51 protein-coding genes and 1 tRNA gene (2 of these 52 running past the window's edge) are annotated in these 56846 nt (G+C 63.1%); 30 read left to right on the top strand and 22 right to left on the bottom strand.

Annotation, left to right across the window (positions count from 1 at the left end):
- The 4 genes from ACNJYD_RS36325 to ACNJYD_RS36310 all read right to left on the bottom strand — a co-directional run.
- Positions 1-409: the 5' portion of a response regulator gene (locus tag ACNJYD_RS36325; RefSeq protein ID WP_212256203.1), read on the bottom strand. 275 nt of this gene lie to the left of the window's left edge; only the first 409 of its 684 coding nucleotides appear in the window; the start codon lies at positions 407-409; its stop codon lies off the left edge, out of view.
- Between the two features lie 264 nt (positions 410-673).
- Complete coding sequence (locus ACNJYD_RS36320; RefSeq protein ID WP_439364810.1) at positions 674-1528, bottom strand: ABC transporter substrate-binding protein; 855 nt, start codon at positions 1526-1528, stop codon at positions 674-676.
- Positions 1529-1945: 417 nt separating this feature from the next.
- On the bottom strand, positions 1946-2179 hold the full coding sequence (locus ACNJYD_RS36315; RefSeq protein ID WP_172786026.1) for a hypothetical protein: 234 nt from the start codon (positions 2177-2179) through the stop codon (positions 1946-1948).
- Between the two features lie 915 nt (positions 2180-3094).
- Positions 3095-3973: a GNAT family N-acetyltransferase gene (locus ACNJYD_RS36310; protein ID WP_212256207.1), complete on the bottom strand. Its 879-nt coding sequence runs from the start codon at positions 3971-3973 to the stop codon at positions 3095-3097.
- A gap of 327 nt (positions 3974-4300) precedes the next feature.
- Here ACNJYD_RS36310 and ACNJYD_RS36305 point away from each other — a divergent pair, with 327 nt between their 5' ends.
- The 3 genes from ACNJYD_RS36305 to ACNJYD_RS36295 all read left to right on the top strand — a co-directional run bounded on the left by ACNJYD_RS36305 (position 4301) and on the right by ACNJYD_RS36295 (position 7248).
- Positions 4301-5224, top strand: coding sequence for a 2-hydroxyacid dehydrogenase (locus ACNJYD_RS36305; RefSeq protein WP_212256210.1), 924 nt, complete (start codon positions 4301-4303; stop codon positions 5222-5224).
- A 13-nt stretch (positions 5225-5237) separates the two neighbouring features.
- Positions 5238-5594 carry a cupin domain-containing protein gene (locus ACNJYD_RS36300; protein ID WP_212256212.1) on the top strand — a complete coding sequence of 119 codons (357 nt, stop codon included), beginning with the start codon at positions 5238-5240 and terminating at the stop codon, positions 5592-5594.
- A 196-nt stretch (positions 5595-5790) separates the two neighbouring features.
- Entirely contained in the window at positions 5791-7248 is a 1458-nt protein-coding gene (locus ACNJYD_RS36295) for an NAD-dependent succinate-semialdehyde dehydrogenase (RefSeq protein ID WP_212256214.1), read from the top strand.
- Positions 7249-7349: 101 nt separating this feature from the next.
- Here the strand turns inward: ACNJYD_RS36295 and ACNJYD_RS36290 are convergent, their stop codons facing one another.
- Positions 7350-8039, bottom strand: coding sequence for a haloacid dehalogenase type II (locus ACNJYD_RS36290; protein WP_212256373.1), 690 nt, complete (start codon positions 8037-8039; stop codon positions 7350-7352).
- Between the two features lie 330 nt (positions 8040-8369).
- Here ACNJYD_RS36290 and ACNJYD_RS36285 point away from each other — a divergent pair, with 330 nt between their 5' ends.
- A complete protein-coding gene (locus ACNJYD_RS36285) occupies positions 8370-9746 on the top strand; it encodes an aspartate aminotransferase family protein (RefSeq protein WP_212256216.1) in 1377 nt (458 codons plus the stop codon).
- Positions 9747-9762: 16 nt separating this feature from the next.
- Here the strand turns inward: ACNJYD_RS36285 and ACNJYD_RS36280 are convergent, their stop codons facing one another.
- Positions 9763-10239: an Lrp/AsnC family transcriptional regulator gene (locus tag ACNJYD_RS36280; protein ID WP_027544593.1), complete on the bottom strand. Its 477-nt coding sequence runs from the start codon at positions 10237-10239 to the stop codon at positions 9763-9765.
- A gap of 113 nt (positions 10240-10352) precedes the next feature.
- Positions 10353-11678: an NAD(P)/FAD-dependent oxidoreductase gene (locus ACNJYD_RS36275; protein ID WP_212256217.1), complete on the bottom strand. Its 1326-nt coding sequence runs from the start codon at positions 11676-11678 to the stop codon at positions 10353-10355.
- A gap of 644 nt (positions 11679-12322) precedes the next feature.
- Here ACNJYD_RS36275 and ACNJYD_RS36270 point away from each other — a divergent pair.
- From ACNJYD_RS36270 to ACNJYD_RS36220, 11 genes are all read left to right on the top strand, one after another.
- On the top strand, positions 12323-14014 hold the full coding sequence (locus tag ACNJYD_RS36270; protein ID WP_212256219.1) for an ABC transporter ATP-binding protein: 1692 nt from the start codon (positions 12323-12325) through the stop codon (positions 14012-14014).
- Positions 14011-15681 (top strand): peptide ABC transporter substrate-binding protein, encoded by a 1671-nt coding sequence (locus ACNJYD_RS36265; RefSeq protein ID WP_212256221.1) that lies wholly within the window; start codon positions 14011-14013, stop codon positions 15679-15681. Before ACNJYD_RS36270 ends, ACNJYD_RS36265 begins: the two co-directional genes overlap by 4 nt.
- 59 nt (positions 15682-15740) lie before the next feature.
- Positions 15741-16691, top strand: a complete 951-nt coding sequence (locus ACNJYD_RS36260; protein WP_172786017.1) for an ABC transporter permease — start codon at positions 15741-15743, stop codon at positions 16689-16691.
- Between the two features lie 37 nt (positions 16692-16728).
- A complete protein-coding gene (locus ACNJYD_RS36255; protein WP_172786016.1) occupies positions 16729-17607 on the top strand; it encodes an ABC transporter permease in 879 nt (292 codons plus the stop codon).
- Between the two features lie 55 nt (positions 17608-17662).
- Positions 17663-18973 (top strand): NAD(P)/FAD-dependent oxidoreductase, encoded by a 1311-nt coding sequence (locus ACNJYD_RS36250; protein WP_439364809.1) that lies wholly within the window; start codon positions 17663-17665, stop codon positions 18971-18973.
- Between the two features lie 66 nt (positions 18974-19039).
- Entirely contained in the window at positions 19040-20458 is a 1419-nt protein-coding gene (thrC, locus tag ACNJYD_RS36245; RefSeq protein ID WP_439364808.1) for a threonine synthase, read from the top strand.
- A gap of 32 nt (positions 20459-20490) precedes the next feature.
- Positions 20491-21435 carry a homoserine kinase gene (locus ACNJYD_RS36240; protein WP_439364807.1) on the top strand — a complete coding sequence of 315 codons (945 nt, stop codon included), beginning with the start codon at positions 20491-20493 and terminating at the stop codon, positions 21433-21435.
- Positions 21436-21794: 359 nt separating this feature from the next.
- Entirely contained in the window at positions 21795-22667 is an 873-nt protein-coding gene (locus ACNJYD_RS36235; RefSeq protein WP_439364806.1) for a GNAT family N-acetyltransferase, read from the top strand.
- Between the two features lie 155 nt (positions 22668-22822).
- Positions 22823-23872 carry an alanine racemase gene (locus ACNJYD_RS36230; protein WP_439367554.1) on the top strand — a complete coding sequence of 350 codons (1050 nt, stop codon included), beginning with the start codon at positions 22823-22825 and terminating at the stop codon, positions 23870-23872.
- 22 nt (positions 23873-23894) lie between these two features.
- Positions 23895-25358, top strand: a complete 1464-nt coding sequence (locus ACNJYD_RS36225) for an aldehyde dehydrogenase family protein (RefSeq protein ID WP_439367553.1) — start codon at positions 23895-23897, stop codon at positions 25356-25358.
- A gap of 266 nt (positions 25359-25624) precedes the next feature.
- Positions 25625-26947, top strand: coding sequence for an NAD(P)/FAD-dependent oxidoreductase (locus ACNJYD_RS36220; protein ID WP_439364805.1), 1323 nt, complete (start codon positions 25625-25627; stop codon positions 26945-26947).
- 165 nt (positions 26948-27112) lie between these two features.
- On the opposite strand, the gene ACNJYD_RS36215 is transcribed toward ACNJYD_RS36220, so the two are convergent.
- The 6 genes from ACNJYD_RS36215 to ACNJYD_RS36190 all read right to left on the bottom strand — a co-directional run bounded on the left by ACNJYD_RS36215 (position 27113) and on the right by ACNJYD_RS36190 (position 34085).
- Positions 27113-28552 (bottom strand): FAD-binding oxidoreductase, encoded by a 1440-nt coding sequence (locus ACNJYD_RS36215; protein ID WP_439364804.1) that lies wholly within the window; start codon positions 28550-28552, stop codon positions 27113-27115.
- Between the two features lie 216 nt (positions 28553-28768).
- Positions 28769-30166, bottom strand: coding sequence for a dihydrolipoyl dehydrogenase (gene lpdA / locus ACNJYD_RS36210; RefSeq protein WP_212256241.1), 1398 nt, complete (start codon positions 30164-30166; stop codon positions 28769-28771).
- A gap of 4 nt (positions 30167-30170) precedes the next feature.
- A complete protein-coding gene (locus ACNJYD_RS36205; protein ID WP_260381154.1) occupies positions 30171-31445 on the bottom strand; it encodes a dihydrolipoamide acetyltransferase family protein in 1275 nt (424 codons plus the stop codon).
- A 1-nt stretch (position 31446) separates the two neighbouring features.
- The gene (locus ACNJYD_RS36200; RefSeq protein ID WP_260381153.1) at positions 31447-32460 is read right to left on the bottom strand and encodes an alpha-ketoacid dehydrogenase subunit beta; all 1014 of its coding nucleotides are present in this window, start codon (positions 32458-32460) and stop codon (positions 31447-31449) included.
- Positions 32461-32463: 3 nt separating this feature from the next.
- Entirely contained in the window at positions 32464-33723 is a 1260-nt protein-coding gene (locus ACNJYD_RS36195; protein WP_172786220.1) for a 3-methyl-2-oxobutanoate dehydrogenase (2-methylpropanoyl-transferring) subunit alpha, read from the bottom strand.
- On the bottom strand, positions 33720-34085 hold the full coding sequence (locus tag ACNJYD_RS36190; protein ID WP_439364803.1) for a hypothetical protein: 366 nt from the start codon (positions 34083-34085) through the stop codon (positions 33720-33722). Before ACNJYD_RS36190 ends, ACNJYD_RS36195 begins: the two co-directional genes overlap by 4 nt.
- Positions 34086-34117: 32 nt before the next feature.
- Between ACNJYD_RS36190 and ACNJYD_RS36185 the strand changes: the two genes are divergently transcribed.
- On the top strand, positions 34118-34630 hold the full coding sequence (locus ACNJYD_RS36185; protein ID WP_439364802.1) for an Lrp/AsnC family transcriptional regulator: 513 nt from the start codon (positions 34118-34120) through the stop codon (positions 34628-34630).
- A gap of 113 nt (positions 34631-34743) precedes the next feature.
- Here ACNJYD_RS36185 and ACNJYD_RS36180 read toward each other — a convergent pair whose 3' ends face one another.
- The gene (locus tag ACNJYD_RS36180) at positions 34744-36075 is read right to left on the bottom strand and encodes an MFS transporter (RefSeq protein ID WP_439364801.1); all 1332 of its coding nucleotides are present in this window, start codon (positions 36073-36075) and stop codon (positions 34744-34746) included.
- A gap of 637 nt (positions 36076-36712) precedes the next feature.
- On the opposite strand from ACNJYD_RS36180, the gene ACNJYD_RS36175 reads away from it, so the two are divergent.
- From ACNJYD_RS36175 to ACNJYD_RS36165, 3 genes are all read left to right on the top strand, one after another.
- The gene (locus ACNJYD_RS36175; RefSeq protein ID WP_439364800.1) at positions 36713-37606 is read left to right on the top strand and encodes an NAD(P)-dependent oxidoreductase; all 894 of its coding nucleotides are present in this window, start codon (positions 36713-36715) and stop codon (positions 37604-37606) included.
- A gap of 37 nt (positions 37607-37643) precedes the next feature.
- Positions 37644-39125, top strand: coding sequence for an aldehyde dehydrogenase family protein (locus tag ACNJYD_RS36170; protein WP_172786003.1), 1482 nt, complete (start codon positions 37644-37646; stop codon positions 39123-39125).
- 147 nt (positions 39126-39272) lie between these two features.
- Entirely contained in the window at positions 39273-40352 is a 1080-nt protein-coding gene (locus tag ACNJYD_RS36165) for an isocitrate/isopropylmalate dehydrogenase family protein (protein ID WP_439364799.1), read from the top strand.
- Between the two features lie 11 nt (positions 40353-40363).
- Here ACNJYD_RS36165 and ACNJYD_RS36160 read toward each other — a convergent pair whose 3' ends face one another.
- Both ACNJYD_RS36160 and ACNJYD_RS36155 read right to left on the bottom strand, forming a co-directional pair.
- Positions 40364-41260: a LysR family transcriptional regulator gene (locus ACNJYD_RS36160; RefSeq protein WP_212256254.1), complete on the bottom strand. Its 897-nt coding sequence runs from the start codon at positions 41258-41260 to the stop codon at positions 40364-40366.
- A gap of 339 nt (positions 41261-41599) precedes the next feature.
- A tRNA-Leu gene (locus tag ACNJYD_RS36155) sits at positions 41600-41684 on the bottom strand.
- 154 nt (positions 41685-41838) lie between these two features.
- On the opposite strand from ACNJYD_RS36155, the gene ACNJYD_RS36150 reads away from it, so the two are divergent.
- A complete protein-coding gene (locus ACNJYD_RS36150; RefSeq protein ID WP_439364798.1) occupies positions 41839-42378 on the top strand; it encodes a disulfide bond formation protein B in 540 nt (179 codons plus the stop codon).
- Between the two features lie 3 nt (positions 42379-42381).
- Here ACNJYD_RS36150 and ACNJYD_RS36145 read toward each other — a convergent pair whose 3' ends face one another.
- Together ACNJYD_RS36145 and ACNJYD_RS36140 are read right to left on the bottom strand one after the other, a co-directional pair.
- Positions 42382-43467: an AbrB family transcriptional regulator gene (locus ACNJYD_RS36145; protein ID WP_172785999.1), complete on the bottom strand. Its 1086-nt coding sequence runs from the start codon at positions 43465-43467 to the stop codon at positions 42382-42384.
- Between the two features lie 100 nt (positions 43468-43567).
- On the bottom strand, positions 43568-43858 hold the full coding sequence (locus ACNJYD_RS36140) for a PsiF family protein (protein WP_172785998.1): 291 nt from the start codon (positions 43856-43858) through the stop codon (positions 43568-43570).
- A gap of 200 nt (positions 43859-44058) precedes the next feature.
- Here ACNJYD_RS36140 and ACNJYD_RS36135 point away from each other — a divergent pair, with 200 nt between their 5' ends.
- Positions 44059-44541: a hypothetical protein gene (locus tag ACNJYD_RS36135; protein ID WP_439364797.1), complete on the top strand. Its 483-nt coding sequence runs from the start codon at positions 44059-44061 to the stop codon at positions 44539-44541.
- Positions 44542-44664: 123 nt separating this feature from the next.
- Here the strand turns inward: ACNJYD_RS36135 and ACNJYD_RS36130 are convergent, their stop codons facing one another.
- The gene (locus tag ACNJYD_RS36130; protein ID WP_212256262.1) at positions 44665-45213 is read right to left on the bottom strand and encodes a TetR/AcrR family transcriptional regulator; all 549 of its coding nucleotides are present in this window, start codon (positions 45211-45213) and stop codon (positions 44665-44667) included.
- 107 nt (positions 45214-45320) lie between these two features.
- Here ACNJYD_RS36130 and ACNJYD_RS36125 point away from each other — a divergent pair, with 107 nt between their 5' ends.
- From ACNJYD_RS36125 to ACNJYD_RS36115, 3 genes are all read left to right on the top strand, one after another.
- Positions 45321-45749 (top strand): acyl-CoA thioesterase, encoded by a 429-nt coding sequence (locus ACNJYD_RS36125; protein ID WP_172785995.1) that lies wholly within the window; start codon positions 45321-45323, stop codon positions 45747-45749.
- A gap of 3 nt (positions 45750-45752) precedes the next feature.
- Positions 45753-46202, top strand: coding sequence for a PaaI family thioesterase (locus ACNJYD_RS36120; protein WP_172785994.1), 450 nt, complete (start codon positions 45753-45755; stop codon positions 46200-46202).
- Between the two features lie 113 nt (positions 46203-46315).
- A complete protein-coding gene (locus ACNJYD_RS36115) occupies positions 46316-46975 on the top strand; it encodes a DsbA family protein (RefSeq protein WP_439364796.1) in 660 nt (219 codons plus the stop codon).
- A gap of 81 nt (positions 46976-47056) precedes the next feature.
- Here the strand turns inward: ACNJYD_RS36115 and ACNJYD_RS36110 are convergent, their stop codons facing one another.
- The 3 genes from ACNJYD_RS36110 to ACNJYD_RS36100 form a co-directional block, all read right to left on the bottom strand.
- Positions 47057-47263, bottom strand: a complete 207-nt coding sequence (locus ACNJYD_RS36110) for a hypothetical protein (RefSeq protein ID WP_172785992.1) — start codon at positions 47261-47263, stop codon at positions 47057-47059.
- A gap of 81 nt (positions 47264-47344) precedes the next feature.
- Complete coding sequence (locus ACNJYD_RS36105; protein ID WP_439364795.1) at positions 47345-48415, bottom strand: phospholipase; 1071 nt, start codon at positions 48413-48415, stop codon at positions 47345-47347.
- Positions 48416-48441: 26 nt separating this feature from the next.
- Positions 48442-49413, bottom strand: coding sequence for a S1C family serine protease (locus ACNJYD_RS36100; protein WP_439364794.1), 972 nt, complete (start codon positions 49411-49413; stop codon positions 48442-48444).
- Between the two features lie 282 nt (positions 49414-49695).
- On the opposite strand from ACNJYD_RS36100, the gene ACNJYD_RS36095 reads away from it, so the two are divergent.
- From ACNJYD_RS36095 to ACNJYD_RS36070, 6 genes are all read left to right on the top strand, one after another.
- Positions 49696-51114 (top strand): M20 family metallopeptidase, encoded by a 1419-nt coding sequence (locus ACNJYD_RS36095; protein ID WP_439364793.1) that lies wholly within the window; start codon positions 49696-49698, stop codon positions 51112-51114.
- Positions 51115-51372: 258 nt separating this feature from the next.
- Entirely contained in the window at positions 51373-53163 is a 1791-nt protein-coding gene (locus tag ACNJYD_RS36090; protein WP_172785988.1) for a peptide ABC transporter substrate-binding protein, read from the top strand.
- 26 nt (positions 53164-53189) lie between these two features.
- Positions 53190-54149, top strand: a complete 960-nt coding sequence (locus tag ACNJYD_RS36085) for an ABC transporter permease (RefSeq protein ID WP_172785987.1) — start codon at positions 53190-53192, stop codon at positions 54147-54149.
- A complete protein-coding gene (locus ACNJYD_RS36080) occupies positions 54115-55032 on the top strand; it encodes an ABC transporter permease (protein ID WP_172785986.1) in 918 nt (305 codons plus the stop codon). The genes ACNJYD_RS36085 and ACNJYD_RS36080 overlap by 35 nt, the downstream gene beginning before the upstream one ends.
- Complete coding sequence (locus tag ACNJYD_RS36075; RefSeq protein ID WP_172785985.1) at positions 55032-56027, top strand: ABC transporter ATP-binding protein; 996 nt, start codon at positions 55032-55034, stop codon at positions 56025-56027. The genes ACNJYD_RS36080 and ACNJYD_RS36075 overlap by 1 nt, the downstream gene beginning before the upstream one ends.
- Positions 56024-56846: the 5' portion of an ABC transporter ATP-binding protein gene (locus tag ACNJYD_RS36070; protein ID WP_439364792.1), read on the top strand. Its footprint extends 146 nt past the window's final position; 823 of the gene's 969 nt are visible here — the first part of the coding sequence; the start codon lies at positions 56024-56026; the stop codon falls past the right edge of the window. Before ACNJYD_RS36075 ends, ACNJYD_RS36070 begins: the two co-directional genes overlap by 4 nt.

The following is a 56846-nucleotide window of genomic DNA, read 5'->3' as shown; positions in this document are numbered from 1 at the left end:
CGATCGAGGCCGAGATCGGCGAATGTCCGGCGACCAGGTCGCGCACGGTGGTGGCGATGTCGGTGGGGAAGGCGTCCTTGAGCAGGTAGCCGGTGGCGCCGACCGTGATCGCGGAGATCACGCTCTCCTCGTCGCCGAGCGCGGAGATCACCATGATCTCGGTGTCGGGAAAGCGCTGCCGCATCTCGCGGATCAGCTCGATGCCGTGGCCGTCGGGCAGCCGCAGATCCGTCAGCAGCACGCGCGGCGCGCCGGCGGCGAGGGCCTGCCGCGCCTCCGCGAGCGTACCGGCGCTGCGCACCTCGTAACCAGCCTTGGCCAGCGCATCCTGCAGCCGCCAGCAGGTCGGCGCATCGTCCTCGACGAGGAGGATGGTGATGGCGTCACCCGTCTCGCCCTGTTCGGTCATGTCCATGGTCCCGCGACCCGCGTGTCCCCCGCGGCGCGAAGCAAGTCTAACCGCAGCGCGAAGGCGGCGACACCCATAATCATGGGGGCGGCGATAACTTGGTCCCGCGTCAGGCACGCATGGACGGTCCTAGGATTGCGCCTAAGCTAGAGCGCGGGCTCATAAGCCGCGCTGCACTTGGGGTGCGTATGATGTCCGCTCTGCCTCCGGCACCGCCCCATTGCGGCATCTCACCAGATGTCCGAGTCGGGACAACAGGCGACATCATTCGATCACCTCGTCAGCTTGGGCGAGCAAGGTGGGCGGCACTGTAAGGCCAAGGGCGTTCGCAGTCTTGCTATTGATGACAAGCTCGAACGTGGTTGGTTGCTCGACGGGAAGATCGGCAGGCTTGGCGCCCTTCAAGATTTTGTCCACGTAGGTGGCGGCGCGTCGGAACAAGACGACGAAGCTCGCACCGAACGACATTAAGCCTCCATCCTTCGGAAACTCACGAAGTCCGTACACGGCCGGAAGTCGGTGAGCGGCAGCGAGAGCAATGATGCGGGGTCTATGCACAATAGTCAGAACGTCATCGAAGACGATGAGAGCTTGGGCGTTGCCTCCTGTGGCAGCGGCGAACGCCGCATCAAAATCCTCCGGCCGTCCCACTTCGAGAGGTTGTAGCGATACGCCCAGAGTGCGTGCCGCCACCTCAGCGGTCCGCCAGAAGGTGGCGTGGATAGAGACTGTCGAGTTCTTCATCACAGCGATCCGCGCAAGGCCTGGCGTCATCTCCTTCAGGAGTTGCAGACGCCTTGCGATCATTGCCTCATTGAAATAGCTCAACCCCGTCACGTTTCCTCCGGGTCGCGCCAAATTTTCCACGAGCCCAAGTCCAACCGGATCGGCCGCCACCATAACGATGGGGATTGTGTGAGTAGCGTTCTTGGCCGCTATGGCAGCTACGCTGTTGCCCGCCACCAGCACATCCAATTTGAGACCGATAAGCTCGGTCACCAGGCCGGGGAGCCGCTCGGCACGTCCCTCGGCCCAGCGCACCTCCAGCGCGATAGATCGACCCTCGACGTACCCTAGTTCGGTAAGCCGCTGCCTGAATGCCGCGAAGATATGTCCCATCGTAGCCTCATCGGCGCCGGCAATGTACCCGACCCGCCGAACCCTTGCCGGCTCCTGCGCGCCCACCGCGACAGGCCATGCCGTAGTGGCCGTTGCACGGCCCAGGAGTGCCATGAATTCTCGTCGCCGCATGCTCTCCCCCCGTTGACAACAAGCAAATCCTAACACGGCCTCTTGCCGATCAGACAGTGGGCTTGAGGCTGGCGGGCTATTCGATGACTTCGTCGGTACGGGCAAGCAGCGTCGGCGGAATTGCAACGCCGAGCGCGTTTGCAGCCTTCAGATTTATCGCGATCTGATCCTTGGTGTGGAATTCGACGGGCAAATCTGCAGGAAAAGGCGCCGATCACGCTCAAGCCGGGGATTTCCGCTTTCTCTTGCGGAGCTGACGGTCATGAGTACACACCCTAGCCCGGCTTACGAAAGATCGACTCGCGGCGGCGGATATCGCCGCGCCAGGACCGATAGCGACAGCGGCCGTTCGTCTTCCGGCAGCTCCAGATAGGCCAGCACGAGTGGCCGCTTCCAATCGCCGACGCCGAAATCCATCGCCGTCCATTTCTGCGGCTCGGGCCCTTCGAGCCCCCGGACCCAGACGAAGTAGCGGGGGAGGTCGTCGGCGTCGGTGCCTCTCGTGCGTGTTCTGGCCATCGAAGCTGTCCGCTGCGTCAAATCGTTTCCGCAGGATATAGGGATTGGCGCGGGGAAGTCGAATGGCCCCGGTCGCGTAATCCTCCTCGTCATTGCGAGCGCAGCGAAGCAATCCAGAGCGTCGCCGCGGAGGCATTCCTGGATTGCTTCGCTGCGCTCGCAATGACGATGTGGAGACAGGCGGGCCAAGAAGACGCTCCTGGGCCCGGCAGATAATTCCCGCCAGGAGCACCTTCTGACTGCCTGTCGCATTGTCCTAAGATATTCTGCTTGACCGAAATTCGGAAATATCGTATATCCCTCTCATCCTGGCCCAAGGATAAGGGGCGTTTCGCGACCGTCACGATACGCGGGCCGGGTGGCGGTGGACGTGGAGTGCATCGGCGCGCCAGCAATTGCAGGGCGGGTTTGGCCCGTGAGCGGGTGAGCAGCGCGCACACGACCGGTGCGGTTCGCGTACGGCAAAAGCGTGTGGTCCTGACGCCCGGGGTCTGTGCGTCAAGGCTTGCGGTGGTGAGGCGGCCCGACCGGGCACGCGCACCAGCCATCCGCAAGGCGACGGGGGCAATAGTGCATCGCTCCCCGGGGAGAGCGCGCCATAAGCCGTCAAACCACTGCGCAGGGAAGGCCGGGATGTCCAGGCTGCCCTGTATGCCGCTGTGCATCCGTCTTCGCGCAATCTGCGCACAGCGGACCGCGGGTGCCAGCCGGCGCCCGGTCTTCCCTGCGCCCTTTCCGATGAAGGGGCGTCGAGAGCAGCGCAAAACTCGGGTGTGATGCGCCGCGAGACTGGAGAGGTGTGTCTTGAGTAGTTCGAGTTTGCTGAAAATGCGTCAACGGCTGGCAAGCACAGAATCCCCGTCGGACGTGGGAATAGGTCCGTTGCCTCAGCCCTTTTGTCCCATGCTCACAGCTTCAGCTCAAGGCGTGACCGGCCAATCCGTAGACCCACGGCTCGTTTTCCTTTCGGTTCAGGAATCGCCGTCCCTTGGACATGGTTGTGACCGTGTCGTTCATCCCGAGGCGGCTCTGTTGAAGAAAGTCCGCAAACAGACCCGTCTGCTCCCGCGTATCCACGCGGGCGAACCTTCCGGCGAGATCCTTGAGATGCACGGCCGCAAGATGGATCGCGTCAGAATCATTGCTGGCAACGATCGGGCCAATCACATGACCGCGCCCGAATTCGCGCTTCATGGAATAACCGACGGTCGCACCGCCACGGCGCAGGACGCAGATTGACGCACCTTCAGAAAGCAATGCAAGCAACTTCTGACGGCTGGCTCCAAACGCGCGTTCGTCCAGTGCCGCGATCTCTCCGATGTTCGCCGTGGACAGCGAGCTCAATTCGCCCTCCAGGGTCGGCACCGGCGGAGTTGGTGAGGCGACCTCACCTTGCCACTGATACACGGTGGCTTCCTTCGTGAACCCCAGCGACAGATAGAGGTGATAGGCGGCGTGGGTTGAGTTGAGGGTCAAATTCCGGTCGCGACACCGCTCGAAAACCTGCTCCATGAGCCAGCGGCCAGTCCCCTGAGCCTGGGTCCGAGGCGATGTGATCACCAGGCCAATGGTCGCGAATTCGCGGTCACATGGGAACCACATCGCGCTGCCGAAGACGCGTCCAATACCATCGACGGCTACGATGCCGTGACCTGCGCGGCGCAAGAAATCCCAATCCTTGGGTCGATGCGGCCAGCCAACGCCGGTCGAGAGGGCGTGGAGCAGCGTCACATCAACGTCGTTGATGTCCTTCGCGGCCAGCTCAAAGGACTTCACGCGTACCGTTCGTCCCATCTCGACTCGTCCGTTTCTTCGCGGGGTGCCAATCGGCCGCACATCGCGCCTTTTCTCTTCCGCAACAATAGGGTAGCGGCGTATTTCGCCGCACTATTGCACGAAAAGCCAGCAGGTTTCCCCTGTTTGGGCTTTCTTTTCGAAATCTTCGGCCTGTATTGCAACGTAATTCGGCAGGGAAAGCTCCGGCGTGCAGCTACCCTCTCGGTGTTCGGCAAGAAACTGTGCCGGCAGAGCGGATCGCCGGGAATCCCCAAGAAAGTCTTGCAAGGCTAATCGCTCTTCCTGGCGTCGTCGACATGCCGAGCGAGGCGGAGGCGTGCATCGATGGCATTTCTTTTCAATTCTGATGCTGCCAGGGGGGCAGTCTTCCGCAAGGCCTTTGCGTGCGAGCTGCCTGACCTGGAATTTTACCATTGCAGCGAATCCATCGACCCGGAAAAGATACGGTACCTGCTGACCTGGAACGTGCCCGACGATGTCTCGCGTTTTTGTAATCTGGAGGTGCTTTTTTCCATCGGGGCTGGCGTTGACCAGTTCAAGCCGGAAACCATACCCGAGCAGGTGAAGCTCGTGCGCATGGTCGAGGATGGCATCATACGCATGATGCAGGAATACGTCGTCCTTGGTGTGCTGACGCTCCATCGCGAGATGCTTGCGTATCAGGAGCAGCAGAGACGGGGCCTATGGCAAGCGCTTGCAACGTCCCAGGCTACCGATCGGCGTATTGGCTTCCTCGGCCTTGGCATGCTTGCGCAAGCTTCGATCGACCGCCTGAAGCCGTTCCAGTTTCCACTCGCCGCGTGGAGCCGCAGCGAAAAAACTGTCGAGGGAGTCGCTTGCTTCCATGGCGACGACCAGCTTGGCGACTTCCTGCGAGGAACGGATATCCTCGTCTGTCTTCTTCCCCTGACGGAGCAAACGAGCGGCATCCTGAACGCAAGGCTTTTCTCGCTTTTGCCAGTCGGAGCGAGGCTGCTGCATGTCGGCCGCGGCCCGCAGCTTGACCAGGGCGCGCTCATCGAGGCACTGGACAGCGGGCATTTGGCAGCAGCGATGCTCGACGTCACCGATCCCGAGCCGCTGCCGGAAAATCATCCACTTTGGTGCCATCCGAAGGTGATCATCACGCCGCATATCGCGTCGGTGACGCAACCGCACACGGCGGCACAATCCGTCATAGAGAACATCCGGCGCTACCGCGCCGGACGAAATCCGATCGGCCTCGTCGATCGAACACTCGGCTACTAACAGGAAAGGCGCCATGTCACTTCTAGTCACCATCGACACCAATCCGGACTTCACACCAAAGAACGCATTGCCTGCCCCGGAGCGGCTCATTTCGGGCAATCCATCGTTCAAGACCTGGGCACAGGACGCCTCGAAAGGCGAGAAGGTGCTGACCGGCGTCTGGGAAGCGACGCCGGGCGAGACCCATTCCATCAAGGGCACCACCTTCGAGTTCTGCCACATTCTCTCGGGCCTGATCGAAATCGAGGAAAAGGGTGGTGAGATCAGAAGATACCGTGCCGGCGACAGCTTTGTCATGAAGCCTGGCTTTGTTGGGATCTGGCGCACGATCGAGACCGTGCGAAAGATCTACGTCTGCCATTACGACTGAGGCGATGCTGAGGGCGGCCGTTGGAATATTCAACTTTCAAGCCAGCATCTGACGAGATTCAGCGCGGCCAGGCACTTCATGATCAATGAAAAATGCGGCGTGCGGGCATGTACTGCTCGCATGAGAGGGCTTCGTCCCGTCACTCGCAAATCCAGGCAGTGACGGCGGAGTCGGGCACGAAGCAAGGAGCAAGGCGATGATTGCATTGAAGGACAAGGATCTGTTTCGCCAGCAAGCGCTGATCGGCGGCACTTGGCGGGATGCGAGCACGAAAGCCTGCGTTGATGTCATCGATCCTGCCAGCCAGAAAGTGCTTGGCACCATCCCCGATATGGGCCGAATTGAGACCAGGGCAGCAATCGAGGCGGCGGCCGCTGCGTTCAAGCAGTGGAAGACCAAGGCTCATGCGGAGCGTGCTGCGCTGCTGGAGCGTTGGTACGAGCTCATGCGACGCCATGAGCAGGATTTGGCTCTTCTGCTCACGCTGGAACAGGGCAAGCCGCTTGCTGAATCGCTCGGAGAGATCCGTTACGGGGCATCCTTCGTCAAATGGTTTGCGGAAGAGGCCCGCCGCATCAACGGATCGACAATCCCGGCGCCCACCGTTGATCGCCGCATTCTGGTGCTGAAAGAACCGGTCGGCGTCTGCGGGATCATCACGCCCTGGAATTTCCCCAACGCGATGATCACGCGCAAGGTGGCACCAGCGCTTGCCGCGGGCTGCACAGTCGTCATCAAGCCATCCGAGTTTACGCCTTTTTCAGCTCTCGCCATCGCTGTTCTGGCTGAACGGGCCGGAATTCCAGCGGGCGTGATCAACATCGTGACGGGCATGCCGACGGAAATCGGCGCGGAGCTGATGGCCAACGAAACCGTCCGCAAGATCTCGTTTACCGGATCGACCCGCGTCGGTGCCTTGTTGATGAAGGGTGCTGCTGACAACATCAAGCGGCTGAGCCTCGAGCTCGGTGGCAACGCGCCGTTCATCGTCTTCGACGATGCCGATATCGACCTAGCGGTCGAGGGGGCAATTGCGTCAAAATTCCGCAATGGCGGGCAGACGTGCGTCTGCTGCAATCGCATTCTCGTTCAATCCGGCATTTACGACGCCTTCGCCCAGAAGCTTGCCAGCCAGGTCGCAAGAATGAAGGTCGGTCCCGGCACGGAAGACGACGTTGCGATTGGGCCGATGATCAATGGCGCGGCAATCGAGAAGATCAAGCGGCACGTCACGGACGCCCTGAACAAGGGCGCAAAGCTCATCGCGGAGAGTGAGTCGGTGCCGGAAGGGCGGCAATATGCCCGCCCTGTCGTGCTCGGCGGGGCGACCACGGAGATGCTCCTCGCTTCAGAGGAGACCTTCGGGCCGGTCGCGCCGCTGTTCCGGTTCGAGACCGAGGACGAGGCGATTGCGATCGCCAACGGCACGCCGTTCGGCCTTGCCGCCTATTTCTACACTGAAAACCTCAAGCGCTCTTGGCGTGTTGCCGAGGCGCTCGAGTTCGGCATGGTCGGCCTGAACACCGGCCTGATCTCGACCGAGGTGGCGCCTTTCGGCGGTGTCAAACAGTCGGGCCTCGGACGCGAGGGATCCCAGCTCGGGATCGAAGAATATCTCGAGACCAAGGCGCTTCATGTCGGCGGACTAGACTGAGCGGCCCTTCAGATCGATATCCGAAACAAGAAAAGGGGGCGGTCGAACCGCCCCCTTTTTCCGTCACAACGCAAGTCGTGAAAGGCCGAAAAGAACTGCGCTCACGCGCTCTTGCGAAGAGGCTCCAAGCCGACGGCCGCGGCAAGCCCTCCGATGTCAGCGACCTCGGTGTATTCATAGAAGGGGTTCGCGGGCTCGTGACCGCGGTTCACCCAGACCTTGCTCTTGATGCCCAAGTCATAGGCCGTCATCAGGTCGTAGCGGAAGGAGGAGGAGACGTGGGTGATGTCCTCCGGGCCGCAGCCCAGCTTGTCCAGCATATACTCGAAGCCCTTCATATGCGGCTTGTAGGCGCCGGTCTCCTCCGCGGTGATGACCATGTGGAACGGAGCGCCGAGCTTCTCCACGTTCGACATGATGAGGTTCTTCATGGAGTTCGACAGGATGACCAGCGGAATCTCCCTGGCAACTTTGGCCAGACCCGCCGGGACGTCGGGATGTGGACCCCATGAGTGGATCTCTTCATTGATGCGCTGGGCATCCTCCGGCCGAAATACGATACCGTTGCGCTTGCAAGCGCGCTCTACCGAATTATGCACGACCTCGAAGTACGGCTTCCATGCGCCAAGAACCTCGTCCAGGCGATAGGCAGCGAAATCCTTGATGAAACTTGCCATCGTCGTGGCAGAAAGTTGAGAGCCATAGACTCTCCTTGCCGCGCCGGCCATGTCGAAATTGGTCAGCGTGCCGTAGCAGTCGAAGGTGATGTACTTGGGTCTAAACGTTGCCATGGCTCGATCCTTTTCGGTCCTCACGCACCGTGTTCCGGTACGACAGGGATCATAGCGGGCAGGCGGCCGGATAAAGCACCGCTGTCGCGGCGACCGGGAGCAGATTGTGTCGTATCGGATCGGCGCTGTGGCAGAGAGTTGTGTGAAAAGGTGCCTCCGACTTGTGCCTTGCGCGGCCCGATGCCCGCATAAGATGCGGCGCCGGTCGTCAATGATAGTCAAAATGCCCTTCGTCCATGGTCAGCCCGGGAGCAACTGCTGTCCTGGGCGTCTTACGTTGAGCTCCATCGTGGTGGCCGCACAAGCAGTGCGGTTGAGCTGGAGGGCGACATGTTGAGCAACTCGCTGATTGAACTCGATCGCGCGCATCTGATTCACCCGGTCTCATCGTTTCGCAGCCACGAGGCGACGGGCGTCCGCGTGCTGAAGTCAGGGAAGGGCGCGACACTGACCGATGTCTCGGGCCGTCAATTGCTGGACGGCTTCGCCGGCCTGTGGTGTGTCAATGCCGGTTACGGACAGGACAGCATCGTCGAAGCGGCTTTGAGGCAGCTGCGCGAACTGCCTTATGCGACGGGTTATTTCGGGTTGGGCTCCGACCCGGCCATCCGGCTGGCCGCAAGGCTGGCTGAACTGGCGCCTGGCGATCTGAACCATGTCTATTTCACCTTGGGCGGCTCCGATGCCGTCGACAGCACGATCCGCTTCATCCGGTACTATTATCATGCCGAGGGGAGGCCGCAGAAGGATCAGTTCATTTCCGTCGAGTCCGGCTACCACGGATCGTCGACGGCAGGGGCCGGCTTGACCGCGCTGCCGGCCTTTCATGCAGGCTTCGGGGTGCCATACGACTGGCAGCACAAGATCCCATCGCACTACGCCTATCGCAATCCCGTTGGTTCGCATCCCCAGGCGATCATTGCGGCATCGGTCGCGGCCCTGCGGGCCAAGATCGCCGAGCTCGGCGCCGAACGCGTCGCGGCCTTCTATGTCGAGCCGGTACAGGGGTCCGGAGGCGTCCTCGTTCCGCCGCCGTCCTGGCTGAAGGCCATGCACGCTGTTTGCAAGGAGTACGACATTCTGTTCGTTGCCGATGAGGTCATCACCGGCTTTGGCCGTGTCGGTCCGCTGTTCGCCTGTGAAGAGGATGACGTCGTGCCGGATCTCATGACCACGGCAAAAGGCCTGACTTCGGGCTATGTGCCGATGGGGGCCGTTCTGATGTCGGACCGCGTCTACGACACCATTGCAGACGGCGCCGGCAAGGCGGCCGTCGGCCACGGCTACACCTATTCCGCACATCCTGTCAGTGCTGCCGTCGGGCTCGCGTGCCTGGACCTTTACGAAAACGGCCTGCTGGAAAACGGCCGGAAGGCCGGGCACCGCCTGATGCAAGGCCTTCGCGCGTTGTCCGATCATCCGCTCGTCGGCGATGTCCGCGGTCGCGGCATGCTGGCGGCAATCGAGCTCGTCACTGACAAGGAGCGCAAGACGCCGCTGCCGGCGGAAGCCGATCCAGCGCGCCGTATTTTCGACCGCGCATGGGACAACGGCCTCGTGATCCGCGCCTTTGCCCAGGGCGTGCTGGGCTACGCGCCGCCGCTCTGCTGCACGGAGGCGGACATCGACGGCATCATCGAGCGGACGAGGACCACGCTGGACCAGACGCTCGAAGACAAGGACGTCCGCGCGGCCATGAAAGGATAAGGACCGAGCCTGTCCTTTAGCCGTTGAATATGCTTTCGAGAGGCAGATGGGATTTCACGATCGGGGACTTCAGCACGACAAAACTGAAATATTTGTCGATGCCGATATCCATCTCGACCAGGCGCTCCATCACCGCCTGGTATTCGCTGATCCCCGCCGTGATGAACTTGACGAGATAGTCGTACCCGCCGGAAACGAGATGGCATTCGACGACGGAATCGATCTTTTCAATGGTCGTGAGAAAGCGCGCGAAATCGATCTGCCGGTGATTCTTCAGGGTGATTTCCGCGAACACAGTCAGAGTTTGTCCGAGCTTGGCAACATCGATCTGGGCCGAATAGCCGGTGATGAAGCCCTCCGTCTGGAGTCTCTTGACCCGCATCAGGCACGGGCTTGGGGAAAGATTGATCAGCTCGGCGAGCTCGACGTTGGAAATCCGCCCGTTCTTCTGCAGTTCGCATAAAATCCTGATGTCGATCTTATCGAGCTTCATAGCAATGCCATCAGATGGGGCCGATAACGGCGTGAGGGCTTTGAGATTTCAGCGTCATATGCATTGTCATAGCATCAACCAGCACCTTTTCCCACCGAGGCAGAAGCTGCAATTCAGAACTCGCTGACCTTGCCCCAGGCGCTCATTTTCAGCCGCTCCGGCCTGTAGGGGCGCGGGTCGACGATCGGCGGACTGCCCGTGATGATGTCGGCGATCATATGCCCCGCGCCTGGGCCAATTCCAAAACCGTGGCCGCTGAATCCCGCCGCAAGGATGAACCCTGGAATGGACTCAACTTCACCGATTGCGGGAATGCCGTCCGGCGTGCTGTCGATGTAGCCGGCCCAGACGTTTGAGATTTCGACGCGCTGGAGTTCCGGCACGAGCTCACAGGCTCGTCGATGCGTCAGCCGAATCTGCCTCATGTCAGGGCGAGGATCGAGCGTCCGGTTCAGCTCCATCGGGGTCACCGCGTCGAGCCGCCACTTCGCCAGAGATTCATGACGCTGCCTCAAGCCTTCAAAGGCCCCAGGGCCGAGACTTCGCCACCGGCGGGCGAACATGGGCAGGAATTCGCGGCTGAACCTGAACTGCTGCGGCGTCGGATCGACTCGCGCGCGCCCGCTGATTGCCAACGTGTATCCGCCGTTGCCGCGTCGCGTCGCCGATACGAGCCCGGCGTACAAGGCGTCAGGCAGGCCGGCTGGGCCCGGGGCCAGGGACAGAATGGAAGAGCGTACGGATGCCTGTGGGAAGCGAATGCCGAGCTGGTTGCAAAACGACGAAGCCCATGCACCGCCTGCCATGACAGCCGTCTTCGTCCGGATCGTGCCCGCCTCGGTCACCACTGCACTGACCCGGCCGGCAGTGAGCTCCAAACCGCGCGCCGCGCATTGCTGGTGCACCGTGCCGCCCGACGCCATGATTGCGCGCGCGGCAATGGGCACGGCCCTTGACGTGTCTGCCGTCCCGTCTGTCGGCGAGAAGACGCCGCCCTTCCACTTGCGACCGGTCGCCCTGCCTCGCTCGTTCGCTTCTTCCGCACTCAGCATGTGCGTCGTGACCCCGACGGTCCTGGCGAAGTCGCGCCACTTTGCCCAGCCGGCCAGCTCATTCTCGTCGTTCGACAAGTACAACAGGCCGCAACGGCGAAAACCGGCATCTTCACCGGTCTCTTGGGCAACTCGCTCCCAGAGATCCAGGCTCTTGGTGGCAAGCGGTAACTCGCGCGCATCGCGGTTCTGTTGGCGGCACCATCCCCAGTTGCGACTGGACTGCTCGGCGGCGACGCGGCCCTTTTCAAGCAAAGCAACCTTGAGGCCGCGACGAGCGAGATAGTAGCTCGTGAACACGCCCACGACGCCGCCGCCGATGACCACGACGTCTGCCTCACGAGGTAGGGATGGACTGGATTCGATATGCAGGAGCGGCGCGCTCATCGGACCAAGGATCTCCGGTGGTTGCCGTAGCGTAACCGAGGAATTGCCGCAGCCCCCGCGGACTTTCGTCGTGAGACCGAATATCCTGCGGTTTACCGTCTTTGACACAGGCAATTGTTGCGAAAATAACTTTGCTTGCACCGCACTTGCAGGCGGCGAGACCGACGCTCGCGCTCCCGCAATCCATTGCGCGCCTTCCCGGCAGGGGCCACGGCGACTTGGCGGCGCAGACTGAAATGCCAAATCGGACTTCGTTTTCAGAAGTTCCTGCTGCTTCGATGCCGGCTTTCGGCGACTCCGGGGTGATCGACATCGTCAAGATCGGCAGAACCAACCGATCGATGGTCGAAGTTCAAAGAGGCAACTTGCATGAGCCTTGTCCAGGAGCAGGCCTTCGCGGAAGGGATCAAGCCATGAAGGAGCTTCGCTTCGATCGAGGTAGCCGAACGGGTCGGCGCGGCGCTCTGAGCAACGGCTCTTGCTTCTTGCGCGAAGAGGCCTGAACCATGTCGCAGCCTCCAATGAAGGAATGGCAAGTTGAGCGGCGAATTATTGACCTGTCCAAGGAGCGCGGAGACGCAAGGAGCCGAAGGCGCCGGCCGCAGCAAGATGACGGCACTGGCTTGAAAAAGGAGGATGCTCTCATGGCCTCTGGCATCCAGGTGGCAAGCCCCGTCGATGTCGCGCTGTCGGTGCGCGAACTGACCGTGAGTCTGCCGGAAGGAATGGAGCGGGCATACGCCGTCGAGAACATCTCATTCGATCTGAAACGCGGACAGATTCTCTGTATCATCGGGGAATCCGGATCGGGCAAGTCGGTCACTGCGAATGCGATCATGGGGCTTCTACCGAAAGCGATCCGGGTCTCCTCGGGTGCGATCCACCTGGACGGGATGAACATCGTAGGTCTCTCGCCCAACAAGCTCCGCAGCCTGCGCGGCCGCATCGTTTCAATGATCTTTCAAGACCCTCTCTCGGCGCTCAACCCGCTGATGACCGTGGGCGCGCAAATCGAGGAGGTGATGGCTGCGCACGACGTTGGAACGCCGGCCTCCCGTCGCAGCAGGGCGATTGACCTGTTGATTGAAGTCGGTCTGCCGGATCCGCAGCTCATGTATCACCAGTATCCATTCCGGCTTTCTGGCGGACAGCGGCAGCGCGTGATGATCGCCATGGCTCTGGCTCTCGAGCCCGCGATCCTGATTGCAGACGAGCCGACCACCGCCCTGGACGTGACGACCCAGGCGCAGATCCTCAAATTGATCCGCGACATTCAACGCCGCAAGGGGATGAGCGTCATGTTCATCACTCATGACTTCGGTGTCGTGGCTGAGATCGCCGATTACGTTGTGGTGATGGAGAAAGGCCATTGCGTGGAGCAGGGCAGTGCCGAGCAGGTGCTGAAGTCGCCCAGCCACCTCTATACGCGCCGCCTGATCGCAGCCGTCCCGCACCTGACCGGCAAAAACCGTGTGCCCTTGGAAGCTGCTGAGCCAGTGGCCATTCTCAAGGTCGAGTGCCTCGCAAAGACCTATCGCAGCGGCAGCGCGCTTTTCCGCACGCAGCGCATCGTGCCTGCGGTCAATGGGGTCAGCTTCGACCTCACGTCGGGCCGCACGCTCGGCGTCGTGGGGGAGAGCGGTTCGGGCAAGTCGTCGCTCGGTCGGCTGCTGATCAAGCTCATGGCGTGCGACAGCGGCTCGATTCTGTTCGAAGGGCGCGACATCGCTGGGCTTTCCGAGGCCGAGTTTCGATCGCTGCGGCCCAGGATCCAGATGATCTTCCAGGATCCCTTTGCCTCGCTGAATCCACGATCGACGGTCGGACATATTCTCACGGTCGGGCCCGTCGCGCATGGGGTGCCATACAGCGAGGCTGCCGAGCGGGCGCGGGAGCTTCTGTCCCATGTCGGCCTCGATTCAGGAGCCTTCGACCGCTATCCGCACGAGTTCTCCGGCGGGCAGCGCCAGCGCATCGGTATCGCGCGGGCGCTGATGTTCAAGCCGAAGCTGCTGATTGCCGACGAAGCCGTCTCCGCGCTCGACGTATCGATCCAGGCCCAGATCTTGAAGCTGCTGGATCAGATTCAGCGCGAGACGGGCGTCTCGATGATCTTCATCACCCATGATCTGCGCGTCGCAAGCCAGATCTGCGATGAAATTGCCGTCATGCATCGAGGACAGATCATTGAGCGCGGACCGCCGTCCCAGATCTTCTTCGACCCGAAATCCAGCTACACCCGAGAACTGGTGGCCGCGATCCCCGGCGAGCAGCCCGGAAGCATGCCCCAGGATGAAAGCCGCGTCGGACACCACAGGCAAGGAGAGACGTTATGACCAAGCGTTCTGCGACGACATCGAACTACTCGCGGCGCGATGCCCTGCGCATGGTGGCGATTGGTGGAGCTGCCGGCCTCTTCGCGCCCAATCTCTTGGGCAAGTCGGCCCTCGCGCGTACTTCTTCGGCAAAGCCAACCGGCCGCGTCATCGTCGGACTTGGACAGGAGCCGACCGTTTTCAATCCGCTGATGGCCCACATTGAAGTCGACGATGGCGTGCATTTCTCGGTTTTCGACGCGCTTTTCCGCATCGATCCCCAAGGTGTCATTCAGCCCAACCTCGCCCTGGAAGTGCCGAACCAGAAGAACGGCGGCATTTCGGAAGACGGTCTCAAATGGCGCATTCGTTTGCGTGACGATGTCCGCTGGCACGACGGCAAGCCTTTCAGCGCCGAGGACGTGAAGTTCACGCTCGAACTGATCACGAACCCCAACTTCCGGGCTTGGCGCACGTCCGGTCACACTCTCGTGCGCGACATTACGGTGGTCTCGCCCACGGAGATCTCGTGGCGAATGGAAGAAGCCTTTGCGCCGTATCTGTCGTTCCTCACCGAAACCTTCATCGTGCCCAAGCACATCCTGGAGAAAGAGGCCAATCCGAACAACGCCGCCTTCAACCAGGCGCCGGTCGGCACCGGCGCGTTCAAATGGGGGAAGCGGGTTGCTGGTGATCATCTCGAGCTCGTGGCCAATACCGAATACTTCGGTGAAGGCCCCCATATCGAGCGGCTGGTCTTCAAATACATTCCCGATCTCACCGTCCTCTACACCCAGTTCAAGAGCGGCGACATCGATCTCGTCGGTCAGCCCTACATCACTCCCGATCACTATGGTGAAGCCAAGACGCTGCCGAACCGCGTGGTGACGCTGGTTCCAAGGGCCTCGTTCGAGTCCTTCTACCTGAACCTCGAGCGCCCGCAGTTCAAGGAACTTGCGGTCCGCGAGGCGCTCTATGCGGCAATCGACAAGGAGGCGATCATCCAGGGGCTCTACTACGGCGTGCCCACTCCGACGGAGACCTTCATGCCGCGGCAGTCCCTCTACTTCAACGCCAATCTGCCGCTGCACCAGTTCGACCTGAATCGCGCGCGCAAGATCCTCGATCAGGCCGGCTGGGCCCCGGGACGGGACGGCATCCGGACCAAGAACGGTGTTCGTCTGTCCTTCACCAATTCGACCACCTCCGGCGATCCGCTGCGCGAGCAGGTGCAGCAGTTCCTGCAGCAAACCTTTGCGCAGCTGGGCGTCGAGATGAAGATATCGAACCTGCCCGCCGCCGTGATGTGGGGCGAGTTCTGGATGCAATCGCAGTTCGATTCCGTGATCGTCGGTAGCTCGTATCTGATCGGCGCCGATCCCGATGTCACCAATCGCCTGCACTCGCGCTCGATCGGAGCCAAGGGCGGCCGCGGCTCGAACAATGCGCAGTTCGCAAATCCGGAAGTCGACGCCCTGCTCGACAAGGGCGCGCGCACCTTCGATCCTGAGGCCCGGCGCGCGATCTACTCTCGCGTCCAGGAACTCGTTCGTCGCGACCTACCGTTCCTTCCGTTGTACCAGAGCAATGCGGTCGAAGGTCTCAAGAAAGGCATCAACGGCTTCGTGCCGAACGGCAATACGCGCACGGAATCCTGGAATGCGCTGGCCTGGTACTGGGCGAGCTGATGTCTTGCCGCCGAACCTGCAAGCCGGCGGCAGCGCTGTCACGCTAACGGAGGGCTCGAATGTCCGCCTTTCTGCTCAATCGTCTCTCGCAGAGCGTCGTGCTGTTGGTGATCGTCTCGATCATCGGCTTCACGGTTCTCAACCTCATGCCTGGCGGTCCTCTCGCGCAATTCGGGCTCGATCCCGGCATGACCCAGAAGGACGTCGAGCGCCTCGCAGCGCAGCTTGGGCTGAACCGGCCCCTGTGGCTTCAGTATCTCGACTGGGCCTGGCGACTGATCCGGGGCGACTGGGGACACTCCTTCCGCGATGGCTCTGCGGTGCTGGCGGTGATCGGCCGACATCTGTCGGCGACGCTGCTGCTGATGGGCACGTCCACTGTATTGGCGATCGCGGCCGGCACCTGGATCGGCATCCGCGGTGCTACCCACCGCTACTCCCTGTTCGACTATTGCGCGACGGTGGGTGCCATGGTGGCACTTTCGGTCCCGACGTTCTGGTTCGGCCTCATCGGCATCTACATCTTCACCCTGAAGCTCGGTTGGGTTCCTGCGGGCAACATGTACACGATCGGCGACGGCTCGGTGCTGGATTATCTGCACCATCTGATCCTGCCCAGCCTGGTGCTGTCGCTGGTTCATGTCGCGATCTGGAGCCGCTACATGCGCACGGCGACGCTCGAAGCGCTGAGTCAGGATTTCGTCAAGACCGCCCGCGCCAAGGGCGTGAGCGAACGACGCATCCTGCTGAAGCACGTCGTCGGCAATGCGCTGCTGCCGATGATCACGCTGGCGGGGATGCAATTGCCCAGCATTCTGACCGGCGCATTGGTGACCGAGACTGTCTTCACCTGGCCGGGAATGGGTCGGCTGTTTCTCGATAGTCTCGGTTACAGCGACTATCCCGTCGTGATGGGGCTGCTGATATTCTCGGCCATCCTGGTCGTGTTGGGCAACCTGATCGCAGACATCGTCATCGCCACCGTCGACCCGCGCATTCGCCTGGGCTGAGCCCGCCGGCTCACCCTGTTACCAGGAGGCAGCAGATATGACCGCCATCGTCGTGCACGCAGCTCCTACTCGCTGGTGGCACAGCCGTGCGGTGGCGCGCTTCATGCGCCATCATCTGGCACTCGTCGGGATCGCGATGATCACCCTGCTTGTGCTGGCGTGCGCCATTGGCCCTTATGCCTTACCTTACGACACGCTCCAGATCGATTTGCGCGCCCGCTTTGCGCCACCTCTCACTGGTCACCACTATTTCGGCACCGACCCTTTGGGTCGTGACTTGGCCGCACGGCTGTTGATGGCCGGGCGCGTCTCGCTGCTGGTGGGATTCTCCGCGATGCTGCTATCGACGCTGATCGGCACCCTGGTCGGCGTGACCGCAGGCTATCGCGGCGGCTGGGTCGGGGCTGCGCTGATGCGCACGGTGGACGGCTTCCTTTCCTATCCCTCGATCTTCCTCGTGCTGGCGCTGGCCGCAATGCTGCGGCCGAGCCCGGTGATGATCACCGTCATCATAGCGGCCACGAGCTGGATGGAGACCGCCAGAATCGTCGAAGCCGAGGTCCGCTCGCTGCGCGAGCGCGAGTTTGTCCAGGCTGCACGCATGGTGGGACTGAGCCGAAGGCACATCATGTTCCGCGAGGTCCTGCCCAATGCCATAGGCCCAATCATCGTCGCCGCAAGCTTGGCGGTCGCCCGTGCGATTCTTCTGGAAGCCTATATCAGCTTCCTCGGCTACGGCATCCAGCCGCCGCTGCCGAGTTGGGGCAACATGCTCAACGGCGCCCAGCAATATCTGGCGAGCGCTCCATGGCTCGCCATCATTCCCGGCGCCGCGATTACGATCGCGGTGACGAGCTTCAACTTCATCGGCGATGGCTTGCGAGATGCCCTCGACGTTCGAAACGACCATATCTGATCAGCTCGAGCCAAGGCTCGGCTGAACACGACAAGACTTTAGAAAAGCAAACGCCATGCATGCGCCCAGAGTAGACGAGAAGGCGACGCCATACTGGTGGGAAGCCGCCCCGCTGACGCCGCTGCCTCCGCAACCCTTGCCCACGAAGCTCGACGTGCTGATTGTGGGCGCGGGCTACGCCGGGCTGTCGGCTGGTTTGGTGCTCGCGCGCGAGGGGCGCTCGGTTGCAGCCTTTGATGCAATGGATCCGGGCGAAGGAGCCTCGACGCGCAACGGCGGAATCACCAGCGGATCCATTCGTCCGGATTACGCGGCGCTCACGCGACGGTTCGGTGAAGAGAAGGCGCTGGCGATCGAGGCGGAAGGCAAGGCCGCACGCGAGTTCCTGTACGATTTCATCAAGACGGAAGGCCTCGCCTGCGACTTCCAGCCGGTGGGGCAATTCAAGGGCGCCTTCGGCTATGAGCAATACGAAGCCATGGCGCGCACTGCTGAGAGGCTGGCGAACAAGCTGAAGATCGAGGCTTATGCGGTTCCCTATGCCGAGCAGCGCAAGTACATCGGCACGGATGTCTATCGCGGCGGCACGGTTCGGATGGACATCGGCGGACTGCACCCGGCCAAATTCCACGCCGAGCTGCTGCGTGTCGCGCTGGCTTCGGGATTGGCGGTCCACGCGCGGACGCCGGTGATTTCGATCGAAAGAGATGGTGCCGAATTCCGCGTCGTCACCGCGGCGGGCACGGTGACGGCGCGTCAGGTGCTGGTTTGTACCAACGGCTACACCGATGGTGCCGTGCCCTTCCTGCGCCGCAGATTGGTCCCGGTCCGCAGCCGGATCATTGCAACCGAGGAGCTCGCGCCCGACGTCATGGCGCGGCTGATGCCGAAACGGATGATGATCATCGAAAATCGGGAGGTCGGCTTCTATTACCGGCCTTCGCCGGACGGCAAACGCATTCTGCTCGGTGGCCGCGACAGCTCCCGCGTCGGCGATCCAATCGCTCCGAAGCTGCTTCTGCGCAAGGGCCTGGTCAATCTGTTTCCGGAACTGGAGAGCGTTCGCCTCTCGCACAGCTGGTTCGGCAACGTGGCGATGAACCGCGACATGATCCCTCGCATCTTCGAGAAGGACGGCATCGTCTATGCCACCGGCTTCTGCGGCTCGGGCGTGGTTTGGGCCCCATGGATCGGTATGCATGCAGCCCACAAGCTCATGAGGCATGAGGAGCGGGCACGCACGGCTTTCGACTTCCGCCCTCCGGCCTTCATCCCGTTGTATCGTGGGGATCCGTGGTTCATGCCGGCCTTCATCCAGAGCTATCGCATGCGGGACCGGATCGCGTTGTGGCGCGCCAGCCGCTGATGAACGTCCGCAGCTTACCACCCGACCTCTCAATTCCGGGCGATCACGCCTCTCGAAAGAAGATCGATGCACTACATTTCGACGCGTGGCCATTCAGGCCGCAAGCAGTTCTGCGAGATACTGCTTGAGGGTCTCGCTCAGGATGGCGGGCTGTACGTACCTGAGAGCTACCCGCGCGTAGATCGCGCGACGCTCGATGCGTGGCGTAGCTTGCCGTACCGAAGTCTGGCGTGGGAAGTTCTATCACTTTATGTCAGCGATATTCCCCCGGCCGACCTGAAGGCAATTTGCGAAAAGACCTACACGCCGGCGATCTTCGGAAAGCCTGACATCGCGCCGCTGCGGAAGCTGGAGAGGGGGCTTTATCTCCAGGAATTGTCGAACGGTCCGACGCTGGCGTTCAAGGACATGGCCATGCAGCTGCTCGGCAATCTGCTCGAGTACGAATTGGCGCGACGGCATCAGGAATTGAACATTCTGGGTGCGACCAGTGGCGACACCGGCAGCGCCGCAGAATACGCGATGCGCGGCAAGAAAGGGGTGCGGGTGTTCATGCTGTCGCCCCGCGGGCGGATGAGCGCCTTTCAGCAAGCTCAGATGTTCAGCCTCCAGGACCACAACATCCATAACATCGCGATCGATGGCGTCTTCGACGATTGCCAGGACATCGTCAAGCGCGTGTCCGGCGATCTCGAGTTCAAACGGCGATACAAGCTCGGTGCGGTCAATTCGATCAACTGGGCGAGACTGCTTGCTCAGGTCGTCTACTACTTTTCCGGCTACCTGCAGGCGTCCGAACGGGAACCGGCAGACCTAAGCTTTACCGTGCCTTCAGGCAATTTCGGAAACATCTGCGCCGGCCATGTTGCGCGCATGATGGGGCTTCCGATCTGCCGCCTCGTCGTTGCGACCAACGAGAACGACGTGCTCGACGAATTTCTCCGCACCGGCGTGTATCGCGTTCGGAGCCGGGCTGATACGCTCGCAACATCGAGCCCCTCGATGGACATTTCCAAGGCATCGAATCTTGAGCGTTTCGTCTTTGACTTGGTCGGTCGCGACGCCGCTCGGACGAAGGCGCTGTTTGATGGTCAGCTCGGGGAGCGGGGCGGGTTCGATCTGAGTGGAGATCCCCGTTTCGCGGAGGCGGCCGCCAGTTTCGGCTTTCGAAGCGGCAAGAGCAGCCATGCCGACCGGTTGGCGACGATCCGAGACACCTGGGAGCGCTACCACACCGTGATCGACCCACACACGGCGGATGGTGTCACAGTCGCGCGCGCACACACCTCACCCCGGGAGGCAATGATCGTGCTCGAAACTGCACTGCCAATCAAATTCGCTGCGACGATCAAGGAAGCGTTGGGCCGCGAGCCGGATCTTCCGGACCGGTTCAAGGGCCTGGAAGAACTGCCGAGGCGCGTCAAAGTCCTTCCGCCGGACGCACAGGCAGTCAAGAACTACATCGCCGAAATTGCGACCAGCTGAGCGGCCGCTTGGGATCGAGGACTGCTTCAACCATGGCCGTGTTTACGGAATTGTCATTCCACGAGGTGACGTCGTTCTTCCGAGCGCTGGGACTCGCCGCGCCTCGTTCCCTTCGTGGGATCACCGGCGGAATTGAGAACACGAACTACTTCGTCGACACGGATGACGAGGCCTATGTGCTCACCTTGTTCGAGCGCCTCACATCCGAGCATCTGCCGTTCTACCTGTACTTTATGAAGCATCTCGCGGTACGAGGCATGCCCGTCCCGGATCCGGTTGCTGACGCACGGGGCGTGATCCTTCACATGCTGAAAGAGCGGCCCGCGGTGGTCGTCAACAGGCTTCCTGGTGCAAGCGAAACAGAGCCCACGGCGGCCCATTGCCGTTCGGTCGGCGAGTTCCTGGCGCGTTTGCACGTGGCCGGGCGCGAGTACCAACGACAACAGGCCAATCCGCGGGGCCTTCAATGGTGGAATGAGGTTGCGCCGGTGCTCGGCGGCCGCCTCCCTGCCGGACTGCGCTCGCTGCTCTCGACTGAATTGGTCTTTCAGAACGAGCTCGCTTTATCCTCCAGCTACAGGCAACTCCCCACGGGGCCGATCCACGCCGATCTGTTTCGCGACAACGTGTTGTTCGAGAGGGGGCGCCTGTCCGGCGTCATCGATTTCTATTTCGCCGGGTGCGACACGTTTCTGTTCGATATAGCAGTGTGTCTCAACGACTGGTGCGTCGATGGCCTCACCCGCCGCGCCAATGTCGAGCGAGCCGCCGCTTTCCTGGATGCTTATGAGAGCGTTCGGCCGCTGACTTCCTCCGAACACAAGCTGCTTCCTGCGATGCAGCGCGCTGCGGCATTCCGGTTTTGGCTGTCGCGTCTCTGGGATGTGCACCTGCCTCGGCAGGCTGCGCTCCTTAAACCACATGATCCCGGCGACTTCGAGCGCATCTTGCTCATGCTCCGGGGAGAGTTCGCGTGATCATGATCGTCCAATTTGCGGCAGCAAGGGTGGGGGTACGATGGCGCCAACCCTAGAAGGCCGAACTCGCGAGCTTCTTTCGCGGGTCCAGGCGGAGGGCCTCTATAAGCATGAGCGGATGATCACTGGCGCGCAAGCGGGCCGGATCCGTGTCGTTTCGCAGTCTTCCGAGCGGGACAGCAGATTGATCCTGCTGCCGCATCATCAATGAAATTCTATGCCGAACTTTGCGGCAGTCCGCTGCGTAATGCTGTCGGACCCAAGTTACGCTGCGAACTGCCCGGGGATCATGAGATGGCCTCGCGCTGTCTGGCGCTGGCGATTAGGCCTGCAACCCGAGCAAGGGACGTCGACCGATCATGACAGCCGCATTTTATCCAGCCGGGCAGCGCGACAACGAAGACGTGGCCCTGCTTCCTTTCTCCAGAGCGCATCTGGAAGGCGCCCTGAAGCTCTCGCAGGAGATGTCCTGGCCCTACCGCATTGAGGATTGGGACGTTGCGCTGCAGCTGGGTCATGGGTTTGTTCTGCAGCGCGAGGGGACGGTGATCGGAACCGCGGCGTGGTGGCCATACGGCGAGACTCACGCGTCCGCCGGCATGATCATCGTCGCGAAGGCCGCTCAGGGCCGCGGCTATGGGGCGCGGCTGATGGATGCGTTGCTGGCGTCCGCGCGCCCACGGACCATCGCGTTGAATTCGACGGCCGAAGGCATCACGCTTTATCGCCGCCGCGGTTTTCTGCCGACCGGGATCATCCATCAGCATCAGGGAATTCCACGCCAAAGCCACGAGACGCCGCGATCGGGCCTCCTCAGACCGATGGCCGCATCGGAGTTCGAAGCGATCGCGCGGCTCGACCGCACTGCTAGCGGGTTGGAGCGGCGGCAGTTGCTGAATCGGCTGTTCGATAGCGGTGACGGTTATGTCCTGCTGCGTGACGGCATACTTTGCGGCTACGCCATCTCTCGGCTCTTCGGCCGAGGGTATGTCATCGGTCCCGTGGTGGCCGAGAGCCCGACCGATGCACGCGCGCTGATCGAGTTCGCGATCGCGCGGCTCGGGCCTGTCTTCGTCCGGATCGATACTCCGGCCTCCTCGCAGCTCGGGGAATGGCTCGAAAGCATCGGCCTGCAGCAGGTTAGTGATGCCACCACCATGGTGCTGGGGACGCCGGCTGCATGGACTGGACCGGCCCGCATGTTCGGGCTCGCCAACCAGTCATTCGGCTAAGGGATATCGGGATGCTACACGTGGAGATAGACAGGACGGATGTCCCGAACGCCGGGCCGGGCGAGACGGCCGCAACGATTGGTGCGCTGGCAACACCGGCGCTCCTGCTCGACAAGGACCGGCTGGACCGCAATCTGGCGCGCCTGTCCTCTCGTATGGCCCGGCAAGGCGTCGTGCTGCGTCCCCATATGAAGACGGCGAAATCCATTGACGTCGCCCAACGCGTCTATCCATCGGGGGCGGGACCAATCACTGTCTCAACCTTGGCGGAGGCGGAGTACTTCGCGCAGCATGGATTCCGGGACATCACCTATGCCGTGGGTCTGGCGCCCCACACAGCTGAAAGAGCGATGCGTCTGCGAAAAGCAGGCATCGACCTTAAGGTGCTGCTCGATTCGCCGGAGCAGGCGATCATCCTCGGCGCGGCCGCTCGTGCCGCCGGCGTAGCGCCGTCTGCTTTCATCGAAATCGACTGCGACGGTCACCGTGGCGGGCTGACCGCTGAGGATCCCAAGCTCATCGCTGTCGCGGCCGCCGTGGCCAAGGCCGGCGTCGACCTCGTAGGCATTCTCACCCATGCCGGCGAATCCTACGGCCTCAGCACGCCCGCGGCCCTTGTCGCGGCTGCGGAAAACGAGAGGGCCGTGGCCGTCGCTGCGGCGGAGAGGTTGCGCGCGGCGAGACATGAGTGCCCTGTCGTCAGCGTCGGCTCGACGCCGACCGCCCATTTTGCCGAAGACCTGACCGGCGTCACGGAAATGCGAGCCGGCGTCTACATGTTCTTTGATCTGGTAATGCACGGTGTCGGTGTCTGCACGACCGACGACATCGCGATCTCGGTGCTTGCTACCGTGATCGGCAAGAAGCCCGAGAAGCGCTGGATTTTGGTCGATGCCGGGTGGATGGCGCTGTCGCGCGATCGCGGCACCGCGGCGCAGCGAGTCGACCAGGGCTACGGTCTGGTCTGCGACGTGGCCGGCAAAGTCTTTCCTGACCTGATCGTTTCGCAAGCGAGCCAGGAGCACGGGATCCTCGCCATCAGGCCCGGGTCGGCGCAGGCTTTGCCCAATCTTCCGATCGGCGCGAAGGTCCGCATCCTGCCCAATCATGCCTGTGCGACGGCGTCGCAACACGAACTGTACAACGTCATCTCCGCCGGCAGCGACGCGATCGCGGCGCGATGGCCACGGATGCGCGGCTGGTAGGTTGTCGAAAGGATCGCTTCCAATGACCTCGCCCCTTCGACACCTGACGGAAGCCGGCTTCCTCGGAAAATTCTACATCGACGGAGGATGGCGGAAGCCGGTCGGATCAGTCGTGGCAGCAGCAACCGTCGTCAATCCGGCAACGGAGCGGTCGATCGCCGAGATTGCGCTCGGCGATGACGATGATGTGGACTGCGCCATAGCAGCTGCCAGACGAGCCTTCGCAGGCTGGTCCATGACACCGCCTGCTGACCGAGCGGTGCTGCTCGACCGGATTCACGGTTTGCTGCTCCAGCGGCTGGAGTTGTTCGCTCAGGCGCTCACGTGCGAGATGGGAGCTGCCATCACCTATGCGCGTCGAGCCCAGGTGCCGCTGGCTGCCGAACATATTCGTGTCGCTCGCGACAATCTCGCGAATTATCAGTTCATCGCCGCGCGCGGCAGCACGGCGATCATGCGCGAGGCGATCGGTGTCTGCGGTCTCATCACCCCCTGGAACTGGCCTCTCTACCAGATCACAGCCAAGGTCGGTCCCGCGCTCGCAGCCGGTTGCACGGTGGTGTTGAAGCCGAGCGAATTATCGCCGCTGAGCGCCTTGCTATTCGCTGAGGTGATGGACGATGCCGGCTGTCCGCCCGGCGTCTTCAACCTCGTCAATGGAACGGGTCCGATCGTCGGCGCTCGTCTGGCGTCGCATCCGCATGTAGACATGATCTCGATCACCGGCTCGACCCGGGCTGGCGTTCTCGTCGCGCAGGCCGCGGCGCCCACTGTCAAGCGTGTCGCCCAGGAGCTCGGCGGCAAGTCGCCGAACATTATTCTGCCGGACGCCGATCTCAGCCGTGCTATTCCGCTCGGCGTCGGCGCCGCCTTCCGTAATCTCGGCCAATCCTGCAGCGCTCCGACGCGCATGCTTGTGTCTCGCGCACGTATGGAAGAGGTCGAGACCTTGGCGGCAGCGGCCGCTTCAGAGCTGGTGGTCGGCGATCCCCTTGCGGAAAGCACGACCCATGGCCCGATCGCCAACCGGCCGCAGTTCGAGCGCGTGCAGACCATGATCGGTGTCGGCCTGGATGAAGGCGCCAAGCTCGTCATCGGCGGGCGAGGTCGGCCCGACGACCTTCAAATTGGCTTCTATGCGCGGCCGACCATCTTCTCGAACGTCCGTCGCGACATGAGGATCGCGCAGGAGGAGATCTTCGGCCCGGTGCTGTCGATCATTCCCTACGATACCGTGGACGAAGCGATCGCGATCGCCAATGACACCGTCTACGGACTCGGCGCCCATGTGCAGGGCACCGATATGGAGACGGTGCGGGCCGTCGCCAGGCGGATTCAGTCGGGTCAAGTGCATCTCAACCATCCCGACTGGGACCCCAACGCACCTTTTGGCGGCTACAAGCGCTCCGGCAACGGACGCGAATACGGCCGTGAGGGCATGGAGGAGTATTTGGAGACCAAGGCCGTCCTCGGATTTTACCGATGAAGGCCAGCGATCTACTGGAGCAATCGATGCAGATCGGGGAATTTCCGAGGGCCACAAGCGCGATCCAGCGGACGGGCAGGTCCCGCCACCTTCCGCCGAACTGGGACTGGTCGGGCCTGAGCAGCTCGTATCATTCAAGCGGCCAAAAACCCGAACATCTTGCGAGGTCCGAGATGATTTCAGCACATTCTATTTCGCGCACGATGCGATGATGGGCTGATCGGGACTTCGCTTTCGTATTCCCGGCACCCGAGGTTCGTTGAAACATGTCGCCCCACGTCGAGCGCATTCACAGCGATGAGCGTCTCCCAGCCGAAGCCGATGTCGTCATCGTCGGCGGCGGCATCCTCGGCTCTACGGCCGCCTATTACCTGGCGAAGCGCGGCCTCTCTGTGGCGCTGCTCGAGAAGGGCCACGTGGCCTGTGAGCAATCGAGCCGAAACTGGGGTTGGTGCCGCCAGCAGAACCGCGACCGGCGCGAACTGCCGCTCTCGGTGATCTCCATGCGGCTATGGGACGAGCTCACGCGCGATATCAATCGGGACCTCGGATTTCGGCGCTGCGGTCTCGTCTATGCGACTCACGACGAGGCTGTGCTCGCCGGCTGGGAAAGGTGGCGCGAGGTCGCCAGGGAGTACGACGTCGACACCCGCGTGCTGAGCCGGGCGGAGGTGGCCGAGCGCGTCCCCGAAGCGCGCGACAGCTGGGTCGGCGGGACCTATTCGGAGCGGGACGGCAAGGCCGAACCTGCGCTCGCCGCGCCGGCTATCGCCGAGGGGGCCAGAACTCTGGGCGCCACAATCCACCAGGAATGCGCTGCGCGGGGGCTCGACCTGGCCAACGGCAAGATCGCGGGCGTGCAGACGGAGAAGGGCTATATCAGAACCAGCGCGGTGCTGTGCGCCGCCGGCGCCTGGTCGTCGCGCTTGCTTCGGCCGCTCGGGATCAGCTTCCCCCAGGCGAGCATCCGTCAGACCGCGCTGCGTTCTACCCCGACAATCAACATAGGCGAGGCGGTCTCCACTCCCTACTGCACGATCACGCGCCGACTGGACGGCAGCTATACGCTTGCGATCAGCGGCAAGGCGAACCTCGAAATCACGCCCCAGGCGATCCGATACAGCCGGGAATTCATGCCGCAGTTCTTGCGTCGGCTGAAGAACGTCAGGCTCGGCGTTGGCCGATCGTTCGTTTCGGGACCGGATTCGATGTCGGCGCTGCTGACCGACGACGATCGGATCTTCGAGCAGAATCGCGTGCTGGATCCACCGCCCTTGAAATGGCTGGTGAGCCAAGTGGTGGAGAGTGTCCGGAAAACCTTCCCCCAACTCGGGGAAATCAAGATCGATAGCGCCTGGGGCGGCTTCGTCGATTGCACGCCCGATGCAGTGCCTGTTGTGTCGCAGGTGGACGGGGTGAAGGGCCTCGTCCTCGCAGCGGGCTGCTCGGGTCACGGCTTCGGTCTGGGCCCAGGGCTCGGCTATCTGGCCGCACAGCTCGTCGTCAACGACACGCCTTGCGTCGATCCCGCACCGTTCCGGCTGTCGCGTCTGACCGACGGCTCGAAGCTGGATATCTCCGCGATCTGAGATCGAGCCGGAAGTCAGGCCCTGCAGTCCCTAAGGAGCGTTTCCTCCCCAACTCGAGCCACTCCTTCGGAGTGGCTCTTTCTTTATAGACACAAGACGATTTGGCTGATCGAGGTGCATCGAAGCCCACCGTTTGGAAAGCATCGCCAGCTCGCGGCCCATGGTTCAACGGACAGACTTCTCTCCCAACGGACGAACGACCGCGCCGGCGTTCATGATGTCCGCCGGATCAAAGGCAGTCTTGATCCGGCGCATCGCCGCGATACGCCCGACATCGCCGTACCGCTCCAGAAGGTGCTTCTTGAAACGACCGACGCCGTGCTCCGCGCTGAACGTGCCGCCGAGCGCCGCGGCCGTGTCGTAGAGTTGCAGCGAGAGGCTGCCTTCGATCCGCTTGGTGAATTCCAGCCGGTCGACATCGCGAGGAACGAGCACGTTGTAATGCAGATTGCCGTCGCCCACATGACCGTAGACGGACAGTTCAAGGTCGGCGTCATACGATCGCACCTGCGAGCCGGCAAGGTCCAGAAAGCGCTGAATGCAGGAAAGCGGCACCGAGATGTCGTGCTTGACCGATCCGTTCCGGCGCTTCTCGCCCTCGGGGATGGTCTCGCGGAGCCGCCACATCGCGGTCCGCTGTGATCCGCTCTGCGCCAGCAATGCGTCATCGATCCAGCCGGACTCGATCGCCTCGGCCAGAACGGCTTCCATCAGTTCGTCCAGATCGATATGCCGTGAGGAAGAGGCGATCTCGACGAGGACGGCGCCTGCTGGGCTTGTTCGAAGGGAGGGCGGGTCGGTCATTGCTTCGGTCGCGAGCGCGATGGATTTGGCCGCCATGAATTCGAACGTGGTCAGCAGGTCTGCGGATTCGCGGCGGACCAAGGCGAGAAGCTCGGCGAGCGGTGCCCCGTTCGCGAGCTTCAGCCAGGCAGTGGCGCGGCGGGTCGGCAAGGGCGCGAGACGCAACACTGCGCCGGTGACGATGCCGAGAGTCCCCTCGCTTCCGACGAAGCACTGCTTGACGTCGTAGCCGGTGTTGTTCTTCCGCAGCTTGCGCATGTCGGAGACGACCGTGCCGTCCGCCAGGACCGCCTCGATCCCGAGCAGCAGATCGCGCATCATCCCGTACCTGACGACTGACAGCCCGCCGGCGTTCGTGCCGATGTTGCCCCCGATCCGGCAACTGCCTTCCGCGCCGAGGCTGAGCGGCAACAGAAGGCCGGCAGCCGCCGCGGCGTCCTGTACGTTCTTCAGGATGGCGCCGCCATCGACAGAGATGCTCATGGACACGGGATCGATTTCGCGGATCCTGTCCATCCGCTCGAGGCTCACGATAATCTGGCGTCCGGATGCGTCCGGCGTAGCGCCGCCGCAATAGCTGGTGTTGCCGCCTTGCGGAACGATTCCGATCCCGTGGTGCGCCGCCAGCCGTACCACGTCAGCGACTTGCTGTGTCGTAGCCGGCTTCAGCACGGCAAACGTCGACCCCGTGAAGAGCTGGCGTTGATCCGTTGTGTAGGTAGCGATCCCCTCTGGGTCGTCAACGACACCTCGGTCGCCTACAAGGTCGCGAAAGGCCCGAACGTGTACTGACTGGGACATGCTCAGCTCCCGATTGGCATCGGGTGATCTTTGCGGGTTTGTGCCGCATTGGCTGCCGTTGAGAGGGCATTCCGAAGAAAACAATGCCGAATTACCACCGATGCCGGCAGCTTGCAGCGGGTGTCGAACGCCTTCATCGCCTATGCCGTTCCGGACTCCACAATTCCTCCGACGGGAGGCGCCGCCGCGGCGCGGGGCATGGGAGTTCCTATACGCCTAAATATGAATCGCATGTCCCAGCGACTTCAGCGCGGCCTCGTGAAAGGCTTCGCCTTGGGTCGGATGCGCATGGATGGTCATGGCGACATCCTCGAGGCGCGCGCCCATCTCCAGCGCAAGACCGAAGGCTGCCGAGAGCTCGGCGATGCCTGCGCCAACGCCCTGGATTCCCAACAGGAGATGATTGTCGGCTCGCGCGACGGTTCGGATGAAGCCGTCTTCCCGATCCAGCGTCAGTGCGCGGCCGTTGGCCTTGAACGGGAAGAGGTCCGTCTTGACCTCGAAACCCCTGCTGCTCGCCTCGTTGGGTGACAGGCCGACCGTGACAATCTCGGGGTCAGTGAAGCAGATCGCCGGGATCGAAATGCGGTCCCAGGCGCGACGGCGACCGGCAACGATCTCAGCCACCATTTCGCCTTGCGCCATGGCGCGATGCGCCAGCATCGGCTCTCCCGTGACGTCTCCGATCGCGGAGACGCCGTGCATCGAGGTACGGCATCGGTCGTCGATTCTGATAAAAGGTCCATCCATGTCGAGATCGAGAATCTCGAGCCCGAAGCCGCTTGTCGCGGGTCTGCGGCCGACCGTAACAAGGATCTTGTCGGCTTCGAGTGACGTCTGCTCCCCGCTGGCGGTCTCGATCGCCAGCGCCGCGCTTTCCGTGCCGAGTGCTTGCACCTTTGCGCCAGTCAGAACCGTGACTCCGAGCGCGGTCAGGCGCCTTGCGATGGGCTCACTTAGGTCGACATCATATTGCGGGAGAATGTGCGGCGCAGCCTCGACGACCGTGACGGCTGCGCCCATTTTCGCGAGCGCAGTGCCGAGCTCGAGGCCAATGTAACCGCCGCCGACCACGACAAGCTTCTTCGGGATTTCGGTGAGCGCCAAAGCCTCGGTCGAGGAGATCACGCGGCCTCCGAAGGGAAGGAACGGCAGCGCAACCGGCTCGGAGCCCGTCGCGATCACCACCGTTTCGGCACGGATCACCTGCCGGCCGGATGGCGTTTCGACCTCGACGGTCTTGCCGTCGCGAAAGGAGGCGCGACCAGCCACGTATCTGGCGCCGGCTCTTTTCAGTAGACCAGCCACGCCGCCGTTCAGGCGCCTGACGATATCATCCTTCCAGGCGATGGTCCTCGCGAAGTTGAGTGATGGCGGCGCAGCGGAAATGCCGAAGGCATTCTTGCCATCGGCGGCCCGCGCGATGATTTCATACTCACCGGCCGCATGGATCAAGGCCTTGGAAGGAATGCAGCCGACATTGAGACAGGTTCCACCCGGCTTTTCGGCCTCGACGATGATCGTATCGATGCCGAGCTGGCCGGCGCGGATCGCGCAGGTGTAGCCGCCGGGGCCCGCGCCGATGACAAGGAGCTTGCAGGTGATTTCGGTCATTGTCTTATGCGTCAATGAAGATCATGGCCGGTGTCTCCAGCTGTGTCTTGATCCGCTGCACGAACTGGGCTGCATCGAACCCATCGATCACCCGGTGATCAAAGCTGGACGACAGATTCATCATCTGACGCGGAACGAAGACGGCGCCATCCCAATGCGGACGGATGGCGATGCGGTTGACACCGACGATTGCGACCTCCGGATGATTGATGATGGGCGTCGTCGCGAGCCCGCCCAGTGCGCCGAGCGACGTGATCGTGATGGTCGAGCCGGTGAGTTCGTCGCGGGTGGCGCTGCCGTTCCGCGCCGCTTCCGCGATCCGCGCGACCTCGGCGGCGCAATTCCAGAGGTCGCGCGCTTCCGCATGCCGGACGACGGGGACCACCAAGCCGGTCGGCGTTTGCGTGGCAATCCCGATATGAACGCCCGCGTGCTGGTGAACGATCCCGGCCTCGTCGTCGAAATGGGCATTGAGATGCGGCAGCCCGGTGATCGCGCGCACCATGGCGCGCATCAGGAACGGCAACAATGTCAGTTTGGGCCTGCCCGGCTGCTTCTGGCTGTTGAGCTTCGCGCGCAAATCCTCGAGCGCGGTGACATCGACCTCTTCGATATAGGTGATGTGCGGAATGCGCGAGTTCGCAATCGACATCTTCTCGGCGATCTTGCGGCGTAAGCCGACGATCTTGATGTCGGTCACCGCGGTTTGCGCGGGATACGGCGTCGCTGTCGTTCCGATACCGCCGCGCGCGAAATGGGCGTCAAGATCATCGTGGGTGACCCGCCCCGCCGGGCCCGTTCCGCGAATCTGACGCAAGTCGACGCCTGCTTCCCGCGCGCGGAGCCGAACCGCCGGGGCGGCCAAAGGCCGATCGCTTGCGTGGCGGAGTAGCGCCGCTGATGGCTGCGTCCTCCGCGCATTGGGCGGATCGCTCGCCGGCACGCGCGGGGCGCTTGCGGCATGATCAGACTTTTTGGCCGAAGCGCTTGCCGCGGACGATGCGAGCTTCACCGCTTCCGTCGCGGGCGCGCTCTTGCCGTCGACCTCCAGCCGAACGAAGTCCGAGCCGATGGCGAGAACGTCGCCCACACTGCCGGCGAGCCAGATGACCCGTCCCTCGGCGGGCGAGGGAATTTCCACCGTCGCCTTGTCGGTCATGACTGCGCCGAGCACGGCGTCCTCGCGCACGACGTCGCCGACCTTCACGTGCCATTCCACGAGCTCGGCTTCCGCAATGCCTTCGCCGACGTCGGGCAGCTTGACCACGCGCTCGGCCATTTCAAGCCTCCAGCGTTTCGATCAGCGCACGACTGACTCGCGCCGGGCCCGGAAAGTAGTCCCATTCCTGTGCGTGTGGGTAGGGCGTGTCCCAGCCGGCGACCCGCGCGATGGGGGCTTCCAGATGATAGAAGCATCGCGTCTGGACCAGTGCGCAGAGCTCAGCACCGAATCCGGAGGTCAGCGTTGCCTCATGCACGATCACGCAGCGTCCGGTCTTCTTGACCGAGGCTTCGATGGTGTCGAGATCGAGCGGCAGCAGCGAGCGAAGATCGATAATCTCGGCATCAATACCGGCTTCGGTCGCGGCGGTCTCGGCGACATGAACCATCGTGCCGTAGGCGAGGATGGTGACGGCCTCGCCGTGCCGGCGGATCGCGGCGCTACCGAGCGGAATTGCAAAATGTCCGTCGTCGACTTCGCCGAGATCATGCTTCGACCACGGCGTCACCGGCCGGTCATGATGACCGTCGAATGGACCGTTATAGAGCCGCTTCGGTTCGAGAAAGATCACGGGATCGGGGTCCTCGATGGCGGAGATCAGCAGACCCTTGGCGTCGCGCGGGTTCGATGGCACGACGGTCTTGATGCCGCAGACATGGGTGAACAGAGCTTCCGGGCTCTGGCTGTGCGTCTGCCCGCCAAAGATGCCGCCGCCGGTCGGCATGCGCACGACGAGCGGGCAGGTGAACTGGCCATTCGACCGATAGCGTAGCCGCGCGGCCTCGGAGACGATCTGGTCGTAAGCCGGATACATGTAATCGGCGAACTGGATTTCGACGCAGGGTTTCAGGCCATAAGCTGCCATGCCGACCGCGATGCCGACGATGCCGAGTTCGCTGATCGGGGTATCGAAGCAACGGCTCGTTCCGTATTTCGCCTGTAGACCCTGGCTGGCGCGAAACACACCGCCGAAATAGCCGACATCCTCGCCGAACACGACGACATCGTTGTCGCGCGACATCATCACATCCATCGCGTCGCGAATCGCCTCGATCATGGTCCGCCGTGTCATGATTCAGACTCCGGCTTCCTGGCGCTGACGGCGCAGATGTGGCGGCATATCTGCGAATACGCCCTCGAACATGTCGCGCGCCGAAGGACGTTGCTCGGAATGAAGCGTGCCGTAGCTCTCGGCTTCCTTTTGGGCCGAAACGACTGTGTCCAGGATCTCCGCCTCAGCCTGCTTGTGCCGCTCCTCCGACCAGGCGCCGCGGACGATCAAATGGTTCTTCAGCCTGATCACGGGATCTCCGAGCGGCCACGCTTCGGATTCTGTCTTCGGCCGATAGCCCGCTGGGTCGTCCGAAGTAGAATGCGCACCGACGCGATAGGTTACGTGCTCGATCAGGGTAGGGCCGAGGTTGCGGCGTGCGCGTTCGCAGGCCCATTTCGCGACCGCATGGACTGCAAGGTAGTCGTTGCCGTCGACACGTAGTGCCGGAATGCCGAAGCCGAGACCGCGCGCTGCAAACGTGCCGGAGCCGCCGCGTGCGATGCCCTGGAAGGTCGAGATGGCCCATTGATTGTTGACGATGTTGAGCACGACCGGCGCGCGATAGGTCGAGGCGAACACCAGTGCGGCATGGAAGTCGGATTCGGCAGTTGCCCCATCGCCGATCCACGCAACTGCGATCTTGGTGTCGTTCTTGATCGCAGACGCCATCGCCCAGCCGACCGCCTGGATGTATTGGGTGGCGAGATTGCCGGAGATCGAGAAGAAGCCGTGCTCCCTGGAGGAATACATCACCGGTAGCTGGCGCCCCTTCAGGGGATCGTGCGTGTTGGAGTAGATCTGACAGGCCATCTCGACCAGCGAGTAGCCGCCGGCGATCAAAAGCCCCGCCTGGCGATAGGTCGGAAAATTCATGTCGCCCGGAAGAAGCGCCTTGCGGAAGGCGCAACTCACGGCCTCTTCGCCCATATGCTGCATATAGAACGACGTCTTGCCCTGACGCTGTGCTGTCTGCATCCGCGCGTCAAATGCACGCAACGTCATCATGTGACGCAAGCCCTCGAGCAGTTCGCTGTCCGAGAGGGTGCCTGCCCAGGGACCCACGGCCTCGCCATCGCGATTGAGCACGCGAATGACGGAGAAGGCGAGATCACGAATCGTCTCGGCGTCCACGTCGACTGCGGGACGATTGACCTGGCCTGCGCGCGGAATGCGGATGTTCGAGAAATCTGGCGTGCCGCCCGGGCGCACCGCTGGTTCCGGCACGTGCAGCCTCAGTGGCGGATGCTCGGCGGATTGAGCCGCCTCGCCTTGCGGGATCATGTCATGGATGAGGTCGGGGTCGGGCATTGGCTTTCACCTCTCACCTCGATTGCATCGATGCAGAATAACGCACCAACGCGGCGAACGAGCCGGTCGACGACGTCGCGGTCATCGATATCTATGGAAGCCGAGATGCGGCAGGCGTTCGAATCCACGCGCGCGCTGACGGCGGCAAGCCGCAGCCCCGCGACACGGGTCTGGTCGAGCAGGCGGCCGAGTGCGGCGTGCATATCGCTGGTCTGGAGTTCGAGAAAAAACACCGCATACGTCTCGTTTTGTAAGTACATCGTACTGGCAAAGACCAGGATTGTTGTTCTTTTGATCTGGGTATAGCCTGAATAGGCGATAAGGATTTTCCACATATCAGCCGTAAGGCCAGAATGGAGTTCTTGGTATGGTGCCGATCGGACGTGCCTCGAGGCCGGTCAAAGCCCCGCGCAAGGATGCGCTTCGGCTAGACGAGATCGATCGCAAGATTCTGCGCGCCTTGCAGCAGGATGCACGCCTGACGACGGCGCAACTCGCCGACGGGATTGGGCTCTCCACCACGCCATGCTGGAACAGGCTGAAGCGTCTCGAGACGCAGGGCTATATCGATGGCTACGTCGCGCTGCTCAATCAGGACAAGCTTGGCCTGCCCGAAACGGTCATCATAGAGCTGACGCTCGATCGTCACGACGAGGAGATGCTCGAACGCTTTGGCCAATTGCTGACGAATTTGCCGGAGGTGATCGAGGCCTATCTCACCACCGGCGATTACGATTACATTGTGAAGGTCGCGGTCGAAAGCACCGCCGGCTATGAACGCTTCCTGCGCGAAAAGCTCTATCGCATCCCTGGCATCCGGCACAGCCGGTCGTCATTTGCGTTGCGCTGCCTGAAAAAGCTAACCTCGGTCCAGGTCTAGCAAAGGATCGGGGCACTCCAGTCGAGCCCTCATCGCTCCTGACGGCAGTCGTCGAGTCTCCCCATCCCCAAAGTTGGGAATGGGGCTAGGATTTACCGGGCGTGCTGGAAAGGCTACCGTCCCGGCTCGCCGAACTCGTGCTTGCTGTCGTGGCCGCCGATGAACACCAGGACCCCGGCGATCAGCGGCAGGACCGCAAGCACGAGCAGGCCGGTCGAGGTTTGCCCCGTCGCTTCCTTGACCCAGCCGATCAGATAAGGACCGCCAAAGCCTGCGAGGTTGCCGATCGAGTTGATCAGCGCGATGGCGCCGGCGGCCGCCGTGCCGGAGAGCCAGGCGGTCGGCAGGGTCCAGAACACGCCGAAGCAGCAGAACACGCCGATCGCCGCCACCGTCAGCGCCACCATCGTTAGCGTGGGATCGGTGAGATAGGAGGACACCGCGAGCGCAATCGCCGTGAGCAGCAGCGGCGCGCCGACATGCATGACGCGCTCGCGGCTCGCATCCGAATGCCGCGCCCACAGGATCATGGCGATGGTGCCGAACAGATACGGGATCGCGGTGACGAATCCGGTCTGGGCGTTGGTGAGGCCGAACGCCTTGACGATCTGCGGCAGCCAGAACTGCATGCCGTAGAGCGCGCCGACGAAGCCGAAATAGATCAGGCTCAGCGTGATCACCTTCGGCGAGGTCAGCGCTTCGCCAAGAGACAGATGTTTGGCCGCCTTCTTGGCCGCAGCCTCCGCATCAAGCTTGGCCTTGAGCCAGGTCTTCTGCTCGGCCGAGAGCCAATCCGCCTTCTCCGGCTTGTCGGTGAGATAGAACCAGGTGGCGATGCCGAGCAGCACCGACGGGATGCCCTCGATGATGAACAGCCATTGCCAGCCCTTCAACCCCATGAGGCCGTCGAGCCCCAGCAGCAAGCCCGAGATCGGTGCGCCGATCACGGTGGATACGGGGACCGCGATCGCAAAGGCCGCGATGAAGCGGCCGCGGTACTCGGCCGGGTACCAATAGGTGAGATAGAGGATGATGCCGGGGAAGAAACCGGCCTCGGCGACACCGAGCAGAAAGCGCAGAATGTAGAAGCTGGTCTCGCCGCTGACCATCGCCATCAGCGCCGAGATGATGCCCCAGGTCACCATGATCCGGGCGATCCAGCGGCTGGCGCCGAATTTCTCCAGCGCCAGATTGCTCGGCACCTCGAAGATGAAATAGCCGATGAAGAAGATGCCGGCGCCCCAGGCGAACACCAACGGGGAAAATTTCAGGTCCGCATTCATGGTCAGGGCGGCAAAGCCGAGATTGACGCGATCGAGGTAGGAGAAGAAGTAGGCCAGCACCAGGAAGGGAATCAGGCGCCAGGAGATGGCGCGAATGGTCGAAGTCTCGATCGCCGACTTGGCAGCGCCGGCGGCACCGGCATAGGTGGTGGTCTGACTCATCGCGGTTCCCCCGTCTGTCCGCCAAGTCGACTTGGCTTCGTTATGATTGATGTTTGCGGATCTAATTCTCGGCAGAGTGCTGAGGCAATGCTGGCGTAGCGCAGTAATTCTGAACGGGGTGTCAGTTTTTCTCACGGGCCGATGTCCGGGTGACACTGCGGCCCTCGTTGGGCCGTCGACGTGCCTCGGCATGACGGAAGTAAACCCGTGGGTTTTTCCGACCACCGGGGGAAAGGCCGGCAGATCAGAAAAACCAAACGGGAGTTCAGAAAAAGCGCCTTGCATGGAACCGGACGACGCCGCTCATCTTGCGCCATCAAGAAAGAAGCCTGTCGCAGGCGAGGAAACGATGATTGCAAGCGGCCTATCCAGCGCAAGAGCATGGCTCGGCCTTCAAATCCGGTCGCGCCGCCACGCGTCGGTGCCGCAACGTTGCGCCGACCAAATGAGCCGCGGGGAGCATCTGCGGATGCGGGCTCGGCTAGCGTCGTGATCCGCTCTTACTTGCCAGAATTGCTGGCGCTGTCCATCGGATCGTGGTCGCCAAGCGCGGGAAGATCGTCGACGCGATCAGGCGACAGAGCAACAGATCATCTACGCCGCCATTCACGAGAGGCTTGCATGAACGATGAATGAGATGACCAAGCTGAGAGTCGGAATTGTCGGTGTAGGTCTGATGGGCCATGGAATCGCAAAGAATGTCCTGGCGCGGGGCAGCTTTCCTCTGGCCTTTCTCGACCATCCGGGCAATCAACCCGTTGACGATCTCCTCAGCCTCAGGGCCACGGCCTGCAAGACGCCCGGTGAGGTCGCGAGCGCGTCGGATGTTATCATCCTCTGCGTAACGGGTTCGCCTCAGGTCGAAGCGATCCTGACGGGCGAAGCGGGCGTTCTGTCTGGCCTCCGTAAGGGCGCCATCATTGTCGATTGCTCGACGGCGCTGCCGGACTCGACATTGCGGATGGCCGCCGCGGTCGAGGCGGCGGGTGGACGCTTTCTCGATGCGCCCATGACGCGCACCGCCAGGCACGCGGAAGAAGGAACGCTGAACCTTCTGGTTGGCGGCGACGAAGCCGACCTTCGCAGCGTCCGCGCGGTTCTTGCCTCTTTCACCGAGGGTGTGGAACATGTCGGCCCGGTGGGGTTCGGCCACCGGCTCAAGCTGCTCCATAATTATGTATCGATCGGCTTCATGGCGCTGCTTGGCGAGGCCGCGGCGCAGGCCGCCGATGCAGGCGTCGATCCGGCGGTCTTCGTCGACGTCCTTGCCAAAGGAGGCGGGGCTGGCGTTGCGCTCCAGCGCATGGCGCCCGCAATCGTGACGGGCGATACCGGCACGATCCCGTTCTTTATCGATAATGCGCTAAAGGATATCTCCTACTACCGGATGATGGCGAGCAACTCCGGCGCATCCAAAGCGATCGCAGACGGTGTCGGCACTGCGATCGCGGCTGTGGTCGAGAGCGGCCATGGCCAAGCCTATATTTCCGACCTGGCGCGGCTCCTTCGAAAAACGAAGCCGGCAGCCTAGACCGAGAACGAGTGTTGAGACAGGGACGACCGATCCAATGACAATGACCGATATCCGATTTCCCGTAGATGGCCGAACTCGCAAGATGTTCGTCGATGGCGCGTGGGTTGAGGCCCGCTCGGGAAAAGTCCTCGAGACGCGCAATCCCGCGACTGGCGAGGTGATCGGCCGTGTCCCGCGTGGCGATGCTGGCGACATCGACATTGCCGTTAGCGCCGCCCGGCGCGCCTTCGTGGGACCGTGGAGCCGCTTCAAACCGTTCGAGCGACAGGCTCTGCTCCTGCGCATTGCCGATCTGTTCGAGAAGCATTGGGAGGAGATCAGTCGGTCCGACACCGCCGACATGGGTATGCCGATCGTCAGGACGCGGGCGAACAAGCTTCGCGTGCTCGGCATGCTCAGATACTACGCCGGCATGGCGACGGCGATTCATGGGCAGACGATCGACAATTCGCTTCCCGGCGACATAGTTTCGTTCACGCGGAAGGAGCCGGTCGGCGTGGTCGGCGCGATCATCCCGTGGAACGCGCCCACCGCTGCGTCGGTTTGGAAGATCGGACCTGCGCTCGCGACCGGATGCACCATCGTGCTCAAGCCTTCCGAAGAGGCGCCGCTAACGCCCCTCCTGATCGCGGATTTGATGAACGAGGCAGGTGTGCCGCCCGGCGTCGTCAACGTCGTGACCGGGACCGGCCCGGAGGCCGGCGCGCCTTTGGCCGAACATCCCGGTGTCGACAAGATCGTCTTCACGGGATCCACTGCCACTGGCCAGGCGATCATCCGAGCGTCGGCCGGCAATCTCAAACGGGTATCCCTCGAGCTTGGCGGAAAGTCGCCGGTCATCGTCTGCGCCGACGCGGACCTCGACAAGGCTGTCCCGATTGCCGCGATGGCAGCGTTCGCCAATTCGGGCCAGATCTGCATCGCCGGCTCCCGCCTGTTCGTCGAGCGAGCGATCCACGACGAGTTGGTCGAACGGCTGGGAAAGTTCGCTTCGGCCCTCAAGATCGGCGACGGAGCTGATCCCATGACGGAGATCGGACCCCTCGTTTCCGAGAGACAGCTCGACAAGGTCGAAGGCTTCCTGAACAGCGGACGCGACCAGGGCGCGAAGGTCGTGACCGGAGGCCGAAGGCTGAGAGAGGGGAGTTTCGCGAAGGGCAACTTCGTCGAGCCGACCGTGTTCGCCGGCGTCTCCGACGACATGCAGATCGCCCGTGACGAAATCTTTGGTCCGGTCATTTCCGCACTGCCGTTCGACACGCTCGATGAAGCCGTGGAGCGCGCCAATGCGACACCATACGGGCTCGCGGCGGGTGTCTTCACGCGTGACGTGAGCAAGGCCCACATCATTTCGCGCAGTCTCCGGGCGGGATCGGTCTGGGTGAACACCTATCACGCGATCGATCCTGCATTGCCTTTCGGCGGCTACAAGATGAGTGGATATGGCCGTGAAGGCGGCACCGAACAGCTCGACGAGTACCTCAATACGAAGGGAGTCTGGATCAAGCTGGACTGACCCGATCATTCTCTCGGCTTCGCGATCAGTCGCGACGATACACATCTGATCGACGCTTCACCCAACGTGGCGCGCCGATGCCTGACCTTGCGCATTCGTGGCTGCGAGGGAAGAGACGAGACCACTACAATCAACCGAGCGAGTATCATGAAGGACAGTTACAAAATTGCGGTCGTGCACGGAGATGGCATCGGACCGGAAGTCGCTCGTGCGGCGGTTGCGGTGCTGCAGGCTGGTGTCCAGACCGGCACGCTCCAGTTCGTGGAATACCCGGCGGGTGCCACTCACTTTCTCGAAACGGGAGACTCTTTTCCGGCGACCTCGTTCGAGGGCTGTCGCGGGGCCGACGCCATTCTCCATGGTGCGGCTGGCATTCCCGGTGTGGTTCACCCTGACGGAACCGAAGCCGGACTTGATTTCACGCTCTCACTTCGCTTCAAGTTGGATCTGTATGCCAACGTGCGGCCCATTAGGCTCTACAAGGGCGTGCCGTCTCCGCTCGGGCATCCGGGGTCGATCGATTACGTCATCGTCAGGGAGAATAGCGAGGGGCTCTACGCCGCGCGCGGCGCGGGTGCGCTGCTGAGGGAGGAAGTCGCAGTCGACACGCTAATTCAGACTAGGAAAGGTATCGAGCGTGTCGTCCGGTTCGCGTTCGACCTCGCCAGATCGCGTAACGGCTCGCCAAAGGACGGCCGGCGCCGGGTCACCTGTTGCGACAAGGCCAATGTCCTGCGCACATATGCGTTCTTCCGTTCCGTCTTCGACGAGGTGGCCAAGGACTATCCCGACATTGAAGCCGAGCACGTCCTTGTTGATGCGATGACCGTTCATCTCGTCAACAAGCCATCGCACTTCGACGTCATCGTCACCGAGAACATGTTCGGCGACATCATTTCCGATCTCGGTGCCGCGACGGTCGGCGGCATGGGCATGTCCCCGTCGGAAGAAGTCGGTGATGGAATCGGCTTCTTTCAAGCTTCGCATGGCTCGGCGCCCGACATAGCAGGAAAGGGGCTCGCCAATCCCTATGGAACGATCCTGGCTGCGATACTGATGCTGAGACGCCTGGACCGGCGCTATCGCGATGATCGGCTGCGCCTTGGTGCCGACAGGATGGAAGCTGCCGTGTGCGCCGGGTTGGAGGATGCAGCGCTGAGGACACGGGACATCGGCGGCAATGCGACGACCAGTCAGGTCGTGGATGCGCTCCTGAAGCTGCTCTGAGCGGGAGGGCGTCAGCGCAGCTGGGAAAGACTTGAGCGGATCAAAGAGATCAGCTGCTCGGTGTTCGGGCGCCTGACCGAGCTGCGCGTGGTAATCAAGCCAATCTGGCGAAGCTTGATTTGATCGGAGAGCGGGACCACACGAAACCGCTGCACGCCGGCCTGCACCAGCGCGACTCGTGGCACGATCGCGATGCCGAGGCCGGACGCGGCCAGTGCCACCGCTGTCGTGGCGGCCTGAACTTCAAATTGAACATCGAGCCGGACGTGGAGCGTCTCCAGCGTCTCGTCGATCAACCCTCGCACGGCTGTCGTTTTCGACAGCAGGATGACCGGCTTGTCCACCAGATCGGCGAATCCTGTGCTTGCTTGCCCCTCGTCGAACACCGGCGGTACGCAGGCAAAAAGGGGGTCCTCAAGCATCGGCTCGAACTCATAGTCCCCCATGTCGGGGACTTGCGGACCAATACCGAACTCGACATCCTGCCGCTTGAGGAGTTCAAGCATAGGCGTCGTGGAGAGCTCCATGAGCTGGACCTGGCTCCGCGGATAGCGGACCTTGAATGTCGCCAGGATGTTGGGCAGCCATCCGGACGCGAGCGTCGGAACGCAGGCCATGCGAATGTGACGGCTGCGGGACTGTGCTGACTCGCTCAGCAAATCCAGCCCGGACTGAACTTCCTGGAGGGCGCGCTTTGCCTGCTCGAACAGAATTCGCCCCTCAGATGTCAGCAATACTTTCTGCGGCGTTCTGCGAAAAAGGAGGACGCCGATCTGCTCCTCCAAGTCGCGGATCTGCATGCTGACCGCAGAAGGAGACCGGTTCGATTCCTCGGCGGCCTTCCGGAAGCTTTCGTGCTCAGCTGCAAGCAGGAAGGTATGGAGAAGCTTGAGATTGATGTTCGACAAGTCCTATGCCCTGCTTCTGCGTTTCCGCGCATGTGACGGGGAGGGACAAAGCCCCCGTGCGCCGGAAGACCGATCTGTTCACAATATCCAGCGGCGATTGGTACGTATATCGAGTGGAAAGTTCAGCCGTCGTTCCTGGGGGCCATCTGCTCAATTCCCTCGTCGGGAATAGCGAAATTCGCCATGAACGTTTGTTCGCCCGATACCGACAAAAATGCCAACAAAACGGACGGCCGGAGCGAACTTTTACTTGTGGTTTCAATGCATCGCGAAGATTTTCCGGAGAAATCCGGGATCGAACCGACGGCTTAAGGCATAGTTATTATTAGTGTTTTATCGTGGTGCCCCTGGCCGGAATCGAACCAGCACTCCTTGCGGAACTCGATTTTGAGTCGAGCGCGTCTACCAGTTCCGCCACAGGGGCCCTCGGTCGGCCCCATAGGCGGCGTCGCGAAGCCGGCGGACTATAGCCATGGACGGGGCGGGGTCAACCCGCGCCAAAGTGATGTCAGCCGTTCTCGACAGCCGCATGGGCCGGGGCTAGAGGCTGGGGCGCGAGAGATGCCAAAGAGGCTGCCGTGACCACCGAGAGTGCCGCCATACCTGCGTTCAAGCCGGCCGCCACGAGCCCCGCGCTGACCGCCTCGGCGATGGTCACGCTGGTCGCCGTAGCCACGATTGCGGGCGCCTGGTTCTTCCAGGTCGTCCTGGAGATCCTGCCCTGTCCATTGTGCCTGGAGCAGCGCTACGCCTACTACCTCGCAATACCGCTCGGTGCGCTCACGGCGCTGGCGGCGCGGAGCGGCGCGCCGCGGCCGCTGCTGCTGGCGGGGCTCGCGATCCTCGCCCTGGCGATGCTCGTCAATGCCGGTCTCGGCGCCTACCATTCCGGGGTCGAATGGGGGTTCTGGAAGGGGCCGACCGACTGCTCCGGGCCCGTCGTCAATCTCGGCAGCGCCGCCGATCTCTTGTCGAAGCTCGACACCGTGAAGGTGGTGCGCTGCGACGAGGTGCAGTGGCGCTTCCTCGGCCTCTCGCTCGCCGGCTACAACGTGCTGATCTCGCTCTTGATGGCCGCGATCGCCGCGTGGGGATTGGTGCGGACGGCGAAGCGCTAAAGCTCAATCGTCCACGTCGTCCTGCGTGCGCCCGAACAGGTGCACGATGCCCGGCGTTGCGATCGTCACGAAAACGAAACGCGACAGGTGATGGGCGCCGACGAAGATCGGGTCGATGTGCAGCGTCAAGGCCAGCGCCAGCATCGCATCCATCGCGCCGGGCGCGAAGGCGACGATGACGTCGGAGAATTTCACCTGGGTGGTGAGCGCCACGATGCCGACGAAGATGGCGGAGACGGCGATGGCCACGGCAAACGAGCCCAGGGCCGCGCTGAGGTGGCCGGCGAGCGTCTTGATCCGCATCCGCGCGAAACGGCTGCCGATCAGTGCGCCGATCCCGATCAGCGCCACGCCGCGCACCCAATCCGGCAGGCCGCCCTCGACCCATCCGGCACCATGCAGCACGCTGGAGGCGATCATCGCGCCGAACATCCAGCTTGCGGGAAACCTGATCAGCCGCAACACGAGCGCTGCCGCCAGCGACGCGGCGGCCAGCTCGAGGAGATCGAGCGGCGAGGCGATGGTCGTTGCCAGCGACGGCGCAGCCGAGGGCGCGACGCCTGCAATCGCCAGCACCATCGGCAGCGCGGCGGTCAGGATGATGACGCGCATGGTTTGCACCACCGCAATGCCCGGCAGGTCGGCGCCGCGCTCGACCGCCAGGATCGTGATCTGCGACAGCGCGCCGGGGCTGCCGGCCAGGAAAGCCGAGGTGCGGTCCCAGCCATGGATGCGCTGGAGGTAATAGCTGGAGCCGAACGTGGAGCAGAAGGTGGCGAGCGCCAGCAGGCCGATCGTGAGAGGATAGGCGCTGACCTGCTGAAGCAAATGGCGCGAGACGACCGAGCCCAGCGAGATGCCGAGCAGCACCAGCACGGTCTGGGTCAGGATCGGCGGCAGGCTCAGCTGGCGGCCGGCGATTGCGGCGATCCCGACCGCGATCATCGAGCCGGAGATCAGCCCGCCGGGCAGGCCGGCGAGCAGAAACGCGAGGCCGCCGGCGGTGCCGATGACGAGCGTCTCCACCGTGCTCAGGATCTTGGCACGGCTCGGCCATTCGAACGACAGGGAGGCGGTGATTTGCTTCACGCCATCTTATCGCAAATCCGCCCGAGCCGCACAATTGCAGGCTCGTCATGCCGCAATGCGCGACGCCTTCCGCGGATGCTCGGAAGGAAGCGTGACGGGCTTATTTCTTGTCGGCGGCGGGAGCTGCGGGAGCGGCGGCTGCGCTGCCGGCCTTCGCCTCCTTTTTGCATTCGCGACGGAATTTCTTGCGCTCCTTCCCCTTCAATCCCTTGGCGTCCGCTTGCTTCGAGCATTCCAGCGATTCCGCCGATCGCTCCTTCGTTGCCTTTTTGTCGGGGACAGTGGCGGCAGTGTCGGTCTTGGCGGCCGGTGCGGTGGTCTGCGCGAAGGCGGTGCCGGTGAGGAGCAGGGAGGCGAGCGCGACGGCGGCGAGGCGGGACGTGAAGGTCATGTGGTGCACTCTGCTTGCGAGAATTGCGAAGGGCTGAAACGTCGGCTCGTGTTGCTGAACGCGACATGAATGAGTGAAGCGGCGGGATCACTATATTTTGCCGGCGCAACTCATCGCATCCTTGTCGCAAGCGGCCGGCACGCTAGGATAGCAATCCTCAATTCACTTCCGTCAGGGAAGACCAAGCAGGAGACCGAAGGATGACCATTCAGACGAAATTGTTGTGTGCGATCGCAGCGTCGGGTGTCGCGGCATTGCTGGCGAGCGCGCCGGCGCAGGCATTGACCGCGCAGGAGTGTAGCGCGAAGTACCAGGCCGCCAAGAAGGACGGCTCGCTCGGCACCATGAAGTGGAATGACTTCCGCAAGGCCCAATGCGGTGCCGATGCGACGCCCGCCGCTGCGCCGACCGCGGCAGCGCCCACGGCTCCCGCGGAGCCGAAGCAGGCCAAGAAGGAGGCGGCGCCCGCCGCGGCGCCGGCCCTGCCGGCGGGACCTGCGATCTACCCGAACGCGGTCGATCCGAAATATGCCAAGGAGCCCGCCGGCAAGGCGCGCCTGCACACCTGCGTCGACCAGTACAATGCCAACAAGACCACCAACGGCAACGGCGGCCTGAAGTGGATCCAGAAGGGCGGCGGCTATTACAGCGAATGCACCAAGAAGCTGAAGGGGGCCGCCTGAGCTTCGAATGCTACGAAGGCCGGAGCAACGCTCCGGCCTTTTCGCCTGTATTTTGGCGCACGATCTTTTCGGAAAACCGCTGCACCCTTGACGCTTACGCGGCCCTTCGGGTCCGGATCTGGCTCAGTCGAGCAGCTTCTCGGCCGATTTCGCCACGAGCTGCGACCGCTTGCGCGGACCGCTCTCGACGAACAACAGGCTCTGGCCGAAGATGAAGCAGTAGAACAGGAAGGCCTGCGCGTCGGCCTCCTCGGTCGCAAGGCCGTTGGCGCGATAGAGGTCGCCGACGTGCTTGAGCCGCGCCGCATCGACGCTCGCCACCGCTGCCGCGGCGTTCTCGTCCGAGCGGGCCCATTGCCGGATCGCAAGCTCGATCGCCATGCCTTCCGGATTGAGCCGCTCGGAATAGAGTTGGATCACCGCCTTCAGCCGTTCGCGCGGCGCTTGCCCGTCAAGGCTTGTCTGCTGCGCGATCGCGGCAATGCGGCCCTTGCGCCAGGCTTCCAGCATGGCCTCGAGCAGCGCGGCGCGATCGGCGAAGCGCCGGTAGAACCCGCCCTTGGTGACGCCGAGGTTCTTGGCGAGCACCTCGACCCGTACGCCCTCCACCCCCGCACGGGCGAGCTCGGCAAATCCAGCCTCGACCCAGACATCGCCCTTGCCGTCGCTCATGAAGGAAGCCTCACCCGGACTTGATACGGTGCCGTATTGCTAACGCGACACGGGTTTGATACGCTACCGTATCAACGATCAAGGGCGAAATTGCGGGAGGAATTGCGATGGAGCAGGAGGCAACCTATCGCGGCACGGTCTATCCATGGCAATGCGACCATGTCGGGCACATGAACATCATGTGGTATGTCGGCAAGTTCGACGAGGCCAACTGGAATCTGTTCGCTCGCATTGGCCTGACGCCGAGCTATTTGCGCTCCTCCGGCCGCGGCATGGCCGCGGTGCAGCAGAACATCGCCTACAAGCGCGAGCTGCTCGCCGGCGACATCGTCGAGATCCGCAGCCATCTGCTCGAGATCAGGGACAAGTCGATCCGCTTCCGGCACGACATGACGAATGCCGAGACTGGCGAGCTCGCCGCGACATGCGAGATCACCGGCGTGCACATGGACCGCCAATTGCGGAAGTCCGCGCCGTTCGCCGATGCCATTCGCGAAGCGGCCTCGAGGCATCTTGCGGAACCTGCCGAGGTGTGAGCCATGACAGCCTTCGAGCCGAAAAACCCGGGCTACCGCGCGGCGGCCATCGCCATGTTCGATGGCCAGCCGGCCATGCGCACGCTCGGCATCGTGATCGTCCGCCTCGCACCGGGCGAGGTCGAGCTGGCGATGCTGCATGCACCGGCCCTCACACAGCAGAACGGTTTCATCCATGCCGGCATCATCACGGCCGGGCTCGACAATGCCTGCGGCGTTGCGGCCTTCAGCCTGATGCCGCCGGAGGCCGGTATCCTCACCGTCGAATTCAAGACCACGCTGCTCGCGCCCGCCCGCGGCGAGCGCTTCGTCTTCAAGGCCGAAGTGGTCAAGCCCGGCCGCACGCTGACCTTCTGCGAGGCAAAGGCCTACGCCGAACATGACGGCAAGACCACGCTGATCGCCACGATGAGCGGGACGTTGATGGCGATGCTGCCTCGCGCGGCGGCTTAGCTGGACCGGGTGCGATTCGCGTGGCAATCCCGCCCGCGCCATTCTATATGACCCGTAACAATGGCCGGTCCGCGGGCATATATCCGCAAGATGGGGCCGGAACGGGACGAGATATGACCGGATTTGGGAAGAGTGGCCTTGCGCCGACGCGGCGCGCAGCCTTGACGCTGATCGGAGCGGGTGCTCTCGCGGTGGGTGGCATCGTCCCGGCGCGCGCGGCGGCCGGCGATGACGAGGTGCTGACCGAAGCCAAGGTGCTGCGCGATCCCGACACGCCCGTCGCAGGCAATCCCGACGGCAACATCACCATCGTCGAATGGTCCGACTACAATTGTCCCTATTGCCGCAAGCTCGAGCCCGAGCTGCGCCAGGTGGTCCAGGACGACGGCAAGGTGCGGCTGGTGATGAAGGACTGGCCGATCCTCGGGCCGGTTTCGGTCACCGCGGCGCGGAGCGCGCTGGCGGCCAAATTCCAGGGCAAGTATCACCAGGCCCATGACGCCATGATCGGCGTCAGCTCGCGCCTGACCGAGCCGCGCATCAACGAGCTGCTGGCGGCCGCCGGGGTCGACATGGACCGGTTGAAGCGCGATCTCACCGGGCACGCCAAGGACATCGACGCCATCCTCAAGCGCAACAACGAGCAGGCTGAAGCTTTCGGCTTCCATGGCACCCCGTCCTTCATCGTCGGCAAGTATCGCGTGCCCGGCGCGCTCAGCATGACCGAGTTCGAGCAGGTCATCGCCGACGCCCGCAAGGCCAAGATGAACTGAGCCGCCGATATTTCAGGACGCAACAGAAAGGCGCCGTCGCGGAGTTCGCGACGGCGCCTTGTTCATGTCGATCGGACGAAATTACTTCGACGAGATGCGGACCCAGTCCTTGTGCGCGCGATCGCGCAGCGCATCCCAATCGGCCTTGGCGACGTCCCAGTTCACGATGGTACGGTTGGTCGTCGCGACCTCACCCTTGGCGACCGACGACGTCTGCATGGAATCATAGATGTAGACGCCGCACGCAAGCAGCAGCGCGCCCAGGATCATTCCAAAAAAAGTCTGCATGGCGAACCTCCGGTGACGGGCAATAACGTCGGCCCGGAGTGATGGTTCCGCGACCATGCGGCGCATCTAAGGAGAGATTGTTCATTCTGCATTCAGCCACTCCATCAGCTCCGCATTGATCTCGCGCGGATAGGTGTGGCTGAGGTCGTCGACCTCGCGATAGATGACGTCGGCACCGCCGGCGGAGAGTGCCGCCTGCGTCTGCCGTGCGGTCTGCACCGGAAACATCCAGTCGAGCTTGCCGTGAGTGATGAAGACCGGCAGGCCTTGCAGGCGCGTTGCGTCGGCCATTTCCGCCATCAGCGGATGGAAGGTCGCCGCAACAGGCGCGAGATGCGTGAAGGGCGAGGCGCCGTCGAGGCCGGTGACGTAGCAGAAGGTGCCGCCATCGCTCATGCCAGTTAGTAACATGCGCGAGGGGGTGATGCTCCAGCGGCTGCGCACCGCCTCGAGGATGCGCATGAGGTTCGGCGTGTCGGTGTCGTCGCCCATCAGCGCCCAGGTGGGCCCGGTCGCAGTCGGCGCCACCAGGATCGCGCCAAGACTGCGGGCGTCGCGGAGCCAGCTCCACAGAAAGCCGCGGCCGTTGCCGCTGCCGCCATGCAGCGCCATCACCAGCGGCATGGCACACTTGGGCGTGTAATATTCGGGGACATAGACCGAGAAGCCGCCGCGACTGCCGGGCTCGTTGTGGTCGTGGAAGATGCCGGTATCTTCGCTCGCGCCGGCTTCGAGATTCGACAACAAATCCGCATTGTCGCGATTGGCGGCGTTGAGGAAGAAGCCGCTCACGGGCGGAAACTTAACCGCCAGCGGATAAAGCGCCTCCTGCGCGCGCGGGACATGGCGCAGGGCGCGGAACACCGCGACGAGATCGCCATGGCCCCGCTCGACTTCACGAATGCCGGCAAAGGCAGCGAGCGTCTCGCCGCAGGCGCGATCGAGCCGCTCGCGCAGGCCAGCGAACTGCTCCGGCCAATCCCCGATTGCGGCGTGCGCCGTCTGCAGCGCCTCGTCCGGCGTGCCGATCGCATCCATCACCGAGGCGAAAGCTGGCGGATGCAGATGCCGTTGGAAGAAGCCGAGTGCTTCCAGCGCGTTGAGCAGCGGCGGCAGCACGGCCACGATGTCGTCCACCACGGCCTCGGTCATCGCCCGCTTCCTCAAAGCCCTTGGGATCAGTGCAGCTTCGGCGCCTTCAAGAGCTTGAAGCGATCGGTCGACGTCACCGTGACGTCGAAGGTGACGCCTTCATGATGAACGGTGAGCGGCACGTCGACGCCGGCGGCGCCGAGCGCCCACATTTTTTTGTAGAAGGCGGTCTGGCTCGTCACCTTGTCGCCGTTGACGGCGAGGATGACGTCGCCGGTCTTCAGCTCGGCGCGAGCGGCCGGGCCGTTGGCGGAGATCCCGATCACCACCACGCGGTTGTCGATCTCGGTCGAGTACAGCCCGAGCCAGGGCCGTGCCGGCTTGTTGACGCGGCCGAATTTGCGCAAGTCCTCCAGGACCGGCTTCAGGAGGTCGATCGGCACGATCATGTTGACGTGCTCGGCCTTGCCGTCACGTTCGCGCTCGAGCTGGAGCGAGCCGATGCCGATCAGCTCGCCGCGTTCGTTGAGCAGTGCCGTGCCGCCCCAGTTCGGATGTGCGGGAGAGGTGAAGATGGCCTCATCCAGCAGATATTCCCAGTAACCGGCGAATTCCTGTTTCGCCACGACCTGGCTCGCGACCGAGCGCGTGCGTCCGCCGGCGCCGCCGACCACGACGCGGTCGCCGATCCGCGTCGCCGCCGACGAGCCGAGCGGCAGCGGCGCAATGTCGAGCTGGCCGAGCGCCTGCACCAGCCCGAACCCGGTCTCGGAATCGAAGCCGAGCGCATGGCCCTCCACCACGCGCCCATCGGCGCGGTGCAGCCAGACTGAATCTGCCTCGGTGATGAGATAGCCTATCGTGAGAACCAGGCCGTCGTCGATCACGACGCCGTTGCCGGCGCGTTCGGTGCCCAGCGTCTCGGCACTGAACGCGTCCGGGGGGATGATGGCGTGCAGGCCGACGACGGAGCCGAGCGCGCGGTCGAGATCGAAACCGTAGTCGCTCGCCCGCGGCTGGTTCGCCGGCGGCACTCTCCATTCGGTCAGGGTGCTCATCGAGTTCTCCTGGCTGAGGGCATCGCTCCGGCAAGTCTGGCGGAGCGACGCGCGAAGCACGCCTAATTTAGGCCGGAGCAGGCGGTCTTGAAAGCCTCGTTCCCAACTATTCGGGAGAACGCTGCGTGAAATTTTCGAAAGGCCTGGAAACACCTCTTGCACGGGTCGTCATGTCATCCGGCCGCCGCCGCATGGCTGCTGTCCGGCGCGGTGCTAGGCGCCGTGCAGTGAAGCTGCTAACCATTGCCGCTTCGTTGGACCAAGGGATCACGGACGACAAGCATGGACAACCGCAGCGACATCTGGCGTGGCATCGATACGATCAAGGAACGTTTCGTCGACCTCAGCGACAGGGTCTGGGGCATGCCTGAGGTCTGCTACACCGAGGCGCGGTCCGCCGCCGAGCATCTCGCCGAGCTGCGCCATCAGGGATTCCGCATCACCGAGAACGTCGCCGGCATCCCGACGGCGCTGATCGGCGAGTGGGGCGAGGGCGGTCCGGTCATCGCCTTCATGGGCGAGTACGATGCGCTGCCGGGCCTCAGCCAGGAGGCGGGTGTTGCCGAGCATCGTCCGATCGAGACCGGCGGCCATGGCCATGGCTGCGGTCACAACCTGCTCGGTTCCGCCGCGCTGCTCGCCGCGACGGCGGTAAAGGACTGGCTGGCGGAGAACAAGGTGCCCGGCCGCGTGCGCTATTACGGCTGCCCTGCGGAAGAAGGCGGCGCCGCCAAGGCCTTCATGGTGCGCTCCGGCGCGTTCGAAGACGCCGACATCGCCATCACCTGGCACCCTCACAGTTTCTGGGAAGTGGCGGTGACGCCGTCGCTCGCGAATACGCGCGCCGATTTCACCTTCACCGGCCGCACCTCGCATGCGGCGGCCTCGCCACATCTCGGCCGTTCGGCGCTCGATGCGGTGGAATTGATGAATGTCGGCGTCAACTACATGCGCGAGCACATGCCGAGCGACGCGCGCGTGCACTACGCGCTGCTCGACACCGGCGGCATCGCGCCCAACGTGGTGCAGGCCCATGCGCGCGTGCGCTATTCGATCCGCGCGCGCGATCTTCCCGGCATGAACGAGCTGGTCGAGCGCGTGTCGAAGATCGCGCAAGGCGCGGCGTTGATGACCGAGACCAAGGTCGAGATGAAGATCATCTCCGCGGTCTCCAACATCCTGCCGAACGGGCCGCTGGAGCAGGCGCTGCACCAGGTCATGGAAGAGCTCGGACCGCCGCATTTCGACGATGCGGACAAGAGCTTTGCTGGCCAGATCCGTGCGACCTTGAGCGACAAGGACATCGCGTCCGTCTATTACGCGATCGGCATGGAGCCGACCGATCGGCCGCTGGCCGACTTCCTGGTGCCGCTCGATGCCAAGCGCAACCCGCTCGTCGGCTCGACCGATGTCGGCGACGTGAGCTGGGTGGTGCCGACGGTGCAGGTGCACGCACCGACGGTTGCAATCGGCACGCCCTTCCACACCTGGCAGGTGGTGGCGCAGGGCAAGAGCCCGCACGCGCACAAGGCCATGGTGCAGGCGGCCAAGGCCATGGCCGGTCTCGGCATCAAGGCGCTGACGGAACCGGAGCTGATCAAGGCCGCCAAGACCGATCTCCAGAAGCGGACGGCCAGGACACCTTACGTCTGTCCGTTGCCGGATCAGGTCGCGCCGCCGCTCGACATGTCCGTGGCGTAGAATCGGCCTCGATACTTCGTCTGATCCAGCGAACAAATTTTCCGCAGTGCAGCGCGCAATCCAGCAGATTTTGCTGCTGGATTGCCAAACGGATGGGCTGCTGAGCGCAATTTTGCCCAACGGACAGCCAGAAGACCGTTTGCATACACACGGTCCCAGTTGACGTGCACCCCATTCGGTGTGCCATCTACCGCCAGCCAAACCCGGCGGTCGCGAGCGGCCGCCTGCATCCATGCCGGAACCAGACGGGGGACAACCATGCTGGACAAAGAGCTGCGTTCGATGATCGGTCAGGTGAAGGACGGACGGATGGACCGCCGCGCCTTCGTCAAGCGCCTCGCCGCGGTCGGTCTCACCGCTCCCCTGGCCAACCAGCTCCTCGCGCTCGGCGGCGTTGCCATGGCGCAGAGCCCCGCGGTCTACAAGCCGACCAAGCGCGGGGGCGGCGGCCCTCTCAAGGTGCTGTGGTGGCAGGGGCCGACGCTACTCAATCCGCATTTCGCCACCGGCACCAAGGACCAGGACGGATCGCGGGTTTTCTACGAACCGCTCGCGAGCTGGGACGCCGACGGCAATCTCAACCCCATCCTCGCTGCAGAGATTCCCTCGGTTGCAAACGGCGGTCTCGCCGCCGATGCCAAGTCGGTGGTCTGGAAAATCAAGCCGGGAGTCAAATGGCACGATGGCAAACCGCTGACTGCCGACGACTTCGTGTTCACCTGGCAATACGCCAGCGATCCTGCCACGGCTGCCGTCAGCATCAGCACCTATGGTGACATCACGGTCGAGAAGGTCAGCGATCTTTCGATTCGCATCCTGTTCAAGACCCCGACGCCGTTCTGGGCCAACGCGTTCGTCGGCGCTTATGGATGCGTTATCCCGAAGCATCTGTTTGCCGACTACAAGGGCTCGAAGTCCCGCGAGGCGCCGAACAATCTGTCCCCGGTGGGCACCGGTCCCTATAAATTCGTCGAGTTCAAGCCGGGCGATGTGGTCCGTGGCGAGCTCAATCCCGACTATCACATGCCCAATCGTCCGCATTTCGACACCATCGAGATGAAGGGCGGCGGCGATGCCGTCTCGGCGGCGCGCGCGGTGATCCAGACCGGCGAATTCGATTTCGCCTGGAACATGCAGGTCGAAGACGACGTGCTGCTGCGTCTGGAGAAGGGCGGCAAGGGCAAGACCGTCTATGCCACCGGCGGCGACATCGAGTTCATCGCCATCAATTTCACCGACCCCAACGTCGAGATCGACGGCGAGCGATCCTCGATCAAGACCAAGCACCCGATCCTGTCGGATCCGAACGTGCGCAAGGCACTCGCCCTGCTCGTGGACCGCGAGTCCGTCAAGAAAGCGATCTACGGCCGGGCCGGACGCACCACGGCCAACTACCTCAACGGTCCCGAGAAGTTCGTCTCCAAGAACACCTCGTGGGAGTTCAACGTCGAGAAGGCGTCGAAGATGCTCGATGACGCCGGCTGGAAGGTCGGCGCCGACGGCATCCGCGAGAAAGACGGCAAGAAATTCAAGCTTCTGTACCAGACCTCGACCAACGGTCCGCGCCAGAAGACCCAGGCCATCGTCAAGCAGGCCTGCCAGAAGGCCGGCATCGACGTGGAACTGAAATCGGTGGTTGCCTCGGTCTTTTTCTCGTCCGACGTCGCCAACCCGGACACCTACCCCAAGTTCTATGCCGACATCGAGGAGTTCCAGATCCCAATGACGCAGCCGGATCCGGCCCTGCACATGCGCCGCTACATCTCCGCCAATGTGGCCACCAAGGAGAACAAATGGCAGGGGCAGAACTTCCCGCGCTATGTCAACAAGGAGTATGATGACGCCATCGCTGCGGCCGAGACCGAGACCGATCCGGTCAAGCGCGCCGCGCTCTACATCAAGTGCAACGACCTGTTGTGGCAGGACACCGTGTTCATTCCGGTAATGCATCGTCTGCTGGTGGATGCCTGCTCCAACACGTTGCGGCCGGCGCTCTCGGGCTGGGCCAATCGGACCGACAACATCCAGGACTGGTACCGGGAGGCATGAGCGCAGGCTAAACGGGATTCTTCCCTATGAGTCAGTATGTCCTGCGTCGCCTCCTGATTGCCGTTCCGAGCCTGCTGGCGATTTCGCTGGTGCTGTTCGTCGTGCTCGCGCTCGCCCCCGGCGATCCGTTCTCCGAACTGGCCACCAATCCGAACGTGCCGCCCGAAGTGCAGGCGGCGCTTCGGGCCAAGTTTGGTCTCGACGATCCGATCTACCTCCGGTACCTGCACTGGCTCAACGCCATGCTGCACGGCGACTGGGGCTTCTCCTTCGTCAGCCGGATGAACGTCGACACGCTGATTCTGCAGCGCCTGCCGGCCACACTCTATGTGATCGGCTCGGCGCAGATCCTGGCGCTGCTGATCGCGATTCCGGTCGGCGTCTACGCCGCGACCAGGCCGTATTCGCTGTTCGACCAGATCGCGAATACGCTCGCCTTCGTCGGTTTCTCGCTGCCGACCTTCTTCACCGGCATCCTGTTCATCCTGATCTTCTCGGTCACGCTGGACTGGCTGCCTTTCGTCTACACCACCGACATCAAGGCGACCGGCATCCGCTGGGTGCTTGAGATGATCCGTCAGGCGATCATGCCGGTGGCGGTGCTCGGCCTGTTCCAGGCGGCGTCGATGACGCGCTTCGTGCGCTCGGCGATGCTCGACGTCATTCGGCTCGACTACGTCACCACGGCGCGGGCCAAGGGCCTCGGCCAGGCCACGGTGATCGTCAAGCACGTGATGCGCAACGCCATGATCCCCGTGGTGACGTTGATCGCGTTGCAGATGCCCGCGGTGTTCGGCGGCGCCATCGTCACCGAGCAGATCTTCCGCATTCCCGGCATCGGCTCGCTGCTGATCTCCTCCATCCTTTCCAACGACACGCCGGTGGTGATGGCCGTGACCTTCGTCTTCGCGTGCCTGGTCGTGCTGTTCAATCTCATCGCGGACGTCCTTTATGGCTGGCTTGACCCTCGCATCTCCCTCCGCTGAGCGGCGCGCCTATTCGCCCTGGCGCGAAGCATGGCGACGCTACAGCCGCCACCGGCTCGCGGTGGTCAGCGCTGTCCTGCTCCTCATCCTGGTGCTCGCCGTCTTGCTTGGGCCGTTCGTGTGGCGCGTGAAGATCAACGAGATCGACATCGTCGCGGGCCTGCAGGGTCCGTCGCTCGCTCATCCCTTCGGCACCGACGATCTTGGCCAGGACATCCTGGCGCGCATGATCTATGGCGGCCGCATCTCGCTCGCGGTCGGGCTCGCCGCGATGCTGGTCGCCGTCATCATTGGCACGCTGATCGGCGCGCTCGCCGGCATGTCGCGCGGCGCGCTCGGGCACGGGCTGATGTGGCTCACCGATCTGTTCCTGTCGCTGCCGCAATTGCCGCTGCTCCTGCTGCTGATCTATCTGTTCCGCGACGGGCTGAAGCAGGTGTTCGGGCCCGAAGGCGGCATCTTCATCCTGATCGTGCTCGTGATCGGAGGCCTGCGCTGGATGCCGGTGGCGCGGCTGGTGCGTGCCCAGTTCCTGTCGCTCCGCGAGAAGGAATTCGTCGAAGCCGCGCGCGCGCTCGGCGCCAGCCCGGTGCGGCAGGTGGTGCGGCACATCCTGCCCAATGCAGTCGGGCCGGTGATCATCGCCGGCACCATCGACGTCGCCGCCGCGATCATCGCGGAATCGACGCTGTCCTTCCTCGGCCTCGGCTTCCCGCCGGATACCCCGACCTGGGGCCGGCTGCTGTTTGATGCCAAGGATTTTCTCGACATCGGCCCGCACTGGGCGCTGTTCCCGGGCGGCGCGATCTTCATCGCGGTGGTGGCCATCAACTTCATGGGTGATGGTCTGCGCGACGCGCTCGATGCGCGACGGGTGATCTGATGGCGCCGCTGCTCGAGATCAAGGGCCTGAAAACCCACTTCTCCACCGACGACGGCATCCTCCAGGCCGTCGACGGGGTCGACATCTCCATCAACAAGGGCGAGACGCTTTGCGTCGTCGGCGAATCCGGCTGCGGCAAGACCGTGACCGCGATGTCGATCCTGAAGCTGATCGCGATGCCGCCGGGGCGGATCGCGGCAGGCCAGATCATCTTCGAGGGGCGCGATCTCGTGCCGCTGACCAGCAATCAGCTCGACGAGATCCGCGCCAAGGAGATCGGCTTCATCTTCCAGGAGCCGATGACCTCGCTCAACCCGGTGCTCACGATCGGCGAGCAGATCGCCGAGAGCCTGCGGCGGCACGAAGCGGTGACCAAGAAGCAGGCGCTCGAGCGCACCATCGAGATGCTGAAGCTGGTGCAGATCCCCAATGCCGAAGGCCGCGTGCACAATTATCCGCATCAGTTCTCCGGCGGCATGCGCCAGCGCGTGATGATCGCGATGGCGCTCGCCTGCAAGCCGAAGCTGATCATCGCCGACGAGCCCACCACCGCGCTCGACGTCACCATCCAGGCACAGATCCTCGACCTGTTGCAGGACATGAAGGACCGCTTCGGCATGGCGGTGATGCTGATCACCCATGCCATGGGCGTCGTCGCCGAGACCGCGCAGCGGGTCGTCGTGATGTATGCCGGCAAGGTGGTGGAGGAGGCGCCCGTCGACGATCTCTTCGGCGATCCCCGTCACCCCTATACGCAAGGCCTGATCCGCTCGATCCCGCGCATCGATCTCGACAGCGAGCACAAGACGCGGCTCGAGGCGATCGGCGGCTCGGTGCCGATCCTGATCAACCCGCCGGTCGGCTGCCGCTTCGCGCCGCGCTGCAAGTTCGCCATGAATGTCTGCACCGAGAAGGAGCCGCTGCTGCGCGAGATCGCGCCCGGTCACCGCATGGCCTGTCATCTCGGCGATCCGAACCTGGGAGCCGCGTCATGAGCGAGCCCTTGCTCCGCGTCAGCGGCCTGAAGAAACATTTTCCTGTGCTCGGCGGCCTGCTGTCGCGCCAGGTCGGCACTGTCTATGCGGTCGACGGCGTGTCGTTCTCGGTCAACCGCGGCGAGACGCTCGGTCTCGTCGGCGAATCCGGTTGCGGCAAGTCGACGACCGGGCGCTGCGTGCTGCGCCTGATCGAGCCGACCGACGGCGAGGTCGTCTTCGACGGCCAGGACGTGCGCAAGCTCGGCGGCAACGATCTGCGCGCCATGCGGCGGAACATGCAGCTGGTGTTTCAGGATCCGTTCGCCTCGCTCAATCCGCGCATGACGGTCGGCGCCATTCTCGGCGAGGCCTTCACCATCCACAATCTTGCCTCCTCCCCGAAAGAGCGCGAGGAGCGCGTTGCGGGCCTTCTGGTCAAGGTCGGGCTCAAGGCCGAGCACATGCGCCGCTATCCGCACGAATTCTCCGGCGGCCAGCGCCAGCGCATCGTGATCGCCCGTGCGCTTGCGGTGGAACCGAAGCTGATCGTCTGCGACGAGCCGGTCTCCGCGCTCGACGTGTCGATCCAGGCGCAGGTGATCAACCTCCTGGAGGACCTCCAGGCCGAACTGAACCTGACCTATCTCTTCGTCGCGCACGACCTCTCGGTGGTCGAGCACATCTCCGACCGCGTCGCGGTGATGTATCTCGGCCGCATCGTCGAGCTCGCCAAGGCCAGCGATCTCTACCGCAACCCGCAGCATCCCTACACCAGAGCGCTGCTGTCGGCGGTGCCGGTGCCCGATCCCAAGCTGAAGCGCGAGCGCATCCGCCTCA

Origin of the sequence: Bradyrhizobium sp. SPXBL-02 (assembly GCF_051853065.1) — a bacterium.
GTDB lineage: Bacteria > Pseudomonadota > Alphaproteobacteria > Rhizobiales > Xanthobacteraceae > Bradyrhizobium.
The sequence above is the reverse complement of the archived record's forward strand: the minus strand, read 5'-3'. Positions and strand labels throughout refer to the sequence as shown.

Bases quoted from the DNA above. Each gene is read 5' to 3' on its own strand.
- ACNJYD_RS36100 (WP_439364794.1), bottom strand. From the start codon at position 49,413: ATGAGCACCCTGACCGAATGGAGAGTGCCGCCGGCGAACCAGCCGCGG.
- ACNJYD_RS36115 (WP_439364796.1), top strand. From the start codon at position 46,316: ATGACCGGATTTGGGAAGAGTGGCCTTGCGCCGACGCGGCGCGCAGCC.
- ACNJYD_RS36110 (WP_172785992.1), bottom strand. From the start codon at position 47,263: ATGCAGACTTTTTTTGGAATGATCCTGGGCGCGCTGCTGCTTGCGTGC.
- ACNJYD_RS36270 (WP_212256219.1), top strand. From the start codon at position 12,323: ATGGCCTCTGGCATCCAGGTGGCAAGCCCCGTCGATGTCGCGCTGTCG.
- ACNJYD_RS36105 (WP_439364795.1), bottom strand. From the start codon at position 48,415: ATGACCGAGGCCGTGGTGGACGACATCGTGGCCGTGCTGCCGCCGCTG.
- ACNJYD_RS36130 (WP_212256262.1), bottom strand. From the start codon at position 45,213: ATGAGCGACGGCAAGGGCGATGTCTGGGTCGAGGCTGGATTTGCCGAG.
- ACNJYD_RS36200 (WP_260381153.1), bottom strand. From the start codon at position 32,460: ATGACACGGCGGACCATGATCGAGGCGATTCGCGACGCGATGGATGTG.
- ACNJYD_RS36225 (WP_439367553.1), top strand. From the start codon at position 23,895: ATGACCTCGCCCCTTCGACACCTGACGGAAGCCGGCTTCCTCGGAAAA.
- lpdA (WP_212256241.1), bottom strand. From the start codon at position 30,166: ATGACCGAAATCACCTGCAAGCTCCTTGTCATCGGCGCGGGCCCCGGC.
- ACNJYD_RS36080 (WP_172785986.1), top strand. From the start codon at position 54,115: ATGGCTGGCTTGACCCTCGCATCTCCCTCCGCTGAGCGGCGCGCCTAT.
- ACNJYD_RS36285 (WP_212256216.1), top strand. From the start codon at position 8,370: ATGTTGAGCAACTCGCTGATTGAACTCGATCGCGCGCATCTGATTCAC.
- ACNJYD_RS36190 (WP_439364803.1), bottom strand. From the start codon at position 34,085: ATGTGGAAAATCCTTATCGCCTATTCAGGCTATACCCAGATCAAAAGA.
- ACNJYD_RS36280 (WP_027544593.1), bottom strand. From the start codon at position 10,239: ATGAAGCTCGATAAGATCGACATCAGGATTTTATGCGAACTGCAGAAG.
- ACNJYD_RS36170 (WP_172786003.1), top strand. From the start codon at position 37,644: ATGACAATGACCGATATCCGATTTCCCGTAGATGGCCGAACTCGCAAG.
- ACNJYD_RS36300 (WP_212256212.1), top strand. From the start codon at position 5,238: ATGTCACTTCTAGTCACCATCGACACCAATCCGGACTTCACACCAAAG.
- ACNJYD_RS36220 (WP_439364805.1), top strand. From the start codon at position 25,625: ATGTCGCCCCACGTCGAGCGCATTCACAGCGATGAGCGTCTCCCAGCC.
- ACNJYD_RS36250 (WP_439364809.1), top strand. From the start codon at position 17,663: ATGCATGCGCCCAGAGTAGACGAGAAGGCGACGCCATACTGGTGGGAA.
- ACNJYD_RS36075 (WP_172785985.1), top strand. From the start codon at position 55,032: ATGGCGCCGCTGCTCGAGATCAAGGGCCTGAAAACCCACTTCTCCACC.
- ACNJYD_RS36235 (WP_439364806.1), top strand. From the start codon at position 21,795: ATGACAGCCGCATTTTATCCAGCCGGGCAGCGCGACAACGAAGACGTG.
- ACNJYD_RS36125 (WP_172785995.1), top strand. From the start codon at position 45,321: ATGGAGCAGGAGGCAACCTATCGCGGCACGGTCTATCCATGGCAATGC.
- ACNJYD_RS36290 (WP_212256373.1), bottom strand. From the start codon at position 8,039: ATGGCAACGTTTAGACCCAAGTACATCACCTTCGACTGCTACGGCACG.
- ACNJYD_RS36205 (WP_260381154.1), bottom strand. From the start codon at position 31,445: ATGGCCGAGCGCGTGGTCAAGCTGCCCGACGTCGGCGAAGGCATTGCG.
- ACNJYD_RS36230 (WP_439367554.1), top strand. From the start codon at position 22,823: ATGGCCCGGCAAGGCGTCGTGCTGCGTCCCCATATGAAGACGGCGAAA.
- ACNJYD_RS36140 (WP_172785998.1), bottom strand. From the start codon at position 43,858: ATGACCTTCACGTCCCGCCTCGCCGCCGTCGCGCTCGCCTCCCTGCTC.
- ACNJYD_RS36295 (WP_212256214.1), top strand. From the start codon at position 5,791: ATGATTGCATTGAAGGACAAGGATCTGTTTCGCCAGCAAGCGCTGATC.
- ACNJYD_RS36120 (WP_172785994.1), top strand. From the start codon at position 45,753: ATGACAGCCTTCGAGCCGAAAAACCCGGGCTACCGCGCGGCGGCCATC.
- ACNJYD_RS36240 (WP_439364807.1), top strand. From the start codon at position 20,491: ATGGCCGTGTTTACGGAATTGTCATTCCACGAGGTGACGTCGTTCTTC.
- ACNJYD_RS36260 (WP_172786017.1), top strand. From the start codon at position 15,741: ATGTCCGCCTTTCTGCTCAATCGTCTCTCGCAGAGCGTCGTGCTGTTG.
- ACNJYD_RS36135 (WP_439364797.1), top strand. From the start codon at position 44,059: ATGACCATTCAGACGAAATTGTTGTGTGCGATCGCAGCGTCGGGTGTC.
- ACNJYD_RS36175 (WP_439364800.1), top strand. From the start codon at position 36,713: ATGACCAAGCTGAGAGTCGGAATTGTCGGTGTAGGTCTGATGGGCCAT.
- ACNJYD_RS36275 (WP_212256217.1), bottom strand. From the start codon at position 11,678: ATGAGCGCGCCGCTCCTGCATATCGAATCCAGTCCATCCCTACCTCGT.
- ACNJYD_RS36320 (WP_439364810.1), bottom strand. From the start codon at position 1,528: ATGGGACATATCTTCGCGGCATTCAGGCAGCGGCTTACCGAACTAGGG.
- ACNJYD_RS36095 (WP_439364793.1), top strand. From the start codon at position 49,696: ATGGACAACCGCAGCGACATCTGGCGTGGCATCGATACGATCAAGGAA.
- ACNJYD_RS36195 (WP_172786220.1), bottom strand. From the start codon at position 33,723: ATGATCCCGCAAGGCGAGGCGGCTCAATCCGCCGAGCATCCGCCACTG.
- ACNJYD_RS36265 (WP_212256221.1), top strand. From the start codon at position 14,011: ATGACCAAGCGTTCTGCGACGACATCGAACTACTCGCGGCGCGATGCC.
- ACNJYD_RS36305 (WP_212256210.1), top strand. From the start codon at position 4,301: ATGGCATTTCTTTTCAATTCTGATGCTGCCAGGGGGGCAGTCTTCCGC.
- ACNJYD_RS36310 (WP_212256207.1), bottom strand. From the start codon at position 3,973: ATGGGACGAACGGTACGCGTGAAGTCCTTTGAGCTGGCCGCGAAGGAC.
- ACNJYD_RS36165 (WP_439364799.1), top strand. From the start codon at position 39,273: ATGAAGGACAGTTACAAAATTGCGGTCGTGCACGGAGATGGCATCGGA.
- ACNJYD_RS36085 (WP_172785987.1), top strand. From the start codon at position 53,190: ATGAGTCAGTATGTCCTGCGTCGCCTCCTGATTGCCGTTCCGAGCCTG.
- ACNJYD_RS36180 (WP_439364801.1), bottom strand. From the start codon at position 36,075: ATGAGTCAGACCACCACCTATGCCGGTGCCGCCGGCGCTGCCAAGTCG.
- ACNJYD_RS36315 (WP_172786026.1), bottom strand. From the start codon at position 2,179: ATGGCCAGAACACGCACGAGAGGCACCGACGCCGACGACCTCCCCCGC.
- ACNJYD_RS36185 (WP_439364802.1), top strand. From the start codon at position 34,118: ATGGTGCCGATCGGACGTGCCTCGAGGCCGGTCAAAGCCCCGCGCAAG.
- ACNJYD_RS36255 (WP_172786016.1), top strand. From the start codon at position 16,729: ATGACCGCCATCGTCGTGCACGCAGCTCCTACTCGCTGGTGGCACAGC.
- ACNJYD_RS36215 (WP_439364804.1), bottom strand. From the start codon at position 28,552: ATGTCCCAGTCAGTACACGTTCGGGCCTTTCGCGACCTTGTAGGCGAC.
- thrC (WP_439364808.1), top strand. From the start codon at position 19,040: ATGCACTACATTTCGACGCGTGGCCATTCAGGCCGCAAGCAGTTCTGC.
- ACNJYD_RS36090 (WP_172785988.1), top strand. From the start codon at position 51,373: ATGCTGGACAAAGAGCTGCGTTCGATGATCGGTCAGGTGAAGGACGGA.